The following is a 57,671-nucleotide window of genomic DNA, read 5'->3' on the forward strand; positions in this document are numbered from 1 at the left end:
GACGATGATGAGTTCCTGGAAGATATTGTTCCGGGTCGGGATTATACATATTATGACATGCTGCATGGCATTATCAACCACGATATGTACCACACTGGCCAGATTATGATTCTCCGGAAAGCGTTGTCGTTTAAAAGCGCTGGCTCGCGTTTTGCGGATGATGATATTGATGAATATGGCTCCCCCTTCGGCAACAGCCACGAACACGACGATTATTATTGATCGGTAGTGAAGTAGGTGGAGTAAGTGTAATGAGTGGAATAGGTATATCCTACACGTACTGTACTCACTCCACCTATTTCACTTTCTGCACGAAATTACCATGAATTACTGGCTTGTAAAGTCCGAACCCGATGTATACGGGTGGCATCATTTTATTGAACAGGGGCGTGCTGTCTGGGATGGCGTTCGTAACTACCAGGCCCGGAATAACCTGAAAGCCATGCAACTGGGCGATCAGGTGCTGTTTTACCATAGTGTCAAGAACATTGGTGTTGTTGGACTGGCAAAGGTGGTTAAAGAGGCCTATCCTGATCCAACTTCACCTGATGATGTACGCTGGGTTGTCATTGAATTAGAGCCTGTAATGGCGTTAGAAATTCCGGTCTCACTGACTCAGATAAAAGCCGAGCCATTATTGGCAAATCTCAGCCTTATCAGACAATCCCGTTTATCGGTCATGCCCGTTCGATCCGATGAATTTGAGTTAATTCTAAAAATGGGACAGTCAATGAGTGCATAGTAAATCGTGAAGTGAGTGAAGTAAGTTTAGTCAGATTAACTACTGCACCTAATCCACTCATTACACGCTTTACTGAAAATAACATATGGCAGCTATTCAAGTAATTACGCCCGCACCCTGGCCGGAATATGAACTGATCGACTCTGGAAATTTTCAGAAGCTGGAACGGTTCGGCGATTTTATTCTGGCCCGACCCGAACCGCAGGCTATTTGGGATAAATCACTATCTGATCAGGAATGGGAACGTCAGGCTCATGCCAGCTTTCGCCGTGACCGCCAATCGCCGGAACGGGGTGACTGGCAAACCAAACCCGAGATGCGAGATCCCTGGTTCGTGTCTTTCCGCCAGGAGGGATTAAGTCTGAAATTTAAACTTGCGCTGACAACCTTCAAGCACGTTGGACTGTTTCCCGAACAGGCCGATAACTGGGCTTATATCCATAAGAAAGTAACGGCACTAAAGGCTAACGTTGCTCGACCCAAAGTGCTGAACCTGTTTGCGTATACAGGTGGGGCATCGCTGGCCGCTCGTCAGGCCGGGGCCGACGTAACCCACGTTGATGCCGTAAAACCCGTCATTAGCTGGGCACGTGAAAATATGGACTACAGCGAGCTGGATAACATCCGCTGGGTAGTAGAGGATGCGGTGAAGTTTGTTCGGCGGGAGGTTCGTAGGGGAAATCACTACAATGGTATTATCCTTGATCCGCCAGCTTATGGCCGCGGACCCGATGGCGAAAAATGGGTGCTTGAAGAACAGATCAATGATCTGCTTAAATCCTGTGCCGATCTGCTCGACCGTTCCGATTTTTTCTTTATCATCAATCTCTATTCTCTGGGGTTCTCATCGCTCATTCTGGACAATCTGATGCAGCCCTTGTTTGGCACTATTGAGGGTACAGAATGGGGCGAATTAGTCGTTGACGACCAGGCCCAAAAACGGCTACCTTTGGGGGTATTTTATCGGTTCGCGTCAACACTATGAAAGAGCGAAAGAGCAAAAGAGTAAAAGAACGTAAGAATGAAAGAGTGAAAAACTGGCGTCAGCTTTTTTCGCTCTTTTATTCTTACGTTCTTTTACTCTTATTGTTCGCCTGTAGTGACGATAATCGGCAAACGGCACATATTCCTGATTTCCCCAAGTCGGATGACAGCAGCCGGACGGAAGGAGCATTGCGTGCCTTGACCCGGGCAATTAATCAGTCCTCCTCGTCGTCGGCCTATGCCAAACGAGCTGTTATTCTACTGGCTATGGGGCGTGTAAGCGATGCATTGGCTGATATTGATGAAGCGATCAATCGCAATGACAATATCGGGTCGTTCTACCTAACCCGTGCCCAAATTTTACGGGCGTTGCAGCAACCGGACAAAGCACTTCAAAATGCTCAGCGTGCTGAAATTCTAGGTGTCGATACCCCGGAGTTGTATACGCTGGAAGGTGATTTACTCCAACAGCAAAACCAGTTCGATAAAGCAAAACTGTATGTTGCCAAGGCCCTGCAAATGGCTCCTTACGACGGAGAAGCTTATTTTTTCAACGGACTTATGGCCGCTCGCCAGGGCGATACCGCGCAGGCACTCGTACTGTATGAGCAGTCATTACGACTAAAGCCGCGCTATCTGGAGACCTATAATCAACTGGCATCCGTTTACCGAACGTTGGGTGATCTGAATTCAGCTCTGGTTTACAATGAACAGGCCTTGCGTTACTTCCCTAACAATCCCAAGCTCTATTATGGACGGGGAATGATCTACCATACAGAAGGGAAGCTCGATAGCGCCATGGTCTATTATCTGCAGACGATAAAACTGCAACCAACTTATTATCAGGTGTACTTTCAGATGGGGCTGATCAATCAGAAATACCGGAATTATTATTCGGCACTCGCTAATTATCAGCGCGTTCTGGAGCTACGGCCCCAATTTCCTCGAATTGATACCTACATCGGCTATTGCCACGAACAGTTGGGGCAGTACGAACAGGCCATTGCCGCCTATACTAAAGCGACCACGCAAAATGCAACGGATCAACAGGCGGTTGCGGGTTTATGGCGATCGCAGCGAAGACAATACGCACAAAATTCATATAACTCCTTATTTTTGCCGGATACCACTGCCAAACCACTGACTCCAACCCGAAGTCGGGCCGTGCTCGATACGACACGCGTTCATATTTCGACGATTCAGCCGAGGGCACGCGTAACCACCAATGCCAGCGATTCGCTCAAACGAACCGTGAAACCGATTGGACAGAATTAGTGTATTGAGTGAAGTAGGTGAAATAAGTGGAGTAAGTAAGTGGTTTATTAGTTGCCCCACTCCACTTATTTCACCTACTTCACTCAATACAAATAAGTAGCTTACAGTTGTAGGTAAGCTGCGGGTGCCCACAAATAAATTAGTGTAAAGTATGATTGCGCAGGACGAACAAATCCGCGTGACGCTGCCAGATGGCAGCGTTCGACAGTATCCCAAAGGGAGCACCGGGCTGGATATTGCCACTCAAATTAGTGAAGGACTGGCCCGTAATGTGCTGGCTGCCAAAGTGAACGGCGTTGTTCAGGATGCTACGCGCCCTATTGAGGAGGATGCTACGATCCAACTCCTGACGTGGAATGATGCTGATGGTAAAGCTACCTTCTGGCACTCATCGGCTCACTTGCTGGCCGAAGCGCTGGAGAGCCTGTACCCAGGTACAAAGTTCGGTATTGGACCCGCCATCGAAACGGGATTTTACTATGACGTTGACCTGGGTGGACAGCCGTTTTCGCAGGAAGACTTTAAAAAGGTAGAAGATAAAATGCTGGAACTGGCTCGTCAGAAACAGCAGTACATCCGAAAACCAATGAGCAAAGCTGAGGCTGTTGCTTACTTTGAGGAGAAAGGTGACCCCTATAAACTCGATTTGCTCGAAGGGCTGGAGGATGGTAGCATCACCTTTTATACGCAGGGTGATTTTACGGATCTGTGCCGGGGACCCCATATACCTAACACGGGTTTTATAAAAGCGGTTAAATTGATGAACGTGGCTGGGGCCTACTGGCGCGGCAACGAAAAAAATAAGCAGTTAACGCGTATTTACGCCGTTACTTACCCGAAACAGAAAGAACTCGACGATTACCTGTATTTGCTCGAGGAAGCTAAAAAACGCGACCATCGTAAACTGGGTAAAGAACTGGAGTTGTTCGCGTTCTCGGAGAAAGTAGGAGCGGGGTTACCCTTGTGGTTACCAAAAGGTACTATGTTGCGCGAACGACTGGAAAATTTTCTTCGGAAAGCGCAGTCGAGGGCGGGTTATTTACAAGTTGTAACGCCCCATATTGGCAGCAAGCAATTGTACGTTACATCGGGTCACTGGGAGAAATACGGTGAAGATTCATTCCAGCCGATCAAGACGCCTGATCCGAATGAAGAGTTCCTGCTGAAACCCATGAACTGCCCGCACCACTGCGAGATTTACAAAACGAAACCACGTTCCTACCGCGACCTGCCCTTGCGGCTGGCCGAATTTGGTACCGTGTATCGCTATGAGCAATCGGGCGAGTTACACGGGCTCACGCGTGTTCGGGGATTCACCCAGGATGATGCCCATATCTTCTGCCGCCCCGATCAGGTGAAAGAAGAGTTCATGAAAGTGATCGATCTGGTACTGTACGTTTTCAAATCACTCGGGTTTTCTGATTATAGTGCCCAGATATCCCTGCGTGATCCGGAGAACAATACCAAGTACATCGGTTCCGACGATTTGTGGGAAAAAGCTGAATCCGCCATTATTGAAGCTGCGGCTGAAAAAGGACTGCCAACCGTCACGGAATTAGGGGAAGCGGCCTTTTACGGCCCCAAGCTTGATTTCATGGTACGCGATGCATTGGGCCGGAAATGGCAACTGGGAACAATTCAGGTCGATTATAACCTGCCAAATCGCTTTGAACTGGAATATATTGGTGCAGACAACCAGAAACACCGTCCGGTTATGATTCACCGGGCACCGTTTGGCTCGATGGAACGATTTATTGCGATCCTGATTGAGAACTCAGGTGGTAATTTCCCACTCTGGCTTTCGCCCGATCAAATCGCGATTTTGCCGATTTCTGAAAAGTACGAAGACTACGCCAACGATCTGTATTTCAGCTTGCAGGAGCAGGATATTCGCGGTTTTGTCGACTTGCGTGACGAGAAGATTGGCCGTAAAATTCGGGATGCCGAAGTGAATAAAGTACCTTATATGCTCATTGTTGGCGAGAAAGAAGCGGCTGATGGCAAAGTGTCTGTCCGCCGGAAAGGCCAGGGCGACCTGGGTAGTATGAGCGTAGACGAATTCGTAAAAACGTTTCAGGCGGAAGTGAAGATGTGAGTTTGACGTTTGTAGTTTGATGGTCGAGGTTGGTTAACGCGTCAGGAATTTAATCCTTTACCAACTCCGAACGTCAAACTACAAACGTCAAACTTGTTTACCATTTGTATTTTCGATAGTTTCCCGAACTTTTTAGAACCCATTACGTTATCCAAGCGACTTTTGACCAAACGCTATAAAAGTCATTTTCAAACAAATTTGTTACCCTAAACACAATCTATGGCATTACCCCAGCGCAGACCACCCCGTCGCGTGGTTGAAGAACCCTACAAAGTCAATGAACGCATCCTCGTCCGCGAAGTTCGGGTGGTTGGTGAAAATGTAGAGCAGGGAATCTACGACATAAATAAAGCCCAGGCGATGGCCAAGGCGCAAAACCTCGACCTGGTTGAGGTCTCGCCCAATGCTGTGCCGCCTGTTTGCCGTATCGTGGACTACTCCAAGTTCAAATACGAGCAGAAGAAAAAGCAGAAAGAAATCAAGGCGAATGCGACGAAAGTCGTTATCAAAGAGATTCGATTCGGCCCCAATACCGATGATCACGACTTTGAGTTCAAGCTTAAACACGCCATTAACTTCCTGAAAGAAGGTGCCAAAGTAAAAGCCTACGTACAGTTTGTAGGCCGGGCTATTGTCTTTAAAGACCGCGGATTTCAATTGCTGGAACGTTTTTCCAAAGGATTGGAAGACTATGGTAAGATTGAATCTGAACCCAAACTTGAAGGCAAACGGATGAGTATGTTCCTATCACCGAAAGTGGTAGTTCCTAAAAAATAAAGTTTAGGAGAAAAGGGAGTAGCGGAACGAAATGGAAGAAGGAAATTCTAAAATCCTTTCCCCATTTCGTTCCGCTACTCCCTTTTCTCCTATTTTTTTTGTATCTTTGCGGCCTGTTTACTTAAATTTCCGTACAAAGCGGTTTACTGCAATGCCAAAAGTAAAAACCAATTCGGCGGCCAAGAAGCGTTTCAAGCTGACCGGCACCGGAAAAATCAAGCGGAAGCATGCCTTCCACAGTCATATCCTGACAAAAAAATCAACCAAGCAGAAGCGCAATTTAGTGCATGATACGACGGTTGCTGCTCCTGACGAACGTCGCATCAAAGCGCTGCTGAACGTTTAAAGGACAAAAAAGGATGCGGTCGCATCCTGGTTTCACGTTTCACCCGATGCCGGGCTTTACAAGAGGAATGAATAATGAATAATGCAAAATGAATAATGAAGCTGGCTACGTCCATTTTACTTTATTCATTATACATTATACATTCATCTTCCCGCCTGTCGTCAAAAAACAACTAACATACAATGCCACGTTCCGTCAATCACGTTGCCTCACGGGCGCGTAGGAAAAAAGTAATGAAGCTGGCCAAAGGTTATTTTGGTCGGCGTAAAAATGTTTGGACAGTTGCGAAAAACGCTGTCGAAAAAGGTTTAGGCTACTCGTACCGTGACCGTCGCGCTAAAAAACGCGATTTCCGTGGTCTCTGGATTCAGCGGATCAACGCTGGTGCCCGGATTAACGGGTTATCATACTCGGCCCTGATGGGTGCTCTGAACAAATCAGGTATCGAACTCAACCGTAAAGTATTGGCCGATCTGGCCATGAACCATCCGGAAGCTTTTGCTGCTGTTGTGGCACAGGTAAAGTAAACAGAAAAAGAAGTAATAGGAGCGAGGAGTGAGTACTAGGAGCGGCTACAGCCAAATTATCTCCTAGTACTCACTCCTCGCTCCTGTTACTCTCCTGCCTACGTCTGCACCATCTTCGTTTTTAAGCCTGCCCGTTCGCCGTCGCTCTGACGGCCAAGTAGGTAGACATCCATTTCTGACTCGCCCACCCGAAACACCTGCCGAACGGTTAATGTGTCCTGTACTAGCTTGTGTAGTTTCTGAAAGCTGGCTGTGCGTGTTTTCTCGTCGTCGCCATACCAATCCTGTTCCGTAATGACGGGTTCCCAAAAGTCGGCCTCAGGTATTTCTTCGACATACACCGATGGGGGTAACATCTGCCAATCTTTAATCTGACTTACTGTTAGTGGTTCATCCTGCTTCAAGTAGCAGGTTACCATATCAATAGGTTCGTCGGATTCGCTGGGATAGAGTAAATCCGTAAGTAATGGTTTGGCTTGTTCTGTAAACACTATATTTTCTGATTCAGGAGCGCTACTTTTCGGGTCTTGGTTCGTCATAAGCGTGAAAATAGATTCGGGACAAATTAACCGATTCAGGTTGACGTATCCATTGGAATCTATCTAATTTTAATGCGGGGTATCAACTAAACCTATTCCGTTTAACAGTTTAAAACAAACGAGTCATGTTAGAAACATTGATGAATCTGGTTCAGCAACAGGCAGGCCAGGCGGTTATTAACAACCCAGCCATCCCAAATAGTCAAAACGATAGTGTTATGCAGACGGTGGCCAGCAGCATTATGAGCGGTCTGGGTCAACAGGCGCAGGGTGGTGGCCTGGGTAATTTGCTGGGTATGGTTGTTAATGGAGGTGGTAATGTTCAGCAAAGCCCGGTTACCCAAGGCGTTCAGAGCCATGTTGAGGAAAGCTTAATGCAGAAATTAGGTATTTCACCTCAGGTAGCGATGTCAGTAGCAAGTACATTGGTCCCCATTGTACTGAGCAAACTGATGAACAAAGCAGCTGACCCGAATGATTCGAGTGTTGATGGCAATAGTATCTTAGGAGCTGCTACTGGCCAACAGGGTGTTGACTGGATGGGTATGGCTGGCTCAGCCATGGCCGATGGTAAACTCGATATGAATGATCTGCTCCGTGTAGCTACGCAGGGGGGAGCAGGTGGTGGACTCGGTGGTATGCTGGGTGGTCTGTTCGGGAAATAACTTGTAGGAACGCGCGTCTATAATCCTTTAGATACAAAAGCCTCGTATTGCAAATCCGATCAAAGTGGATTTTCGATACGAGGCTTTGTATAGATAAGTAGGTGTCTGCGTCGGGGCAACAACGTAATGGAGAAGTCTGCCACATCGTAAGGGTGTGACTACACCCAACGCGACATACTGACCCAATTGCTCACCTAATTCTGCCAATCTGACAGCAATTCAAACATTTTTCCGCGCTGGCATTTGTATTGATAGATAGGTTCTGTCTGTCAGAATACACACAGCATATTAAAAAGAAACTAAACCAGTCATGGGAAAAATTATTGGTATTGACTTAGGCACCACGAACTCGTGCGTGGCCGTAATGGAAGGCAACGAGCCGGTTGTGATCCCCAACTCCGAAGGAGCCCGCACAACCCCATCGGTTGTTGCGTTTATGGATAACGGCAACGGCGAACGCAAAGTAGGCGCTCCCGCCAAACGTCAGGCCATCACCAACCCGAAACATACGATTTCCTCCATTAAGCGTTTCATGGGTAAACGCTTTGGTGAGGTTACCAACGAAATTAAAAACGTTGCTTACGACGTTGAGAACGGCCCGAACGGAACGCCCCGCGTTCGTATCGGCGATCGTCAATATACACCACAGGAACTTTCGGCCCTGATTCTGCAAAAGATGAAGCAGACGGCCGAAGATTATCTTGGCCAAACCGTAACAGAAGCCGTTATTACGGTACCTGCTTACTTCAATGATGCCGAGCGTCAGGCCACGAAAGAAGCGGGCGCTATTGCCGGTCTCGATGTAAAACGGATTATCAACGAGCCAACCGCAGCCGCGCTGGCGTACGGTCTGGACAAAACAAATCACGATCAGAAAATCGCTGTATTTGACCTGGGTGGTGGTACGTTCGATATTTCGATCCTGGAACTTGGTGATGGCGTGTTTGAAGTAAAATCGACCGATGGGGATACTCATTTGGGTGGTGACGACTTCGATCAGGTAATCATCAACTGGCTTGCCGACGAATTCAAGAAAGACGAAGGTATTGACCTGCGTCAGGACCCAATGGCCCTGCAACGCCTGAAAGAAGCGGCCGAAAAAGCAAAAGTTGAACTGTCCAGCTCGAACTCGACGGAAATCAACCTGCCGTATATCATGCCGGTAAATGGGATTCCAAAACACCTGGTGCGGACACTGAGCCGGGCGAAATTCGAACAACTATCTGATTCGCTGATTCAGCGGAGTTTGGAACCTTGCCGTCGTGCCCTGAAAAACTCAGGTTTGTCGGCTAGCCAGATTGACGAAGTCATTCTGGTGGGTGGTTCTACCCGGATTCCGAAAGTGCAGGAAGAGGTTGAAAAACTATTCGGTCGGAAGCCTTCGAAAGCCGTTAACCCCGATGAAGCCGTAGCCATTGGTGCTGCTATTCAGGGTGGTGTATTAACGGGTGAAGTAAAAGACGTTCTGTTGCTCGACGTTATCCCACTCTCGCTGGGTATTGAAACGATGGGTGGCGTATTTACCAAAATGGTAGATGCCAACACGACGATCCCGAGCAAGAAAGTGGAAACCTACTCGACGGCATCGGACAACCAGCCGAGCGTTGAAATCAATATCCTGCAGGGTGAGCGCCCAATGGCAGCTCAAAACCGTCAATTAGGCCGGTTCATCCTGTCCGATATTCCACCTGCGCCCCGTGGTGTTCCTCAAATTGAAGTGACATTCGACGTAGATGCCAACGGTATTCTGCACGTAACGGCCAAAGATAAAGGCACGGGTAAAGAACAGAAGATCCGGATTGAAGCCTCAAGCGGTCTGACCGAAGCGGAGATTAACCGGATGCGTGAAGAAGCCAAAGCCAACGAAGCTGCCGATAAAGCGGAACGCGAGAAAATTGAGAAAGTCAATGCGGCTGACTCGATGATCTTCCAGACCGAGAAGCAACTGAAAGAATATGGCGACAAACTGTCGGAAGGCAACAAGTCGGCCATTGAAGCGGCTCTGACGACACTCCGCAGTGCTCATGCTTCTCGTGATGCAGCCGCCATCGACACCGCACTCGAAGGCCTGAATGCTGCCTGGGCAACGGCTTCGCAGGAAATGTATAACGCCACCAATGGGGCAGGTGCTAACCCAACCGATGGCGCCGGTTTCGGCGGAAACGGCGATGGTGCCGGACAAGGCCAACCCGCCGGCGATAATGTCTCGGATGTGCCGTATGAAGAAGTGAAGTAGAACCGGGATTTTTTTAATTATCCTGATTGATTTGATTTTGTAAAAGGGAAAGCCCCTGCCGGTGACGGTGGGGGCTTTCCCTTTTACAAAATCTTCATTACTATTGGGCTTACTAAGTAGGGTAGTTCTGCGGAAAGGGAGATAACTCGTCGTTTACCTAAAGTGCAAACAGCTATCGCACGTATAGAGCATTTCGTGAGACTTGTGTGCCAGTGCTTTTACAAACGTATGATGTTGGTAGTACGTTTGTAAAAGCTTTATACCCTTTCGTGATTTACCTCCCACAGTACGAAACCAAGCGCTTTTTGCTTCTTATCGAAGCTTCGGAACTTATAGAACTGTCAGGTTGGCTCGATGCTGTTTTCGTAAAACCCTCGATGAGATACCCCTATAACAGTCTATTTATTTCTTTTTGTTGAAGCATCTGTAACTTGGCTATAAACAGGACATAACCATCAATGATCGATTGATACTTCCGAAGGAGAGTTGTTCGCCTGTATCCACAGACGATATGCAGTTCAGCTCGCTGGATTAATTGCTTCATTCGATCAATATTTGCCAGTGCCGAATCGATTTGGCCCTGTTGAAGAGCGATCAACCGTTTTTTATAGGCCGTTTGAGTATTGTTCCTGGCGACTCTTCGATCCTGACTCAGCCGAAGAGCTTTTCGATTTGTTTTTTTAAAAGCCAGGTCAGTCCCTATTAATGGGCAGTCTGGGTCTTCAACTGGAGACAAAGCGGTTTCCACGGGTAGTTGCTCATTCGTTGGCAAAGGGTTTGCATTAATACTGGCAAACAACTTGATGAGTTGATCTTGCTCAGACGTTTCGAGCTGATCGATAACCTGAGTTGCCATGGCAAACACATACTGTTCGAGTAACTGATTAAAATTTGTCAAGGGATTATGGTTTGGATAGCGGCTGATCGCCAATAGGTTAGCGTGTGGTCAGATAGTAATGGACGACTATACGTTCAACTTGATACGCTCTGATTTAATACACTAGCAATACGCTCATTGAGATTGTTAATAATGTTGACATGGTTTTTTAGCCTTAAATACTTGTTATATAGGTCTGAATCTGGAGGATTTACTTCATTCTCCAGGGTTAGGAGCGTCTGATGCATGGTTTCCAACAAGCAATGTAGTTCATCATTTGTCGGCTTAAGATCATCCATAAGTTGAGTGGACAGCTGTGAAATTATTTGATTGGCTTCAATTAGACTGGATATATTTTTATAGTTAGCATCATACTTTTGAATGGCCAGAATCCATTCCATGAGCAGTATTCTCATTTCATTGTTCATATAAATCTATCTATACACTATTTTGTAAAAATAATTGGGTAAGTAAAATCACTATTGGCTGATAGAGCCGATCAATCACTAAGTGGGCTGACCTAAACTGGTATAATTCTGTTTAGGTGGCGTTGCCGAATCGTTTGAAGAAAATAAATTAACAGGTATGTGTAGGCGATACCGCCAAAGACCAAAAGGGGAGTAGTCATTAAGTGGAGGGAGTTACGGAGTAAGTATAAGTAGCTCAACTATATACAGGAAGTACTTTCAAACTAGAAAGTACCATATGGCTAGCATATGAAAAAACAGAAAGTGTCAAATTGGTAATATATTAATTAAATGGTATGAGTATTTGTTCATATTGGGAAATGCCGTTATTTTGCCCTTTTGTACTTTTCTTCTTAAAGTGCGAAAATTGGTACTTGATTGACCTTTTAAACCCCCTTGAAGCTTACCCTTTAGGCGTTTTGTAATGGATTTATTTTCGTATTTTTTAGAATAGTACGAAAGGTAGGCTGTGTCGCATTAAACGCCCCAATTATGAAGCAGTTAAATGAATGCTCCTTCGTCTCATTTGGGAGCGTTTTAGAAGACGATTATTTTTTTACTTTCTCTCAAACTAAGCTAGTTGCATACGGGGTTAACTGGCTTATAGAGTAGCGGACACCGCTAGCGTTCTTCTCGTCATTGATACTCTACCTTATGCACTTTATCGCCCTTATGATGATTGATCTCAAAACCGTGTTCTTGGCTGATTTAGACTGGAGTTTAGCTCTACAAATTGTTCTGCGAACCTTATTCATGTTTTCAGTCATTCTAATTTTCTTACGGCTCTCAGGCAAAAAAGGGGTTAGCCAGTTGTCAATCTTTGAGGTCGCTATTATCATTGGGCTGGGTTCGGCTGCAGGCGATCCGATGGCCAATCCAGATAATGCCATTGTACCCGCCCTGATAGTCTTTGCCACTATTCTACTATTTTATCGGTGCATCACCTGGATGGCCTCCCGAAACGAACAGTTTGAAACCTTGTTGGAAGGCGATCCGGTCTATGTGATCGAGGAGGGTGTCTTTGTCTTGGATTCGGGGGAGAATACATTTGCCAAGGACGAGTTTTTTGCTGAGATGCGACAACAGAACATTGAGCACCTGGGGCAGGTACAAACCGCTATTCTAGAAACGAACGGGAATCTTAGTTTTTTTTACTACGCCGACGAAGACGTCCAGCCGGGTTTACCAGTGCTGCCCAAACTGTACCACAAAAAAAGCAGCTCATTAAGTCAAGGGGGACAATATGCCTGTACAACTTGCGGCCAGATCGAGCAGATAACAGCTAGTCATCATACGTGTCCGCGCTGTCAGCAAACGGAATGGGTCCAAGCTGTTCAGACCCAGCGCAGAACTTAGGTTTCTGGCGTTACGAAAGAATTCATTTCCTGAAAAGGGTTAGGCCACTAGCAGGAAGGTCATGGTTTGTAAGTGAGTTAGAATGGTGGTTTGTTCAACTCACATACAACTGTCACTACCTTCTCTCCTTATGCTAGGAATAGCATGGGATTAACATGATCGTCCAATAAACGCTCGTTTCCATCAGTATTCACCGTTTACGAAAAATAAAGTCGTTGATCGACAATCGTATGGTACGGATTGGGTTGGACAGCTAGAAAAATCAGGGTTTATTGGGACAACGGGTTTTATTAATAACTGTCAACTATTATCCGTAGCATACGCCATGCCCTTCACTCATCTGATAGGCAGCAAAGTGTTCATCAATCTTCACCGGTTGGTCATTAGCCAAAAGAAAAGCCACGGTTTTAGGCGTGGCTTAATAATATAGCAACGTGCTGCTATTCAATGATAATCTGCCGTTCGAACAGCCTGTCTCCCATCCGCACGTGTAAATAATAGGTATCAGTGGATAAATCCCGCACATCAAAGGTGACACTTTGTGTTTCTTTAAAATAAGTAGCAGCCCTAGAAGCCTCAAACTGTTTAACCACTTTTCCTTTTTGATTGTATAACGCAACTTCCTTTACTAGCTCCTGGGCCATTAAAGCATCGTCAAAGTCAACGGTCAATGTGCTTTTGGTTGGGTTTGGATAAGCCGCCCGAAAACCCGAATACCCTTCTTTCCAAATGTAAAAAGTTGCGTCATCCCCTGTACCTGATGAGTTCGTTGGGGCTCCTACGACCCGTAAGAAATTAGATGGATAGGCATTACAGCTTGTTCCACTTGTGCTGATGCTTCCCGATCCATTGGTAATACTCCAGTTAGCTCCTGTCGCCGTACCGTTGGTTAAGAGCGCTAACGTTGCGACCCAGGACACGGTGGCTGACGAGCCTGGTGAACCGTTTACAGTCGTAGATACAATATAAGGGGTACCGGTGGTATACGTAATGGATGGTGAAGTTGCGCAGGCATTCGAAGCCGTTACAGTCAGGACACCCCCATGCCCCGTTGTACTAAGGGTTTGGCTATCATAATCGGTTGAGTTATAATTGCTGCTATAGGAGGTACTGCTATTAATGCGTAAACCATAGGAGGTTGAATAGTTTACCGACGTCCAAGGACTATAAGGGTTGTAGGACGGATTCATATATACTTGAACTGTTCCCGATTGATTATTCCCCAGTGTCGGCAGCGAAGAAAATGAAATTAGGGGACTGACGCGAAAATAAACGTGCATAGTCTTTGAAAACGTAGCCGGGGAAGCACTGGCAATTTGAATGATAAACCATCCATCCTGTGGAGTGCTTCTACTGTACTGCAAGTCGTAAATATTAAACGGATTAGAGAAGGTCCAATCCGATGGGGAGCTTTGAATGGCCGTGTATTGAACGGTGGCCGGGTTACCTAGCACGCTATTATATTCGTAAGAAGCACTTATAGAGCCCCCTAAATTGTTGCACCGAAAATACAACGTATCGTTGTCATGTTTAGCAACACCATCAATAATCAGTTGATAATTGGACTGGGCAAATGCAGCATTTAAGGCAAGTGGTAGTAGCAAAACACTACAAAGTATCAATTTTTTCATGGCTTTAATGGTTGAAAATGGATGCAATAGATTAAAGTCATAATACAATTCATGTTTATATTTGCTGGAAAAGTCACATTAAATATCTATTAAAAACTATAATCCTCGAATCCTTTATTGAATTCAACGGTTTGATAGTAAATTACCAATAGGTTTCTAAAATATACCCTAAGGTTATTGAAAGCCCTTAACTAGGTCTATCCATCCTCAGCTAACTTAGTTTCTTTATGAAACAAGTATTACTCTCCCTCTTGCTTATAGGATTTGGTGGTATATTGATTTGCTGCCAGGAGATAACGCCCCTAACTCCAACCAATCCTGCGGTGGGGAACTGGATAATAGCCAGGCATGATATTTATCATTTACCCAGTTGGTTTGTCACCAAAACAGGGTCTGAATATAAAACCACCTCTACAGATACTGTATTTAGCAACGCGACCCTTGCTACCCTTTTTAATGTTAACTCGCTTACATTTACTCAGGATCAACGCTTTTCAGAACTTTACCCCGTTCTAGACCTTACAACAGGACAAGCAAGGGGACAAACTGATACAGGTACATGGGTCTTAGCCGATTCAGTAGTGAGTCTGAATGTCGTTAATAGTTTTCCTCACAAGCTAACCTATCGAGCCGCTACAAATCAGTTGGTAACCGACCGGTTTCCCCAAACAGTGACGGGGCGATTTTCAGATGGGTCACTCTATACAATCTCATATACCATACAGATGTTTTATCGACGAGGAGACCCTTAAACGTATCACTTATCAGGCTTATTAGTACATTTCCTGCCTCTGTCGAGCTGCCTATTAGTCGCTTGCCAAGAATTAACTCCTCTTACCCAATCGATTATCGCACCAGACTTTTTGCGTGTGGACAGTCGGTTCACTTCCCATCTTGACTTTTGACCACGTTCCACTTCTCTGAAAAGTTAGTAGTCTCTTTATCTGTTTGCTATCAGCTATAATAACTCACATTCTGCCACTCGTAGAATCATTCGTCATGTAAGATTTCTACATGATACGCATGATTCAAAGCACTTCTACTGGGAAAGCCAAAGAGTATTTCAATGACTCTTTGCATCAGTCTGATTATTACGTAGACGATCAGGAGTACCAAGGACGCTTTGAGGGCAAGATTACAACTCGTCTTGGTGTAGCCGGATTAGCGACAAAAAATGCTTTTCATGCCCTTTGCGAGCACATTAATCCGGTTACGGGTAAGTCGTCGCATACTGCGCGCAAAAAAGTCAATCGTACAGTTGGCTACGACATCAATTTCCATTGACCTAAATCCGTCTCTATCCTTCATGCTCTGACTGACGACAAATATTGACAAGGAGAAGTCATTTCCTTGAGGGAAAAATACCCTTTTTTAGAGGGATAACTATTGTCACACAAGCGGGATTAAATCATGTAGCTACATCGAATATTGCCGTTTGGCAAAGGGAGAAGTTAATCTTTCATTTTAGTATTGTGGGTAGGCCTTAATCGATTATCTCTTGAAATGAGCATTTTCTGAGATTACGCGTTGTCAGGCCGAGGGCTGCTCACCGTTTAGACATTCCGTTTAGTTCTTTACCCGGTTCCATTCAGTAGTGAAGAATGGAACCATCTTCGTGTAGTAGGCCTCCATCAGTACACCAGGGCTATGGCCCAGGCAGATCTATTAACTGGGCTTAAGTCGCTCACTACCCTTTCAGGTACCTAGTTTAGACAATTCGTTTAACTGGAGTCTATTAATAACCAGTTTAGTAAAAAACAACTTACATTTGATTCCATCGGGTTAACCTGGCTTTATCTGAACTAGCTCCCCCTAGTCAATGTGTTTTTCTGTTCCAATTGGACCCATGGTTTCCAGACCTAATTGGAACAGGAACCCATAAAAAAGCTTGCCCTCTTAACCCCTTTGAATGGGTAAGGGGCTGGGGTTAGGTAAAGCAACGACAAAAAGCTAACTAGTAGCCACTTAGCACCGGTTTACGTGTATGGGAATGCCAATAATCCAACCCTACCCCATAACGGGGTTTGCTGAACTTACCCCCAGCCCACGTACCCTGCTATTTTTTACCCCCCGGCTTAATGAACAAGGCCAGTTAGTGGACTTACAGTTATACCCCAGAGAGACACTTGCTGCTCAGCCAGATAGGCCTCAACTGCAAAGGGTTTATCTGTCTGACTGGATGGATCCCCAGGTCAGGCCGTCTCTGAACGCCTTCTGGCTGTCGTTGGAAAAGGGCATCCCTTGTCGTCTTACCTACCAGCCGACACCCGCCACGTTGGGACAAGCAACGGTTACCCCCATGAACGGGGGGTATTTAGTCGAGTTTTTACCCCCTGACCCGGCCCCCGATCCCCGTTGGGAATCAAGGAGTACCCACCTCCCGGGGGATGAGCGCCCCCCATGGAGTCCCTCCTTTTTGCAATCGCTATACCAACGCCTTCCCGGCCAGCAAGCCATTATTTATGCCTATGAGCCACCAGAGCAGACGCTTCAACCGCTAAACCAAAAGGACGGGGACAAACGGCCAACCCCCATTCCCCTGGCTGGCACCCAGATGCTCCGGGAGCAACAGGTGATTCATTGTCAGCAACTCGAAGCTCACACCCCGGGCATAGCGTCCCTGCTGGGTTTGTTTGAAGGCGGCTATCGGTGCTTTATGATGCTGCCCCTGCGAAAGGGCGAGCAGTTACTGGGTGCCTTGGTAGTAGCCCATGAGCAGGCCCATTTTTTTACCAGTCGCCATCGGAAACGTATCCAGCAGCTGGGCATGGAATTGACCCCTAGCCTTTCGCTCCGGTTAAACTCAGCCGCAAGCCTCCCCCCGCCACCGAAGGCAACCCCTCAAGTACTGGAAGCCATTCTATCCCATACGCCGGTGGGACTAGCCCTTTTCCAACCCCTTAAAGAAGGGGAACGAATCGTTGATTTCGTCTGTGCGATGAGCAACCCGGCTCATGCCGCCCTAATGGGGCACCGCCTGGCGGACATAGTGGGCAAACCGCTTACCACCTTGTTTCCCGGCACGCTACAAATCGGCCTGTTTGAACGGCTGGTACAGGTTGCTCAACGTGGGATACCCCAACACTACCAGCAACAGGCCGAGTTGGCGGGCATGTCGATGTGGGGGCGCTTTTCCTTAGTCCGGGTGGGCCAGAACGTGCTGGTCACGGTCACGGATATAACGGAGCTCAAACTAACTCAGGCCCGGCTGGACCATAAAAATGTTCAGTTAGAGCAACGAGTCGTGGCGCGTTCCAAACAGATTCATAATCTGACGGTGCTGCAAAATGCCATCCTCAAACACGGGGGGCAAGCCATTATCTCCACCAGCATCGATGCGGTCATCCAAACGGCCAATCAGGCTTGTGAAAAATTACTGGGCTACTCCCCCCACGAACTACTCGGGCAGTTCGTTCAGGTGCAGCCGGGCACTGACGACAGTCCGTTTCCCGTCATTTCCTTTCAATCCAGCCGACCAGCCACTGGAAATCCAGCGGCTATCTTGCAGCAGACCCTCAATGGGGAGACCTATCGCTACCTGGAAGGGGGGGCGATCACCAAAATGGGGTCTACCGTTCCCATTCTGTTAGCCGCGATTGCTTTGCAGGATGAACAGGGAACCACCATCGGTTACCTGGGAATTGCCTCCAATATCTCGGCCTTAAAGACGGCCCAGGCCCGGCTTCTCCAGAAGGACCGGGAACTGAGTACCTTCTTTGAGAATGCCCTGGACATGCACTGCATTTCCGACAGTGGGGGCGTCATCTCGACGGTCAACAAGGCCTTTCAGGCCACCCTGGGCTACTCGGCGGCTGAGCTCAAGGCGATTCCTTTTTTACACCTGATTCATCCCGACGAACAAAAATGGGTGTACCAGCATCGACTGCAATCGATCCTCCAGCAACCCGTTCGCAACCAGATTAATCGGATGCGTTGCAAGGACGGTACCTACCGAATCATTGAGTGGAATGCCATTGCGATTGATGAGGTGGTGTACGGATCGGCTCATGACATCACCGAACGCCAGGAGTCGGAAACCCAGCTACAGCTCCTCAATCAGCGGCTCCAGCTGGCGACCCAGGCCGCTGGCCAGGGCATCTGGGAAAGTAACCTGGAAACGGATAGCTTGATTTGGGACGATCGGATGTGGGCCTTGCATGGCCTGGAGCCGGGCCGACCGGATTGGAGCTTTAAGTCGTATCTAAACCTGATCTATCCCGATGATCTGGCCCCTTTTTTGGCGCAGTCTCACCTGGGTCAATCGGGGGAAAAGATCTGGAACCTGACCCGGATTGTACGTCCCGATGGGGCCATCCGCTATATTGAAACCAATGGTCTGCTGATAATGGGCCCGCAAGGGCAACCGGTTCAAGCCATCGGGGTGGCCTGGGATGTAACCGAGCGGAAGCTGGCCGAAGAAGCCCTGCGAGAGAGCGAACAGCGGTTCCGGGAGATTGCCGAGAATGTCGACGAGGTATTCTGGATCCACTCGGCGGATCCGTTTCGTTTGCTCTACGTCAACCCGGCCTATGAGCGGATCTGGAACCGCTCGCTTCAGAGTGTCTACGCGGATACCACCAGCTTTATGGAGTGCATCGTAGCGGCTGATCAACCGGCGATGCAGACGCTGTTTAGGGACTATAGGGCGGGCCAGGAAGGCCAGCTGGACTTCCGGATCGAGCAAGCCGACGGCTCCAGGCGGTGGCTGTCGGTGCGTACCTTTTTCGTCCGCGACGGGGCGGGGCGGGTGGCCCGGCACCTGGGCATTGTCAATGACATTACCAGTCAGAAAGAAAAAGAACGGGTCTTGGAGCAGTCGCTCCAGCGGGAACAGGAGCTCAACCAGCTCAAATCCCAGTTTGTCTCCACGGCCTCCCACGAGTTCCGCACCCCCCTGACCACCATTCAAACCAGTACGGAACTGATCGAACTGTACCTGGATGTACCCACCGGTCAGGCCTCGATCCGGCAACATATCGGCGTGATTTACAAGGAGATCGAGCATGTGACTGAACTGCTTTCGGATATGCTGACCATCGGCAAAATTGAAGCGGGTCGGGTCAGCGTCAGTCCTCGCTGGCTGGATCCGGTGGCGCTGTGTACCCAACTGATGGCTACTCATTACAGTGGCCGCAGTGACCACCGGCGGGTGCAGCTTGAGCTGGTGGGAAAACCCTACCAGGCCTATCTGGACGAGAAACTGATGAGTCATGTGCTGAGTAACCTCCTGTCCAATGCCTTTAAATTCTCGGCTCAGGACCCTAAGTTGACCATTCACTTTGGGGCCAACGAATTGCGCCTGGAGGTGGCCGATTCGGGTATTGGCATACCGGCTGGGGATAGGGCTAATTTATTTCAGGCATTTTTTCGGGCCAGTAACACGATCGGAATCCCGGGCACGGGGTTAGGGCTGGTCATTGCCCGCCAGTACGTGGAGCTCCATAAGGGGCGGCTTACGGTCCAGAGTAAACATAAAAAAGGAAGCACCTTTACCATTTGGTTACCACACCTACCGGAAGACGTTTAGCTACGGGTAGTCGACTATACGTTTTTGAATCCACTATGCATAAACTGCTTAGCTATGCCGACTCACATCCTACTGATTGAAGATGAAGAGCAAATTCGAAAAAACCTGCTGGAAATTCTACAGCTGAAGGGCTATCAGGTTACGGCGGGGGCCGACGGCCTGGCGGGTATCCAGTTAGCCAGCCAACAACCGCCGGATTTAATCCTTTGTGATATAATGATGCCCCAGTTGAGTGGGTATCAGGTATTAGCCCATATTCGTACGCAGGAATCGTTAAGCAGTGTTCCCTTTATCTTCTTAACGGCCAAATCGGACATGGTGGATTTTCGGCAGGGGATGGAGTTGGGGGCCGATGATTACCTGACCAAACCCTTTAGTACCAAGGATCTGCTGGCGGCCATCGAGAGTCGTCTCAAACGGCATCAACTAAGGCCCACCCCTCAAGCCTCACCCGTTTGGCTACAGACAATCCAGGGGCACGCCGAGGGCGGGCGTATGATCCTACGCGTAGCCGATTGTCTTTACTTTTATGTGCACACCAGCGCCTATTACGTATGTCACCCGCTGGGGACCTTTCAGATCGACTTAACCATGGCTGAATTAGCGGCTCAACTCGATGCGACCCAATTTTTCCGGGCGAATCGCCAGGTGATTCTTCACCGCAAAAGCATCCAGAAATACGCCTATTGGCAACAGGGGAAGTATTGTCTATTCCTAGTCAATGGCGCAAAAGCTAAAGAAATTATTATCCCCAAGGCTCGATTCAGACACTTAAAAAAATGGTTAGCTGGCTAGTAGCGCCCAACTCACTGACTACCCTATTGGTTTGGAGCCCCATTTGTACCTCTACCCGTTTACATAGACCAAATCTGTGCGTTTGAGGAGCTAGAATGGTGGGGGATAAGAACGATTTTTTTGCCGCAGTATTCCCCTCCCCAACAAGTGGGAAGCTCGTATGAGCCGTAAAGGGTAAACAACCCAAGAGGACCGCAAAGGGGAGTACCTTGCAAACTCAAACAAGCCTTTTTGTAAGACCGTTTAATAGGCAACATTTTTGTTCAGTGTATCTAACTGTTTATTGGTCAAGATTCATTAAGCCCCTAAAAGTGAGTATTGGCTTAGCTTGATTTTCTGTATAGTAACCATCTGTAAAGAAAGGTGAACATGACGGCAATTTGAAGGGATGCCCAAAACCAACTCCCATCCAGACTGTAACCAATAAATGTCAGTAAAAACAAGGTAGCACCCAGTAACAGAGACCAATCCTTCCGTCCTTTCCGCAGCGCGTAGTACATGCCTACAACAACGAGAATACGAGCAACAAATAATAACACTATCATATTACTAGTTTTATCTGCTTAGTCGGGGTCGAACAAATAATTGCCAACGCTTGCCAGCGACTCAAGCTGTGAGTTCAACACACGATTAAATACGTACGTACGGGTTAGATAGTTACAGATAGTAAAATCAGCGTTATTTGAGAATCTATATAAATGAAATTACAAACCAGGAACGGCCTCTATAGTGTTATTATGTTTTGTTCACAAGCAAACGCTCGTATGCTTGTGAACAAAACTAGTATATGGCGTCGTTTTGCCGTTTCGTACAAAATCCGTCACTTGGGTTATATTTTTGTAGAATCAAGGCTTTAGGTAAACATATTGCCACTTATACAACAGAAAAACTTGCATGAAAATGATTGCTACAATAGGAGTAATGCTAGTAACTGTCGTGGTTCTGTTTTTCTCGATTTTGGCAATACTTGAAACACCATTACCCAGACCAGGTCTAATATTTGAAGCATATAGAGAAGCCTCACTAGGAGAGGAATTTGGTTAGGGCTATATAGTGACAAACGCTTTGAAATAGGTAATTCACGAGGGGATGCTAATTGTGAGGGGTATTACACATTCAAATCGGATACACTTACTCTTATAGTAGATACAGGCGTTATCAATAAAAAGAATCCAAGAACCGTATCTTTTCTCTTACAAGATGAATTTTTGGTTGAGTCCCCTAAAGTATCAGGCATTAGTTTTTTAGAAGTAAGGGAAAACCACTTGACAAAATAAAGTTAAATGACACTTATATAACAGTAGAATTGATTTTTAATGAAGAATATACTATACTTAGTTTGTTTATTTTCTCTTGGCTGTGTACGCAACCATTTTTCTATCACTCAGACGGATTCTAAACTATTTAAATATATAGACTTTTGTGATTTGCCAAATTATAAAAATGATTTAGTATGTATCAAAGGTGAGTACTCAGGTTATGACGAATACTGGTCTTTTAGCCCTATAAGCAGAAAAAGATGCTCTAATAGTTTGGATTTAGAATTAGGGCTTAATGAAGTAAAATATAAAAATCCAGAATTTGACGATAAAATTCGCCAAGCGATTAATAATAGTGTAAATAGTTATCTTATTATTGAAGCCATTGGCATTTACACTAATGAGCTAAAACAGTATGGTCATCTTGGACGTAAAAATTCAATATTTGTCGTGCAAGAAATAGTTAATGTGGCTGTAAAAAAAAGAAGTCTATTTAGATCTGCTAAATGATGACACAATTGCTAGTATTTGTACTTATATAAGAATAGTCACATTTATTTACCAACAAAGATCAAGGATAATCCTCATAACATAATTCTTAGTTATGAGGATTATTTTAGAAACTAAAGTGCTTCATCGACTTACCTTCTCTAACAATAATTATATCAGATGGGCAAATCCATAATATTGATTTTACTGATGTTGTTTAGTACTTGTTGGGCATTTGGGCAAAGTACAAACCTATGTTTATTTCATAACGCAGCGAAAGCCCAATTAGATATTACTAATAGTAAACCAAAGTTATTTCTACAAGGTGGGATAGGTCCCACTAGATATACAAACGATTCCACAGTAGAAAAACAGTTCAGGTTTCTATATGAAGATTTCGGTGACCTTAGGTCTGAAAGTGATAGCTGCTTGATAGCATACAGCACTATAATTTTTTCTTATTTAGATAAAAAGTATGGCCGCGAATGGAGACGAAAGTGTAGAAAAGATGTTCTGTTTTTGAAGTCAATTCGCTTCCAATCGAAATAAAACTACTTGTTGTATAAGTGGCATTATGATAACCTAGTATATATAAACAACTTTATTTAATAAAAAACCATTGGCTTTTTGTATTGATTCAATTGAATACCATTCTGAGCGTAATTGATGAGCAGGTAACGGCCCTTTCTGCTATTAAAAGGTATTGAGCTAGTGTACTGTCCCACCCTGACAACAAGAATAGCCGATTCATTATCTAACTGTGCATTAATACTCCTTTCCCCTTTCTGACTATTAACTTTCAGTACCCCTTTTTCTCCTACAATACTCAAGGAAGGAACAATCCCCGTCACAAAATCAGAGTCTGCAACTGAATTGATGATTAAGGGTATTCCATTGTAAGCTACCGATAAGGTGTCTTTGTGAAAGCCAGAGCCGATTGTTATCGAAAAGGAATGCTTCTTTGCCTTTATTGTAGTACAGCTCGAAATACCAATGCCTAGATACAGTAAAAGAAGCACCTTCATTGTTATATAATTTGCTTTATGTTGGGTAATGTTTTTCGATAGGGAATTTAAGAGACATAAAGTACTTCTCTCGAAATGATTTATCACTCACTATTTTCAGGATTCTATCCTGAATCCTACGACGGTGTAGAGTCTGGCTATCACGATACTCAATTAGACCTGTTTGACTCTGATCAGCATTCCAAAAAAATATGAATTGTAATGGGTTAGGAGACAAAATATCACTCCATACCTTAAAGTGCCAGATCGACCCATCCTTACTAGTATAAGCTTTGTCAAAAGCTTCAAAAGACCACCACATAGCAAGTCAAAAGCTGTTGTATTATCTGCTTTATGTTAGCCAAAGTACGAAACGTCAGGCTAACTACTTACAAATTAGCCGTTTCGCGAAACGCCCATTTTAAGTGATAGGTGCAGTAGTGGTCCTGGTAAAGTCATTCTATATGAGCTTGAGTCTCAAATTGTCATCTCACCAATCAGTCTCAAAATCTCAAATTTTAGCTGAGTTTGTGAGACTGATCTTTTATCCCAAATGACGACAGCTAATTGTTTATAAAGTCCATGAATGGTGTCTGGGGTGGTCCTGGGACATTATAATACCCTTCAAGTTAAACAACCGCACAGGCGGCCCTGTCGTCGCGAGCATCCTGTAGGCTCACAAAACAGCCATCTTCCAGTAGCTCCGCTTTTAATCGACTCAAGAACAAGCTTGCTCGCGGGAAAGCATAGGTCTCAAATTTGGTAACAAATGTTATCGTTTAACGGCAGGGCTGCCATCTACTTTTGCCATGTCAATCAGCAAAACAGACAGACAGGATGAAAGCAGCCGTTATGAATCCACAAGAGGGAATTCCACGCTATGTTGAATGCCCAAACCCCGTTGTTTCCAGCGAAGATGAAATTTTGATAACCGTCAGAGCAGCAGCCATCAAACATGTTGATCGAAGTAAAGCCAGTGGCACCCACTATTCCAGTGAGGCCTACACCCTTGCTGAGGCAAGGGTGATTGGAGGGGATGGCGTAGGCGTATTAGCCGATGGCACTCGGGTCTATGCCGTAGGCGTCACTGGCATGGTGGCCGAGCAAGCCGTGATCGAAAAAGATCGGATGGTCATTGTCCCCAATCATCTGGACGATGCGACGGCTGCGGCTCTACCCAATGCTGTGATCGGCGCAGCGATGGCGCTACGGTTCCGTGCGGATATGCAACCCGGCGACACGGTGCTGATTAATGGAGCTACTGGCTTTACGGGTCGGGTGGCCGTTCAGATCGCCAGACGATACGGTGCCAAAAAATCATTGCTACAGGTCGTGATCCTGAATCACTGCAGGCCCTTCTGGCGTTAGGAGCCGATGAAGTTATCTCGGTTCAGCAGACCGATGATGCGTTTATCGCACAGATTCAGGCCCTTCACAGGAGTATGTCTATTGATGTTATCCTCGATTATTTATGGGGACATACTGCCGAATTAGTGCTATTGGCCTTAAAAGGCAATGGCGCATTCACACCCCGGACCCGTTTTGTGTCGGTTGGTAGTATGACGGGTGATAGCCTCCACTTGTCGGCAGCGAACTTACGCAGTGTCAATCTACAGATAGCGGGCTCAGGCATGGTGATTATCCTGGTGATCATTGCGTTGAGTGCGAAAATTCCCTATCATATATTTCGAAAAACACACAAGATTTTTTCGGCTGTCTTTCTGTTGGGGGCTTACCATGGTGCCACGGCCCAACTGAAAGAACGCTGGTTAGCAACGCCGGGTGGTTATCTGTTGCTAGTACTGGTGATCGTTGGTGTCGTAGCGGCCTTCATTGGCTTGTTTCAGCGCATTGGTGTCTCCCGAAAAGTGGCGGCTCGTATTAGTCAGCTAGACAATCGCCCGCAGGGTATTCTTGACATACGACTGATAACCAGCCAGAAGCCGTTCGTTCACCGGGCTGGCCAGTACGCTTTTCTACGCTTCGAACATGATCGTGAACCACATCCATTTACGATTGCCTCTTCAGTCGATGACCAGCATAGCGTACGGTTTGTCATAAAATCATTGGGGGATTTCACAGGCGAGTTGAGCAATCACCTAAGGGTGGGGCAATCGGTAGAGGTGGAGGGCCCCTAGTGAATTTGTCTTTGATACCCCCGCTACGACTCCGTCCGGGCGGCAAATCTGGATTGCCGGAGGTATCGGCGTTACGCCGTTTATGGGCCGTTTAGAGCAGCTTGCCAATCAGGGGGGAGCCCACACACCCATCGATTTCTGGTATTCCACGCGAGGGGATAAGGATAGCCTGTTTCCTGATTCATTAGCGCGTTTATGCCAACAAAGTGGGGTTACCTTTTATCATTTAAACTCGATCCAAAACGAATACCTTACGGCGAAGAGGCTTTATGGAGCCGTTGGTAGTTTTCAGGGTGTAAGCATCTGGTTTTTTGGACCTCCTGCTTTTGCTCAGTGTCTGCTCAACGGACTTTCGACCTATGACTTCGATAAGGGCTCCTTTCATTACGATGATTTTAGTATGCGCTAAACAGGGGCTACGTATTCGCTCCTGGGTATAATAGCTCAGCGGACTACCAGTTGAGTTGCCAACGGCCTTTGCGCGGTATCGGTTAAACCGTATACTGCACAAAGGCCGTTGGAACTTGTTGGTAGTCCGAACTGAATACTACCTGATTACTTCATCTTCTTATCTATTGCATTGATCGCATCCATATGCTTTTGCAGGGTGGGCAGCGTTTTCATCGCAAAATCTTTGACCGCTGGATTGGTTTTCTCTTCATCAACAGCCTTCTTAAATTCGTCGATGTCTTCTTTATGGTCATCGACCATCATACTCACGTACTTTTTGTCGAATTCAGTCCCCGATAGTTTAGCCATGTCATTAACATGTTTCTGTGCATCCTCACCCAGTGTTGATGGCAGGGTTATGTTTTGCGTAGCCGCTATCGATTTCAATTCTTCATTGGCTTTAGAATGGTCTTTTACCATCATAGCGCCAAAGTCTTTCACATCCTTACTGGCCGCTTTTTCCTGAGCCAGTCGGCCTAGTTCAACCTCCAGCATGCCCCCATTGGCGGCTTTTACGGCAAACTCGTTGGTATCTTCCGTCTGGCCGGTACCCGCATCTTCTTTGGAATCATTGGATTTCTCGGCGTTTTCAACGCTGTCCGTATTCTCTGTCTTTTTGCTACTGCAAGCCTGGAAACTTAGGGTGCTGACGGCCAGCAATAAAGCTAAACTTATCTTTTTCATAACGTTATTAATTAATTGGTTACTATATACTTAAACTATTAATGAGCGCTTAGGTTTTTCGAACTAGAAGATTTTTTGAATTGTTGGACAAAATTCTGTGTTTACCAGACAAAATTCCTATGTTTGTGACATGCTAGTTTCTGATCGCACAGCACTTGTTTTCTCGGCCCTAAAAGGAGTGCCCGCTACTCGCTTCTTTGAGATAGTCGACCTGACCGGTTATAAACGCGAACAACTCGCGGAGGTTTTCGATACATCCCTAAAAACGTTTCAACGGTACGAGCGGGAGCATAAGAAACTAAACCCACAGGATAGTGAGAAAGTCCTTAAAATAATGTCTCTGTTCCAGACCGGCGAATCGGTTTTTGGCTCGGCTAATGCGTTTCGGCGGTGGATGGACAAACCGGCTTATGGGTTGGGGAATCAGGTTCCTTTTGACTTATTGCATACCTCAGGCGGCATTGATTTAGTGATGGACGAAGTAATCCGTATCGAATACGGCGATCTGGCCTAACCGAATGCTGGTTTACCGAATTACAAAAACTATCTATGCGGATCGACTGGTAGCCTCGGGGGGAGCGGCCCGCTGGAATAGTCGCGGACAGTTTGTGATTTACACGGCAGCAACCCGTGCCTTAGCCTGTCTGGAAAACGTTGTTCACCGAAGCGGAGAAGGACTTTTAGCCGATTTTCGGGTGATGGTTATCGACGTACCTGATACGCTTCCTATGGAAATAATTTCACTAGAAAATCTGCCATCTGACTGGTTTGAGTTCCGGCAGTATGATGCCTGTCAGCGGATAGGAGGGGAGTGGCTTCGGCATGGCCGATCCGCCGTCCTGAAGGTGCCTTCTGCCATTATTCCCAATGAATGGAATTTTCTGCTTAATCCGGCTCATCCCGATTTTACCCGTATTACCTTACTACAGACTGAGCCGTTTGCGTTCGATCCCAGGATTAAGGAATAGATTCAGTTTGTCGTTTACAGTAAGATGACTCGCCTGTCATCGAAACTGATAAACCGGCTTCTGTGAACGGCAAATGGACTAAGTTTTAGTTGAAATACAATTGTATTTCAAATGGATGATGGGGTGTTCAATACAGTTGGCGAATAGCGTTTAGGTGGCTTGTTTTTATACCCTCTCTGGCGTATTTAGGCTTGTTTTTGCGGGTTTATTTCTCTTTTCTCCTGAAAATTTTGTATATTTGTGTATAGCGTGGTTTGCACAGACTGTGTAAGCCGGAATAGTAATTTTCTGCGAAACCCCTTTAGCAAATGGCGGAAGAAAATCCCGACCTCGAAGCCCCCAGTAACATCATTCCCATTAACATTGAGGACGAAATGCGTGGTGCCTACATTGACTATTCAATGTCGGTTATCATCTCGCGTGCGTTGCCCGACGTTCGTGATGGCCTGAAGCCAGTGCACCGTCGGGTGTTGTTTGGAATGGCTGAGCTGGGCGTTAGTTACAACAAACCCCACAAGAAATCAGCTCGTATCGTTGGGGAAGTACTTGGTAAATATCACCCCCACGGCGACTCATCTGTATACGACACTATGGTGCGTATGGCCCAGGATTGGTCACTGCGGTATCCACTGGTCGACGGCCAGGGAAACTTTGGTTCCATTGATGGTGATTCACCAGCGGCTATGCGTTATACCGAAGCGCGCCTGAAGCGAATTGCGGAGGAAGTCCTGAACGACATCTATAAAGAAACGGTTGATTTCCAGCCTAACTTCGACGACTCCCTCGAAGAACCAACCGTTATGCCTGGTAAGTTGCCGAACCTGTTGCTTAACGGCTCGTCGGGTATTGCGGTGGGTATGGCTACAAACATGGCACCTCATAACCTGACGGAAGTCGTAGACGGCATTATTGCCTATCTGGATAATAATGACATTACGGTTGAGGAACTGATGCAGTTTGTGAAAGCGCCTGACTTTCCAACGGGTGCCACAATTTACGGAATGGAAGGGGTTAAGTCCGCTTTCAAAACCGGTCGTGGACGCGTAGTGATGCGGGCGCATGCCACCATCGAAGAAAACAAAGGCAAAACCCAGATCATTGTAACGGACGTGCCTTACATGGTCAATAAAGCGGTGATGCTGGAAAAAACCGCTGAGTTAATCAACGACAAAAAGATCGAGGGAATCACCGCCTTCCGGGATGAATCGGATCGAGATGGTCTGCGGGTTGTTTATGACCTGCGGAAAGATGCCATTCCGAACGTTGTCCTGAATAACCTGTATAAGCATACATCTCTGCAGTCGTCATTCAGTATCAATAACGTTGCGCTCGTAAAAGGGCGTCCGATGTTGTTGAATCTGAAAGATATGATGAAGTACTACGTTGAGCACCGGTTCGAGGTAGTAACGCGCCGGACGCAGTACGAACTTCGTGAAGCAGAGAAGCGGGCACATATCCTGGAAGGGTTGTTAATTGCGCTGGATAATATCGATGCTGTGATTAGCCTCATTCGTTCGTCGCGGGATACAGAGGTGGCCCGGATAGGTCTGATGACGCAGTTTTCGCTGAGTGATGTCCAGGCGAAAGCGATCCTGGAGATGCGCTTACAACGTTTAACGGGACTGGAGCGGGATAAGCTACAGGCCGAATACGATGAGTTAATGCGTGAAATCATGGGCCTGCGCGAAATCCTGGCCAGTGAAGAACGCAAACGCGAAGTGATTAAAGAGGAATTGGTTGATATCCGCGCCCGTTATGGAGATCAACGTCGTACCGAGATCAATCCGCTCGGGGATGGAAACATCAGTGACCTGTCGTTGATTGCCGACGAGGATATGGTGATTACCATTTCTCATGAAGGGTATATCAAGCGGACACCAACCACCGAGTATCGTTCGCAGGGACGGGGTGGCGTAGGCGCAAAAGCTGCGGCTACGAAAGAAGAGGACTTCACGGAGCATCTGTTCACGGCGACTATGCACAATACCCTGCTGGCGTTTACGCAGAAGGGTCGATTATACTGGTTACCCGTCTATGAACTACCTGAAGGCTCCCGTATTTCGAAAGGTCGGCCGTTGGCTAATTTTATCAACATCGAATCGGATGATAAAGTCCGGGCGGTCATTAACGTGACTGATCTGAAGAACGAGGATTACATCAACAATAATTACATTGTGATGTGTACCCGTCAGGGCACCATTAAGAAAACGATGTTGGAAGCGTATTCTCGTCCCCGTCAGAACGGGATTATTGCCATCACGATTGATGAGGATGATCAACTGATTGGGGTTTGTATGACCAATGGTGATAATGAGATTGTTATTGCGTCGAGCGTAGGGAAAGCCGTTCGTTTTCACGAAAGTCGCGTTCGTCCGATGGGGCGTACCGCTGCCGGGGTTCGGGGTATCTCGCTCGATGAGGACGATCCAACCGATCATGTTGTTGGTATGGTGTGCCTGTCGTCGTCGGAAGCCCAATTGTTGGTAATTTCCCGGAATGGATACGGTAAACGTTCGGATATTGATGAATACCGAATCACCAACCGGGGGGCCAAAGGTGTTGGTACGTTGAAAGTAACCGAAAAAGTTGGTCGATTAGTTGGCGTACTGGACGTTGCCGATACAGACGACCTGATGATCATTAACAAATCAGGAATTGCGATTCGGACTCCGGTGAGTGAAATCAGCGTGATTGGTCGGAATACCCAGGGTGTCCGGCTCATTAGCCTGCGTGATGGCGATGAGATCTCATCAGTTACAAAAATTAAGCAGGAAGAAGGGGAGGAGGTAGCCCCCACTGAACCAGAAGCTGTTGCTGAATAAAGAAACCAATAGGCTGTAATGCTGAGCCGTCTGGATTGATTGATAATCAGCCAGGCGGCTCAAACAATTTAGAGTAGGTCATGCTTATACAGACAGATTCCGTAATTTCGTTTCTGAAATAATAACACAACCCCGATTTACACATGAAACAAGTTTTTGTAATTCTCGTTGCGTGTTGCCTGGCAGTAGGTGCACGTGCACAGCAAGGCGCATCTGTGGTAGATGCCGCTGCAATGGATGCCGTTAAGAAAGATAAGGAGAAAAGCGATAAGGATATTACCGATGCGAAAGCGAGTGCTAAGGCCAGTACCTGGATGGATCGGGCTAAAACGTATCAAAATATTGCCAGTAGCGGGTACGTAAAGGTTGACTCTGCAGCGGCATCTACCGCTTATGATGCTTATAAGAAAGTAATCGAACTGGATAAGGACAAGAAAGGTGGCCCTGGTAAATTGGCTAAGGAAGCAGAGGAAGCCTTGAAGAGCCCAGGTCTTTACAGTGCATTCATGCAGCAGGGGGTAGCTAAGTTCCAGGCTAAAAACTATGCGGATGCGATCAAGTCCTTAACTATGGCCGGCGATATTAATCCCAAAGATACGCTGGCACCGCTTTATTCAGCCATTGCAGCGCAGCAGGTAAAGGACAATGCAACGGCTAAGACACAACTGGAAAAATACATTGTTGGTGGCGGTAAAGATGTAGCCATCTACGGTTCGCTGGCAATGCTCTATCGGGCCGATAACGAAGTGGATAAGGCACTGGCCACACTGGATAAGGGAATCGCTCTGGCTCCATCCAATAAAGATCTGGCGAATGAGAAGATCAACATTATGTTGTCAACGAACCGGATGGAAGAAGCCATTACGGGCATGAAGCAAATGGTTGAAAAAGACCCGAACAACGTTCAGAATCTGGTGAATCTGTCTATCGTGTATAATAACATTGGTCATAAGGCAGATGAGGAGATTAAAAAGCTGGAAGGTGATTCAAAGAAAGGCGGTAATGTAACCAAGCAACTGGCCGATTCGAAAAGCATTATCGATGCCTACAATAGTGAAATTGCCCGCTTGAGTGCCTCAATCAAGAAGCAACCCAAGAATGCGGAGTTAAAGCGTCAATTGGCAGATGTTCAGAAAAGACTCACTGAACAGAAAGGGGAAATGGCTACCCTGGAAGCGGCTGCTAAAGAAGCTGCCGCCAATGCATCCGTAGCTGCTGCGAATGAGAAGAAAGTAGCTGATCTCAAGCAGACTCAAATGGACAACTATAATTTAGAGAAGCAGTATCTGGAAAAGGCATTAGCTGTTGATCCGAATAACTTCGATGCTAACTTCAATATGGCTGTCTGGATCTTTAACCGAGCGGTAGAAATGAAGCGTGGCGTAGATAAGATGGATATGGCTGAGTACAACAAAAGTGGTAAAGAGCTGGACGGTAAAGTTTGCGGCAAGTTCAAGCAGTCATTACCCTATTTCCAGAAAGCCAAGTCAATTAAAGACGAAGCTGAGGTAACCGAAAATTTGACGAATACCGAAAATATTCTGAAGCAGTACGAAGAGAAGAAGATCGTTTGCATTGAGAGTAAATAAGAAGAATAGGGCCGGTATCTAGGATGCTGGCCCTATTTAATAAAAACTTTACTTAACATAATATAAATTATACAACAAAAGAATTGATGTAATCCACAGCCTTATCAACAAGTTATCCACGTGGAACACTAAAGTATTGCTTTACAGAGAGTTAGGTAGTTTATGGGTGTAAAATAGGCTTTTAATGCCTATAAAGGCGGTTTTATAAGCAATGACGCGCTACGTTTGACTAAAAAAGAGTGATTCAAGTTGACCAAAATTCTACTAGTAAAGACAAACTACTTAATTGAGAAGTAACGTGAAATATACCCACAACTAAATGGTAGTATCACTTAGAATAACGCTTCATACGTTCTTGTAGATTGTGAGGGTTTTGTGTAATCAGACCCTTCGGATAAGCATTCTTAGCGGATAATACAGGTTTTGACAGCTCGACTTAGCATGGAATCAGCCAGGCGATAAAAGTCGCTTGATCTCCATACTATTGACGAGTAGGCCATACAAACTTAGAAACAAGCTTACTGAGCACTAGTTGATTGGTTTGGTCATTCGCTACCATTTTATGGGTAAATAGCTGCTGTTTGAAAGCCGACTTAGATCCATTGACTAGACTGTCTCAATAACGTTGATCACTTTTATAGAGCTGGTTAAGTAATTGTTTACGCTGAACCAATGTATACTGGTGACCTGCAAAGAGCTAGCTATATCTGCTATTCTGCTGGTCATTTCGAGGATCTTCATTTGACTACCACCCGGCAAGTCAACCTGAGCCATCAAAAGAGAATTAGCCAATAAAAGCTGCACTATAAATACGCTTATATTCTTCAGGACTTGCATACTTTTCTGACAGCGGTAGTTCCTTACTTTACTCGCCTAGGTTGATCTAGGGACATTTTATTCTAAACTCAGAACCCCTTTCCATACTATAAGCTGGTTGTATAGAAAATGAGAAAATAATTTGGGGGAAGGTAAAATTACAAGTCGATTCATAGTTCCGGCAACTACTTAACTTGTCCTACTTGATCTGTTCATGCCCAAAAGTATAAACGTGATTGTAGAACTAAATCGTCGGTGTGTATTCCCGGAAAGAACCGTCTGTATAAAAGATTAGTATGCGCTCCACTTTCTTTTCAGTGGCTAAACTGGGAGTTTGCTCGGGAAGTGCTGGGGTTTCAATTGGGAGTTGAACAGGCGTACTGGCTGGCGGAATTTCGTTGCGTTGACTACGTATACCCGGTTGTTGGGATGTATACGTTGGGATTGATGCGGACGGGCCAGAAGGAAATCGGTCGGTGCGTTCTACCGCTGGACGACCAACAGGCCGATTTATATAGCCTGAAGAAGCGGGTTGCCCTGTAGATGGACTGTCTTCTTCCATAATCCATTCGTAGCCCAATTCTGGAAAACGTCGGATTATTTTCTGAATGATATCGAAACTAGGCCGGTTTCTGCCTGATAGAATATGCGAAATACTAGACCGCTGTACGCCTATTTCATCAGCGAAATAAGAAGGCGTTAGATTCTTATCAATGAGAATCTGTTTAATCTTGTCGTTTATGGTCATGGGTTGTCCGTAGGAATTCATAGACGATTAGTTACTATGTTAAATAGATTCGGGATGATATTACAAATATACACACAAAGGTAATGGCAATTTTGTAGTTTAACAATGTAATTAACAAAAAAAAGACTACACTAAGTCGGTGTAGTCTTGTAATATTTACAATATTAATTATTAGCGTAAATCGTAAATTATTTAACTTTTTAATTTGAGTTTACATCGTACAATAACAGCAGTGCCTATTTTTTAGACAGATACATTGTTTTCACGAAGCGCATCATTCAGTGATGTCTTCAAATCTGTAGATGGTTTACGCTGACCAATAATAATTGCACAGGGTACGTGAAATTCTCCCGCCGGAAATTGTTTAGCATAACTTCCAGGAATCACCACCGAGTTAGCAGGAACATAGCCCTTATACTCGACGGGTTTAGCACCCGTAACATCAATAATCTTTGACGAGCCAGTAATGGTGACCCCCGCTCCTAGCACAGCTCGTTTGCCAATGTGCGCCCCTTCAACAACAATACAGCGTGATCCAATAAAAGCGCCATCTTCAATGATAACGGGTGCTGCCTGGGGTGGCTCTAAAACACCACCAATTCCGACACCCCCACTCAAGTGAACGTCTTTACCAATCTGAGCACAGCTTCCAACGGTTGCCCAGGTATCTACCATCGTACGCTCATCGACATAAGCACCGATGTTGACATAGGATGGCATTAGTATGACACCGGGTGCCTGGTAGGATCCATAGCGTGCAACAGCAGGTGGTACGGCCCGTACCTTGGCTGCCGCGAAATTGGTTTTGAGTGGGATCTTGTCATTAAATGTGAAGATGCCAACTTCTTCTGTCTTCATTTGCTGGGTGACGAAATAAAGCAGGATGGCTTTTTTTACCCACTCATTAACGGTCCATTCCCCATCTTCAGTAACTGGCGGGGTAGCTACCCGGAGCTCGCCCTTATCTAATTGATTTATTACTTCTTTTATAATCTGGATAGATTCATGTTTTGCCAATAACTCACGGTTGGCCCAAATTTCCTCGATTTTGTTAGTCATGAAAGTAAAGTAAAGATTTATATATAATAGTATAACTATCTGAATATCAGTCTACTTTAATTTAGTGCCAAATTTTATATTGTTGTACATCAATATTATAGTAATTACTTTTTCTGATTTTTCAAAGGTACTAATAAGACATGTATACTTGTAATATAACCACTTAAATTATTTGCCGTGGTGGTCTGGTATCCAAGCCTCAAGTAGACTATAGCCTTAGTGTATGTGGTACGTGTAATGACTTTGTTGTTTGTTAAAGAGCAAAAATGATGCCCGTTCATTTCCTCCTGTTTGGATTGAGGAATTGACTTTACACAAGCTATCAGTAGGAGATTTAATAGACTTAATGGCTTGAAGGAATAAACCGCTGAAATAAAGATTTTAGGCTTAAACTGCTTTTGGAGAGGAAAAATAGAGTTGAGAGTATATCGGTGCTTATTTGATACAAATCAATAAGCACCGATATACTCCATGTTAAAATGTCCTTGTTTGAGTAGAGTTTCTAAACAGCTGGTTCAGTAAGACTGGGTAGACTTATCCACACGACCGCTACTAAAAACATACAAGAATGGCTGGCTTGGCTGAAATAATCGATGTCCCAGACTGAGGTAATGTATTCCCAAGGTGACGAAAGCTAAGAATGGGTGAGGACGAGGATTAATAGCGTTTTGTGTTAGTATAGTTAGTGGGAGGATTCAAGTGTATTTATGGATAAGTATAGGAGAATAGTTGATCTTAGATTGTAAAGCCCTGAAATATAAAGGTTATAGTGACTAATTGCTAAATCGCATAGACCTTATAATGCTAAAAGAATAGCTTTTATATTAAGTAGATAAACATGAAAGAAAGTAAAATAGGAAGTAATAGAATAGGCAACTGTAAAAGGAGTCTAGTACGTTGAACTAATATGCTAATTTACTAGAACTGATATAGGATTAAGATAGGTGGCTGTTAGTGACTAAAGCTTAGGGAAAATAGTAAGAGAATTAATCTTACTATTCCCCTCTCCTATTTTCTAAGAAAAAATATAAATTAGTAATACGGATAGTTGTTAGTATTTTATAGCGAAATATTAGTAAAAAAGTTAGCAAATACTAACAAAATTAGTAAATATTGCTAAAAATGCTATTTATAATTAGCAAAATAGTGGCAATATGCTAATAGAATACTAAAATATTCTAGTTTACTAAAATATCCGTTTTTAAATACTAAAAATTATAGCTAACTCCCTCCTATACCAATCCGCTTAATTAATCAGTATATTTGACCCCGAAAACAAACCAATTTTCACTGTACATGGAAAAAATACGCGTTGCTATTAATGGCTTCGGTCGTATCGGACGGTTATCGTTCAGACGGCTTCTGGAAAAAGAAAACATCGAAATAGTCGCAATTAATGACCTTACGGACAATGCGACACTTGCCCACTTGCTAAAATACGATTCTGTTCATGGAAAATTTCCAGGAACCGTTACTTCTGATAGCGAAAGTCTGACCGTTAACGGTACGAAGATCAATGCTTACGCTGAACGTGATCCAAAAAATCTTCCGTGGAAAGATCTGAATGTCGATGTTGTCTTAGAATCAACAGGACGTTTCGTCGATGAAGCTGGCGCAGGCATGCACTTACAGGCTGGTGCTAAAAAAGTAATTATCTCTGCTCCTGCTAAGGGAAATATTCCAACGGTTGTTTTAGGTGTCAATGACGATACACTAACCGGTAACGAAACGATCATCTCGAACGCTTCCTGCACAACCAACTGCCTGGCACCAATGGCCAAAGTACTTGACGATGTATTTGGCATCGAGAAAGGCTACATGACAACCATCCACGCCTATACAGCCGATCAGAACCTTCAGGACGCTCCTCACTCCGATCTACGCCGGGCTCGTGCAGCTGCCTTATCAATTGTTCCAACATCAACCGGAGCCGCTAAAGCAGTTGGCCTGGTTCTTCCCCAGCTAAAAGGGAAATTGGATGGCAATGCCTTGCGCGTACCAACGCCAGATGGTTCATTAACGGATCTAACAGTTGTTCTGAAACGGGAAGCCTCTATCCAGGAGATTAACGATGCGATGAAAAAGGCGTCTGAAGAAGGCTTAAAGGGCTATTTGGAATATAATACGGACGAAATCGTTTCGATCGACATCGTAGGGAACCCCCATTCGTGCATTTTTGATTCGAAATTAACCGCCGTAAACGGAACCCTGGCAAAGGTTGTTGGCTGGTACGATAACGAATACGGGTATTCGAGCCGTGTGGCAGACTTAATTGCCAAGTTATTTTAAGTTTGTAAACATTACCCTAAAAGTTAAATAATATACAACAGTAACTTACAGGGAAATTGTAAATTAATTAGCATTGTAAATGGGTGTGATTATATTAAATCACACCCATTTTGCATTGTAAATAGTTAATTGTAAATCCCTTGTCAAAGAATAGCTGCTCGTATTTTGTCTTTATACCGATGTGAATTCCATTCAAGGGTGAATTATATAAGTCAGTTGTTGATTGTAAATCGACACATCCCATCTCCTGCACCTGCTCCAAACTGTACGCAAATAATTCTGGATTATCAGTCTTTAAATGAAGGGTGCCGCCGGGTACAAACAGATCTTTGTAAATAGATAAAAAGCGTGGATGAGTCAGTCGGTGCTTTTCCTGTCGGGGGCGCGGCTGTGGATCGGGGAAAGTAATCCAGATTTCATTTACCTCCTGCCCCGAAAAAAACTCGTGAAGAAAGTTAATATCCGTACGCAGAAACGCCACATTAGCTAACCCAAGCGTTTGAGCGGCCTGGGAACCTCGCGCAATTCGATCCCCTTTAATATCAACACCAATAAAATTTTTGTCCGGAAAAGCCTGCGCCAGACCTACCGTATACTCCCCTTTACCACAGGCTAATTCTAGTACAATCGGATTTTCATTCCCAAAATAATCGCTCCGCCAGTGGCCTCGTATTGTTTTGTAAAGCGGTTTACCAACTTCAATAACATTCTGACTTTCTGCATTTTGCAGAAAGCGGTGGGTTTTTCGTCTTGTCACGTTTATAAATTTGTTAATTCGGCAATCGTATAATTACTACCCGTTATCAGGATTAAATCAGCGAATGAAGCATCGGTAAGGGCAGCAGCCAGGGCATCGTTCACATCAGTAAACACCTCGCCTACCCGCCACAACAGAGCGGCTTCTTCCTGTAGGTCAACAGCCGGAAATGAACGGGGAGTCTGGGCCTGGCAGAAATAATAAACCGCAGTCTGAGGCAGTGAAGTGAGCACTTTCGAGCGGTCTTTATCAGCAACTAACCCCAGTACAATCCGTAGGGTTGTAAACGGTATAGTTTGAATTGTCTCCAGTAAAGCGAGTAAGCCCGGCTGATTATGGGCTGTATCGGCAATCACTCTCGGCTGGTGCTGTAGGGTTTGAAAGCGTCCTTTTAAACCGGTTAACATCGAAACCTCAGATAGTCCTTTCTCCAGAGCTTCGGATTCTACTGGCCACACGGATTGTAGTACCTCAACTGTTGCCAACACACCTGCCAGATTATGCAGTTGGTAGGAACCGAGTAAATCCAGTGACAGGAAATGAGGCTTCCTCCCTTCCTGATAGACTGCTACGTTCCGCTTTTCATCGACGACACCAGCATCCTGAATCGTGTAGTGTTGATCGGCGAATAAAAGGGAAGCCTGGAGTTGGGCTGCCGTTTTGCTAAAGACCAGCGCAGTTTCAGGATGGGTTTCACCTATCACGACTGGTACTCCCGCTTTAATAATACCCGCTTTTTCACCGGCAATTTCAGGAAGGGTTTCCCCCAGGATGTCCGTATGATCGTACCCGATATTCGTAATCAGGGAAGCCTCAGGGGTAATAACATTCGTTGAATCAAGTCGGCCCCCCAAGCCAACTTCGATAATAGCCAGATCAACCTTGTGCCGGGCAAAGAAATCGAACGCCATAGCCACCGTTACTTCAAAAAAGGATGGTTCAATGGATTCGATCAGGGATTGGTGCTGCTCAACAAACTGGGCGACTTCCTCCTCTGCTACAGGCTGACCATTCAGCCGGATTCGCTCCGTAAAGGATTTCAAATGGGGTGAGGTATACAACCCCACTCGGTAACCCGCCGACTGGTAGATAGCGGACAGCATATGCGAGCTGCTTCCTTTTCCATTCGTACCGCCGACATGAATACTACGAAACTGATGCTGTGGATTGCCAAGGCCTTCGCACAAGGCGAGGGTATTGCCTAATCCGGGTTTAATCGCTTTAGCGCCAATCCGGTGAAAAACGGGGAGCCGACTGTAGAGATAGTCGATCGCTTCCGGGTACTCCATTAATCCTTCGACTTTATAATAAATGTAATGGTACCTGTAGCCGTAGGAGGAGTTGCCCCTCCTTTTGGTTTTAATCGGAGTCGCTGAACAGCCTTCCGATACACTTCACTTACCGATGGACTCACCGTACTTTGTAACTGACGTACGTTAATAATATCGCCACTTTCATCCACTTTAATCTGAAAGACTATTTTACCCGTTTCATCCGAATCATCGCTTATACTCGGCCGACTGGCCAGCGACCAACCTGAAACATCGAAAGCAACACCCGTTGGAGCCCCTCCCGGTGTCCCGTAAAATTCTTTCGCGTTGATTTTACCATTCGGGTTTCCTTTATCCCCAACACCACTGGCATCGTCGCCATTATTATTTCCACCCGTACCGGCTGCTTTCCCGACCGTACCATTGGAACCACCCCCTCCCGATGACTTTTTAAAGAGGGCATCATTATTAACCGTTTCTACTTTCTTGGGCGGTGCCACAGGAACAGGGCGTTCGGCCGGGGCCGTGGCCTTAGGCGATTCTACCCGCTTCGGCTCCGGGCGCTCGGGGGTAGTAACCGGGCTTTCAGCTTTGCTAACAATCAATGGCTTTTCAGTAGCGGTTTTTGCGGGTTTCGCATCCTCCACTTTTGGAGAAGGTGTAGCCCGGGTCTTTTCGATCCGAGGGGTTGTATTGATTTTGGGATTGGGGCGCTTTTCGGCCGGTTTAACCTCCTCTGGATTCGGCGAATCCGACGCCTTATTCCGCGTTTGAATATGACCACTACCCCGAGACTCAGTACCAAAGTTCACTTCCACAAACTGAATCGGGGGTGGATTTGGAACCGTCTGGGATAGCTTTACCAGTAATAACAAGGCAATCAGGAGGACGTTAATAATAACGGTTCCGGCTAATGACTTAACCCGGATTTCGTCTTCGTTCTCGTAGGTTATGCGATTCATGTCAGTATAGTCAGGAGATTATCAAAAGTTGTCAGGTATTGGATTTTGTTTAGTAGGTTAGTTCAATAACGTGTAAAACAGGGCCATCGTTTATAGTTGCAGAACGATTACTGGGTACGTATAAGCAAAGTAACAGAAAATCTATGATAGAAAGTCCGACAGCTCGTCTGGTTTCGGCTTATGTTTGTATTGAGAGCAACCGATTGGCCGTATACTTATCGTGTGCAGCCTCTAACCACTCGTTCGCTAGTTCACGCGTTCACCCACTAAAACATGCCAGTTCTACAGCCGATTGTCAACATTGCTGAATTACTCTATCAAAAAGGAATTACCGATGTGATCGTGTCGCCGGGTTCCCGCTCAGCTCCCCTAACGCTGGCAGTAGCCCGCCACCCTCACCTACGGGTGCGTGTACTGGCCGACGAACGATCGGCAGGGTTTGTAGCCCTAGGGATTGCTCAACAAACACAAAATCCAGTCGTATTGATCTGTACGTCGGGTAGTGCAGTTTATAACCTGGCTCCGGCGGTTGCTGAAGCCTATTTTCAACAGGTTCCGCTCCTACTCCTGACAGCCGACCGTCCCCATGAATGGTTACACCAACAGGATGGACAAACAATGGATCAGGTGAATGTATTTGGCAACCAGGTAAAACGTAGTTACGACCTCCCCGCCGATTATACCCACCCCGATACACGCTGGTTCATCGAACGATCGGTGAACGAAGCCGTTTCCTTAAGCCGCCTGTACCCGGTAGGACCAGTACATATTAACGTTCCACTGCGCGAACCATTTTACCCCACTCCCCAGGAATCGTTCCAGACAGACAGGGTACGGGTTATTCATACCCTACCTGCCAATCCGACCCTCTCGGCCGAAACCTGGCATACCTTGATGGCCGACTGGGAAAACAGTGAGCGCAAACTCATTGCGGTTGGACAGATCCCCCGAAATAGATCACTCCTGGACATCCTCTCTAAAATCAGTGATGAACTGGGAATTCCCATTATTGGCGAAATTGTCAGTAATCTTCCCAGCAATGAACGATTCATTACCCATACCGATACGTTCCTATCGGGTATCCCAGAAGAACAGGCTGATGCACTCCGGCCCGATTTGCTGATCACCTTAGGAAATTCGTTCCTGACCCGGAACCTGAAAACATTCTTTCGTCAGTCACTGGGTGGACTGACACACCCTCATCGTCACTGGCACATTCAGCCCGCAGTGGATCGCATCCAGGATTCGTTCCAGAGCTTAACAACGCTCATTCCCTCCGACCCACTGATATTCCTGGAAAAACTATTCGCAGATATCGACTATCAGCAATTTTTACAGGGAGATGATGACGATGACTCCCACGAGTTCTTAAATCGCTGGCTGCAAGCAGACCGAAAGGCAGCTCGTCTGATCAATCAAACACTGGCAAAGGCAGAGAGTGCACTTACCGACTGGTCGGCGGTTCAACTCGTTTTAGAACAAATTCCCGAGCAGTCGATCCTCCACCTGGCTAACAGTATGCCAGTACGCTATGCTAACCTCTGCGGACTATCCGAACAACAGGCCGTCAGCGTGTCGGCTAATCGGGGGGTTAGCGGGATCGATGGCTGTTTAAGTACAGCGGTTGGTGCTGCGCTTGCTACCGATCAGATCGTAACGGTTATCATTGGAGATGTTGCTTTTTTTTACGACCGCAATGCTCTCTGGTCAGCACCGGTACCACCTAACCTTCGCATTATTTTACTTAATAATGATGGGGGACACATCTTCCGGATGATTGACGGACCCAGTCGGCAACCTGAACTGGAAACCTATTTCGAAACACCCCATGGCTATACCGCCCGGAATACTGCCGAGGATGCCAAGATTCAGTATCAACTCTGTGCAACTCCGGTAACCCTCCAGTCCCTCCTCCCCGACTTTTTCCGGCCGGGCAAGCAAGCGAAACTACTCGAGATTTCGACGGATAAACACGTAAATCAGCAACAGTTCCTGGCCTATAAAAAAAGGCTTAGTACACTATGGGATCGCAACTAAACCTGTAGTTATAGTTGCGATCCAACCAATTTTGGGTGATGGGTTAATACGCTCCGTTCCCTGTGGCAGATAGCAGGGTTCAACCCTGATAGTACGCTTAGTGTAACCGATAATTTATCCCGACGCTACATTGCCAGCGATTGAAATCAGCAGGTGGTAAAAATCCAGATGAAGAAACCAATGAATTACTCAACCAACTCCGACCACCCATCACTTCGATAGCCCACCGCTTGCCTACTCGATACTGTATGCCTAATCCCGCATCGGTTTGCCAGGTGCTAGAGATCGTGCCGGGAGAAAAGGGGGCATCAGGGGTAAGATGAAAGGCACTTTGGCCATATTCGGTTCCTATATGAGCGAAAACAGCCACCCGTTTTCCCCGCACAAAGTAATAGCGGGTCGAAAGCCCCCCCGCCAGTAATCGATAATCAGGCTTATTGCCAGATTGATGATAGATCGTACTGGTGAGGAAGCGTCCTTCAGCCGCAATTGACCAGCCATTGGCGATAAAATACTGGATACGAGGTGAGACAAAATTTGTTGTTGGATAAGTGCCCCGGTAGCCCTGCCCCACACTTACCCCTAGGCTAATGTGCCCCTTTCCGAGTAAATCCTGCTGCTTGTCGTTGCTCAAGGTTTGGGCTTTCCCCACCAGAGGCATTGTTAGAAAAAATAGTACTAAACACCGTCTCATTGTCTACACAGTTTGTTTGCTGTAGAGACGCGTTTAAAGCTTGTGTGGTTGTAAGCTAATAAAATCCTTAAGCTTTCTTAACAGCTACCAGCTAAGATAAAGCTCCTGTACAGGGGATTTATGGTAGGTGGTGATGAGCTAATCGAGACGTTACTCCCACAATTGATTCGCAGCGGTCAGAATGATCGGTTGCTGATCGGTAACGATGATCGTCTGTTCATGCTGCACGGCAAAACTGTCCTTCGCAATTAAGGTCCAACCATCCCCCTTTTCATGCGCATAGGTGGCTTTGGTGGATAAAAACGTTTCGATTGCTACAACCGAATGCTTTCGAAACCGGGTTTTATTAGACCGATCATAATAACATAGAATCTCAAGTGGCTCTTCATGCAGGCTCCGGCCTATGCCGTGCCCAGCCAGATTCCTGATGACCCGATACCCACTTCGCCTGGCTTCCGTTTCAATTAAGCGCCCAATCTCAGCAAGTAGTACCCCTCCTCGGATGCGGCTAATGGCTTTGGCCAGGATTCGCTTGGAGGCTTCTACTAACGCACCATGCTGATGAATATCCTGCCCCAACACGAACGATCCACCATTATCAGACCAATAGCCATTCAGTTCGGCAGATACATCAATATTGACTAAGTCCCCTTCCTGGAGAAGCCGGTTCGCAGCGGGAATGCCGTGACAGACCTCCTCGTTTAAACTGATACAGGTCCAGCCGGGAAAGCCATAGGTGAGCTTAGGGGCCGATCGGGCACCCTGTCCTTCCAGCAGTTGTCGCCCATATTGATCCAACTCAAGCGTCGACATCCCTGGTCGGGCATATTGTTGCATATGTTTCAGGGTTGAGCCAACTAGTTGGCTAATCTGCTGCATACCCCTCAGGTCCTCTTCAGATTTCAATGACATTACTTTGTGGTTCTGGTTGTGTAGACTAACTAAATAGAAAACTGCATTTCCAGGGGAAAGTAAACTCTGCTGATTCAACTCTATTCCTGCAATGAGTGATCTGGCTTGTTTAGGTTGGTAAAGTACCATCATTTTTGATGTAACCTGTCAATTTTACTGAATTCTTCGCCGGTAATTACTTATAGCCTGAGTAAAATAGGGTAGTATCGCAAAAAACTAGTTGACTTAATCTCCTGTAAAAAGCCTATCTAATGGAGTGAAGGCACTTTAAGCCCAACCAACGGCGACAATAGTCTAGCAAGCCTATACTTGGGATTTTACAATACTTTTGGTTACTGAATTTTTATTTTTGTTTAAATTTTTTTAACCATTTTAAAATATATATAAACTAAATTACTACCTTTCTGTTATTAACTTATATTTCATAATCTATACCATTATGTCCAAAACAGTACTTCTTAGTCTAATATGTATTGCAGTATTAGCTTTTCAGCGAATTAGTTTTGCTCAAGCGCCCAATATGGGAACATCTGCCAGTTACGCGTTATTTACCGTAGCCGGAGCATTTACCAATACAGGCGCGTCAATCGTGCGGGGAGATATCGGGACCAACGTCGGGGCTTTAACTGGGTTTCCACCAGGAACAGTTACGGGTCAGACCAACGTAGCCAATGCTACGTCAGCCCAGGTAGCTACTGATGTTTCCAGCGCTTATACGGCCCTGACCAATGTAGCCTGCGCGTCGGCCGTTAGCCCTAGCCTGGGCGGGCTGACCCTTACGCCCGGCGTGTATTGCCAGAGTGGACCTGCCGGCGCGTCAACCCTGGCGGGAAATCTGACCCTGGATGCGCAGGGCAATGCCAACGCAGTGTTTATCATTAAGTTAACTGGAGCGTTAAGCACCGCAACGGGCTCAGGAATCCTGCTCACCAATGGAGCCTCATTTGCCAATGTGTATTTTCAAGTCGATGGAGCAGTCAATCTTGGCCTTAATTCGTTGTTTAGAGGGACGATCCTGGCAAATGGAGCCATTAGCTTACTGGCCGGGGCTGCCCTGGAAGGTAGAGGACTTTCCATTGCCGGAGCCATTAATCTAAATACGAACCGCGTGTCTAATTCACCGGCCTTTGCCCTGCCTGTTGCTCTGGTCTCTTTCACGGCAACTACTCAGGCGAATCATACGGTTGATCTAAGCTGGATAACATCGCTTGAAACCAACAACAGGGGGTTTCAACTGGAGCGCAGTAAGGATCTGACACTGTTCGAGACAATTGGCGAAATCAGCGTTGAATCCGCCAATAGCAACTCCCTGAAGACCTACCATTTCCTGGATCAGGCTCCCTACCAGGGAACGAGCTATTACCGGTTACGGCAAACCGATTTGAGCGGTAAAGTCACGCTCTACCCCGCCATTTCGGTGATCCTTCGCGAGGAGGCCTATGGGGCATTTCCCAATCCAATTGTGAGTGATGGCCGCTTTACGCTTCGATTGGATGAGCCCGAAACCGCCCTGGTTAGCTTCTATGGGCTGGATGGTCGTTTGCAGCCCGTTTTAAAAACGGGCACTCAGGGAGGAAATCTGTTACTGAAGGCGTCGGATAAGCTCTCCAGTGGCGTGTACATTCTGAAAGTCGAAGAACGGGGCCAGACCCGCCAGCATCGGATCGTTGTCCAATAAATTCGTTTGGATGCTGAATCAGGCATCAAATTCACCGTTAATTTTCCTGACAGATGAAATTAAAATCTAAAACTATATCGACTGGTCCGGCTAAAAAGGCCTACCAAACACCCAAACTTACGGGACTGGGTAACGTAAAAAAACTCACCCTGAAAACGGGCTCAAACGTGGATGGATTTGGCGGCACGTTCGTTTAAGAAACTTCCTTTCGTTTGCAATTGGTTGTGTATCAAAACACCAGGCCCTTTGGTCTGGTGTTTTTTCGGTATGTAAGGCTATGGCGTGCCGTTAGATTCCAATCACATCGTTCTCGTTACAATCAATAGTCTATTATCAACGGGAGATATGCCCAGGCGGAATCTCTTCCATGGCTTTTGTCCAGCTTGAGGTAATTTTACTATCTAATGTACGACTATACATACTGGCGGCATAAGTCGCTGTAAGTCTCGTTCGAACCGGACGGTTTACGACATACTCAACCCAGCCCCCATTGTATCTGAGCACTAAAAAGAGCTCTTTCTGGTAGGATCGCCAGATGGCCCCCTGCCCATCCACAAGGCCCCAGACTGATTTTTTAGCAATCAATTTCCGCTTTATCTGCGCATACTGAACTACTAAATACTTACTCAACACACCCCTCGATTCAATGGAAGTAATTTGATTCGTGGTATGGGATGTATCCTGTTGCTTATTGATATCCTGGCTATGGTAGAGGAGTCTCCATTGGGCACTCACTGGCTTACCAGACAAGCAAGCCAGTACTAAAAATAAGTACACTCGTGCATTCATGGTATAACTGATTAACACCAGAAAAATAGCGCAATTACAGAAAGGCCAAGAAGTTGCTTAAATTATAATTCCATTAACTTTATTTGACTTACATCACAGATTAATCACTTCTAGTTTCATATACTTGCATCGATAAAGGCGCAAACTGACATAGGCTATCATTGGTATAGCTCAACAGTGACCTATGACTCCGTTACATCAACTGATTTCCCTAGTTATACGTATCGAAATGCCACGTTAAAGCTTGGTTTTAACATTTTCGTTGGCAACTAAGTAAGCTGACACACAACCTGGAAAATTTCTACAGACGCACTTTAACATCCGTTACATCGAACGGAAGTGGGCTCAGGTTCATATACTCCATACCAGGAAATGTGAGAAGGTATCCACTTACTGTAACGTTCAACCTGTCTTTTGCAAAGGCCACTGGCAAATTACAACTACTAAGCGGTGCTGACGTCCCCGCTCGACTAATCTGGAAGCTAATGACAGGTGTGTTTGGTGACGTAACGGCAATTATCGTGGCCGGAACATGGTTGATAAATTGAGTGGTGCGTGTCAGTGTTCTACCAGCATATGTACAGGACGACACCGAAGGATCAACTTTATTTCTGTCGCAACTGATACTAACACTTAGTACTAGAAGCAGACTCAGGCTGTATTTCATAACTGGTTCATCTTTGAGGTAGACCCTGTCCATTGATGTCCAGTCACTAACGGTCGGGGAAGGGAACCGTGATGGTGTCCGTTTCGATTTCATTACTGCTGGTTAAGGCCCGATCCCGAAGTTGAATTCGGTACTTTATCAGGTAGTTTCTGTAGCTGTTGGTGTATTGATAGGTTTGCCTAAAGTCAATAGTCCCCTCAATGGGTTCCTTCTTTCCTTCGCGGCCCAGCTGAGGAAAAAATAAGGCATTATCCTCTCTACTGGGGAGCTCTTTAAACTGATTATCTTCGAGTCTAAATGTCTTAATCCTGTAACTCCCCCAGCCCCCTGCTTGCAGGTAACGAGCCGTATCAGCAGCACTAATTGGAAGGTTGTCGCCCAGGTCTCCGTCCCCATCCTTGAAGCCTATCGTGATCACCAGAGAGTCTCGCTTCTGTTGCCCTACACCTGCCCCTGTCCCAAGCGAGTACCGACTAATCCCTTTAAATTCAATTTGTGGCGTGGTTGAATAGCTGGGCTCATTGACACAATTTGAAGCACCCAGACTTACGAATAGAATAACCCCGTAGCAGATTACAATCAAGCTTGGTATGCGTACATTTTTCATCTGGTAAACGTTAGTTTTCAGTTAAAAATGATCAACTCTGCATAAGGACTCAATCTAGTTAAAAAGGTTGTAAAATGTACCCTTAGCAACTAAAAAACCTAGTGTTCGTATAGATATAGTTAACGAAAAACTGGAACTTGTCTAAACGTACCCTCTCCATCTCTCATCCTAATGGCTTCTTCAGTTACTACCCAGCAACGATCTAAAAAATTATTGGAGTACCATAAGATATTATGTTACCAATTAAAGAAAATTAAAAACAATTAAAAAATTATTATTATACTTAAGCCTAAATTAGAATACTTTTAGTTTTCCACCCCTATCAATCATACCTACAATGAAACAATTAAACGCAGCCCAGGTACAACACAAGTTTGATCCTCAACAGATTATGTATTTAGTCGGGGATGTGAATTACTGTACGATCTACCTCCTGAATGGAAAGGCGATCTTATCGAGCAGAACCTTAAAATGGTATAGTGATCGCTGGCCCCAGTTTATTCGGAATCACAAGGCCCATTTAATTAATCCACAGCATGTTCATAGCTGTATTGTGCTTTCCTCCATCGATGCCCACTTAATTATGCGAAATGGCGCTCGCCTTCAAATTAGCCGACGGCGGATATACGGAGTTACCAAGCAGCTAGGTCTTGAGCTACCCAAGAAATGCTGTACGAGTACACACCTGCTTAAACCAGAATGGAATTCCTTTGTACCAGCGCATATCAAGGTTGCCTAACCTGATATCCAGAAGAATAGACGATGTGAATTCGGGTTTGTACATAGCTAGTGTAGCCTTTACAACCCGAATTCACATTGATTAACTTGTTGAGTGCCCCATAGCGCTCAGTTAAAAACGTAATCGGTTACGCTGCTTTTGACGCTGTCAGGCAAATTGGTTTATTCAACGTTACACACCGTATAGCCGATGCAAATAGGCAGTTTTTACGGGCCTGAATGAGTAGAGTCTTGTAAATCCTACGTAGTTTTGACCATAATCTGGCTGAATAAACCATGCAAATTCCTCCCCCTCCCCCAGAGGAAACCAACCGAATAGATGCCCTTCGAAGTTACGAGATTCTTGATTCATTACCCGAACCGGATTATGACGAACTAACTACGCTTGCTTCCGAAATTTGCCAAACGCCCATTTCATTAATCAGCCTGATTGATGACGATCGGCAGTGGTTTAAATCCAATCTTGGCCTTACGGTACGCGAAACACCACGAGAATTTGCGTTTTGTGCGCATGGAATTCTCAATCCAACGGAACTGTTAATTGTTCCTGATTCTCGGAAAGATGCGCGTTTTATGGGCAATCCTTTAGTAACGGGCGATCCCCATGTGATTTTTTATGCGGGCGTTCCTCTGATAAACGAGGATGGTTATGCGCTGGGCTCTTTGTGTGTGATTGATCATACGCCTAAGCAGTTAACGGAAAACCAGTTAAGCTCGTTAAAAATTCTGGCCAAACAGGTTGTCAACTTACTGGAGCTCAGAAGAACCAATAAAGCTTTGACAACTCTTAAAAGATTGTTAGAACAACGAAATACTGAGTTAGAGCAGATAGCGGCTATTGCCAGGGATGAGGTCAGACCGCAGGTTCTTCAACTCCATGAAACGATTCTTCACCTGATAACGGAGTCGATCAACCCAAACCCCGACACAATCAGGCCACTACTCAAGGATACCATCAAAACGGTGCGTGCCATAGAGGACGGTTTAAATCGAATGCAGCAACTGGATTAAATGGATACAAAATGGGTGGGACTAGTAGTACTCTGGCCAACTAGATTCTGTTGACGCCCCCCGTTATGCATGCGTAAAAGAGTAGCTATATTGCTTACCAAGCTCCCCGTACCAATGCCATACCGCTATTCAATCCTTCTTGTGGACGACGATCCGCATCTGATTGAGTTGTTAAATCATGCCGCACAGCAGGTTTTTCCCGAAGCCTCGTTTTTTCAGGTAACCAGCGCTGCTGAAGCCATCGCCTATATTGAAACCCTGGAAGGGTACGGACCACGATTGGTTTTACTAGACCTTAACTTAAGTTCCGCAGATAACGGCCTACACTTTTTATCATTTTTACGAGCGAATGAAAACACACGTTTTCTGCCCGTTGTTATCCTCACCGTCAGCAACTTATATGGTGACATTGAAAACTCATATGCATTAGGCGTTTCTGCCTTTACCATCAAACCTACGCGCCTGGATGAATGGGTCGACTATGTAAGAAATTTGCGAAATTATTGGTTTGATACGGTTACTCTACCCGCAATTGTCTTTAACAAAAATCGGCGTTAAGAACAGGCCTGTTATAAACTACTGATGAGATACCACTATCCATCCATACAGTCATTATCAGACAAATTTATTAATATTTGATTAATTCATTACCTCAAAAGCTAACCGATTTGGCTTGATTCGAGTTATATGGTAACTCACGTTTAATCAAGACTCAAAATGGCTCAAATCTCCCCCTTTTATACCCTTCAGCAATTAGTTTATCACACCAATGACAACTGCCCTCAGGGGCTACGCATTCCTGCTATCGACCAGCGGCTTGGTAGGGGCGGAAAAGTAGACTGTTTGTGCTGTCGGTATTTGAATAAAATGCAGACCAAAAAAACCGCCGGCTCGCGTATGCTGAGACGGCTTGTTTCTGCCGCTGCGCCTATGGCCTAATGTTGTGCAGCAACCACTTCCAAACAAGCCAAACGCCTGACTAACTTCTTAGTCAGGCGTTTGGCTTTACTATGCGTCCGTTTATAATAAACCCGCTGTAACACTTACCCGGAATGCTATAATACAGGCGTCCCACCGAAAAGCTCCGGTTCTCTTTGCTACGATCAATATCCTGATTTCCCTTTCGCTGCGCCAGATTGCTGTCAGGGAATACGACCTGGATGACCCTGATCAGAGAGTTGTACAACCAATTTACCAGCTGTTTCATTTTATTAGCCTATTTCTCGTTATGCTGAAATTAGTTGATTGAATCGCTAAATTTGGTGTATAAAATTAAATTATTTCTGGAAATTCTACTAACTTAATTCTTGCCTGCTAGTTATGTCGTAATATGATCCTCTTTACTAATTGTTGTGACAAACAAGATGACCATTACTCCATTTGAAACCAATCTCTATCAGCACCTTGCTCCGTTTTTCGCCGAGCACGGATTTACCTTGCTGCCAGAAAAAAAACAGTTTCGGCGCATCAATACCAGCGGGTTTCAGAATATTATTCTATCCTCTGTTTTTTGTGTGGATGATACTATGCTGGATGTTAATTTTGGGGCCAGGAACGACCAGATTGAACAAATTGCCCAGCAATTTCTGAACAATCAACCTGACTTCCGGCTCGACGCCAATACGTTTCTCCTGTCGGTTGCCCGATTTAGCGGCTTTCAGTCTTCCCGGTATAAGATTCATTCGGGAGAAGCTCTTTCGGACGTTTGTGAGAAAATCGAATTATTTTTCAACAAACAGGGATTCGATTTTCTCGATTCAGCCTCTATCCTATCCACCCTCGATCTACTGCTGAACGAAAGCCCTAATCAGCCGTGTCAATTCGTTTATAACCAAACCCATCGCTGTTACAAAGGCCTGATTGCCGCCCGGCTAAATCACAATCCCCACTTCGAAGGGTTAGTAGATAGTTACCGCCATTTGCTGATTCGTCTGACCCAAAACCCGTACGAGCAGTTGCATTTCGAGCGGCTGATTGCGTATCTGCAACACTACTCTGCTAATTAGGTATTGGTCATTGCGTCAGTAGTCGATTAAACCATCAGATTAAGAACCAGTAACTAATAACCTGTCTACTAGTTGTTCACAAATTGGGCAATTGTCTCAACCAGCCCAGGCGTAAGTGGCAATTCAGGATTATTGTAGGTTTTAATATTTTCAGCCCGATCCAGGGGCGCATTTTTGAAAATGTGATTCATCCGATTAATCAGCGCCAGTGTCGCATCTGGCCGGGCTGCTTTCAATAGTTCAGCTTCGCTGGTAGCTACCTGAATATCATTCTTCCCATTAATCAGCAGAACTGGCCCATTGAATTTTTTGATTTCAACGCTGGGGTCATATTTCATCCAGGAAATCAGGCCCGGTTGCATTTTTGCGTTGAACATGGTTTGCAGGAACGGATTCACCCGTTGAACGCGATACCCTTCCTTAAGCGAGTCGAGAATTACGGATGCTAACGAACGAAGTGTGTCTGGCAGAGCCGTTTGAAACTGCACCTTCATAACATCGGCAATATTCCGGCCAGCCCCTGCAATTGAAATATACTTAGCCACTTTCGTCTGCTTTGCCGCCAGCATACCCACCAATGAGCCCTCTGAATGGCCTGCTACGATCACTTTAGAAAATCGCTTATCGGCCTGTAATTGCTGAATAAACCCAACAGCATCGCTTACATAATAGTCAAATCGGTGTTTATCTGTGCTGATTGCAGCAACGGCTGACTTCAGATTAGTGCCCGAATAGCGCTTGTCGTAGCGGGCAACGGCTATTCCCTGTCGAACCAGACTATCGGCCAGCATTTTAAAGGCATTTGTCTTAAATCCGTACGTACTGTTACAATCGCGATCGGTCGGGCCTGAACCGGCAATGAGTAGCACCACTGGCACCGCTTTTTTCACCTTATCGGGCACCGTAAGCGTACCATCGAGTGTAAGATCGGCCCCAGCTGGCTCAATGACTTTGTAATGAATAGGCTCCTCGGTCTGGCCAAATGTGGTCAAATTAGCAGACAGGAATAGAAAGACGATAGGGAGGAAATGATTCATAGCTGGTTGATAATTAACAAATTAGTATGATTTGATACTATTGATTCTTTTTCGTAGCTAAAGCATCTAACGAAACGTTAAAGACACACCGCAGGAGCAATCAATTAAGTTGATGTCTTTTTTCCTGCTGGGAATAAATGTAGGAATACACAACGGGTATGAGTACGGTAAGCATTGTGACGCCTAGTACACAACCTACTTTATACGACATTGGAACAACCAGAGCCAGCACCGCACTTAATAATCCACCTGCTACCATTAGTCGTCCACCCAGACGGTGCGTTTTACGCCAGACAGTTTCATTTCCTAATGTCCAGGGAGTGCGGATACCTACAAACCAATTGGGCTTTATCGAGGTAAGGTAATTTCCCATTCCTGCTAACATTAATCCAACCAGTGCAAGTATTACGCTAGTAGAAAATTTAGTATCTACCGGATGACCAGCCATATAGAATAACCAGATCATCATGGCCGCAAACAGAAGCGTAACAGCAAAACGTAGTTTTTGATAGTTTGACGACATTTGTAGCTGTCCTCTAAGATCAAGAGCTAGCAGGAATCGGAGAACCAGATAAAGAAATACAGATAAGCCTCCAATTAATAAAGCAGCCGTTTCTTTCCGTTGCCAGTCGTTTGGATTCCCCTGCAGGTCAAAGTGTGTGGCAATTTCAGCAGGAAGCTGATTCCAGACAATTGCCAGATACACTAGCGGAGATAGCATAATGACTACCATTAGTAGCTCGGCAGATGTAGAATTCCTTTTCATTTGAGTAGGTGTTTACAGGTTTTGATTCGGTGTTTTCTCAGAAATTGGCGCATCCGTTTTCTGAAAGCTGATCAACCAGGCCAGCAGATCGTCGAGAACGGTGGTGTTGAGGGTATAATTGATAAACTGCCCCTGTTTAGTGGCTTCTACCAGACCGGCCTGCCGGAGTAGATCAAGGTGGTGCGAAATACTGGGCTTGGTCATATCGAACCGCTCGGCAATCTCACCGGCGTTTAGGTCGCCCCCGCGCAACAGGTCCAGTATCTGCCGACGGGTCGGGTCATTTAGGGCTTTAAAGAGGTTGTTCATTTGCCTATCATTAAATAGTTAGACAAATATCTAATTAATCATTTAGACAACTATCTAATTAATAATAAATGGAGATTTAAAAGGATAAACGGCCTTATTTCATGATGAATGGTAAAAGAGCTGAGTTTATTTTTTAATGATACTAATATTACCACTACCTTCTATATAGCAGGCTCTCACCTGTACCAGGTCATCCACGCCCTGCTCCCGAAGCATGCCCGTTAATTCTGAGGCTGTAATTAATTCTTTTTTCATATTCTGACGTTGCATAACGCCGTTTTTAATCAGCAAAACAGGATCTGGCTCCCCTATTTTGCTGAAGAAAACCGATCGATAGCCAAGCCAGTTAATGGCATAATCCCAGAAGACCAGTACGCCCACCAGAACAAACCCCTCCGTAATTGAGGTATACTCCCCCGCCATCGAGTTTTGTGATGCATCTGAAATAAGGGTGATGAGCAATAAATCGCTAATACCAAGCTGGCCAGCCCCACGTCTGAAAAATCGGATATAGGCAAAACAGAACCAATAAGTGAGTGTACCCCGAATTAAGATTTCCCAGAGTGACATACTAGGCGTAACCATTTTTCCCCAATCAATATCGACAAGCAGTAAGGCAGTCATAATGTGTTTCCAGATAGATAGTACTGACCGTATGAACTCAATACCAGGGTAGTAGTTTACGCAACGATCATCTTTATTAACGGGATGTGCATTGGGCTTGGCTGTATCTGTTTATGGAGTTACCTTTGTCAAACGTATATCGCCTTCGCTCGCATCCAGTATCAGTTGAACCGTTATTCTACTGAAGGCAGTCGTACATAAGTCAATACATCAATCGCTGATTTTACCATGAAGCCGCTTCAAATTCGTTTACTCACGCTGACCACCCTTGTTCTAGCTACTGCTTTGTTCCGTTTAGTCCCACACTGGCCTAATTTTACGCCCATAGCGGCTCTGGCATTATTCGGCGCGGCTACCTTTGAACGGAAATGGTTAGGGCTGGCGGCTCCGCTGGCGGCTATGTTACTGAGTGATTCTCTCATCGGTTTTCATGGGAGCATGGGGGCCGTGTACATCAGCTTCGCTCTAACCTGGTTGCTCGGTCTGTGGGCGGTCCGTCGCCCGAATCTGCAACAGCCTGCAGCCGGACGCATCGCCATTGCTTCGATTACGTCTTCGGTATTGTTTTTTCTGATCACCAATTTTGCCGTTTGGTATGGTAGCTCGTTCTATCCGCAAACAGCAGCGGGACTGATGACTTGCTATGCGGCAGGTCTGGCTTTCTATAATGGAACGTCGTTTTTCCTGAATGGCGTCTTTGGCGACCTGTTTTTCAGCGGTTTGTTATTCGGTAGTTATTACCTGCTTCAACAACGGTTCCTGGTGCTTCGTCCAGCACGTCGGTAATTGACGTACGTACCGCCTGGTTTATAGGGTACAAAAGGAGCGCGGTTTTTATGTATATCGCGCTCCTTTTGTACCCTATAAACCAGGCGGCCTACTGATCACGTTACGTTGGTTTCTTCTAACCGACGCCATCATTCCGTTTTATACTTCCGGCTAATTAACTCCGCAACTAAGCCCGTCCAGCCCGTTTGATGACTGGCACCTACGCCCCGGCCATTATCGCCATCAAAATATTCATAAAACAGGATGTAATCTCTAAACTCAGGGTCCTGGTATTTGGGGTGTTGTCCAAATGAAGGTCGCTGGCCGTTAGCATCAACAGTAAAAAGACTGATCAGTCGGTTAGTCAGTTCCTGCGCTACCGTTTTAAGGGTTACCTGCTGACCTGATCCAATCGGGTATTCAACCGTAAAGGCATCCCCAAAATAGTCGTAAAACCGCGTTAGGCTTTCCACTAATAAATAGTTGGTAGGCATCCAGACAGGCCCACGCCAGTTACTATTGCCCCCAAACATATCGCTATCACTTTCGGCGGGTGTATAGGTAAGCCGAAATGTGGTATTCTCTAAGGTAAATTCGTAGGGATGATCCCGATAGACTTTTGATACGGCCCGAATGCCGTGTGGACTAAGGAATTCATTCTCATCCAGCATCTTACACAAGAGTGATTTAAGTCTGAAACCCCGCAACAGACTAAGCAGTCGCTTTTCCTCCTGGCCCGTTTCGGTATAACGGGATACCTGATGATACAGATCTGGCCGGTGGCTCTGGAACCAGATCATCCGTTTCAGGAAAGCAGGGTTTGCCCGCATCAATTCATCATCCAGTACCTCAACCGCAAACATCGGAATAAGCCCTACCAACGTTCGTACCCGCATCCGCTGAACACTGCCATCATTTAATCGAAGCTGGTCATAAAAAAAGGCATCTTCATCGTCCCACAAGCCCACGTTGGTTTGGCCCATATTGGTAATGGCACCGGCGATGTACAGAAAATGATCGAAGAACTTGGTAGCCATTTCGTCGTAAACCGAGTCGTGTCGGGCCAATTCGAGTGCGATCCGCATCATATTCAGTGCATACATCGCCATCCAGCTGGTGCCATCGGCCTGCTCCAGATGGCTTCCGTCCGGAAACTGGGTGTTCCGGTCAAAAACACCGATATTATCTAATCCCAGAAACCCGCCTTCAAAAATATTATTCCCTACCTCATCTTTACGGTTTACCCACCAAGTAAAGTTGAGCATGAGTTTGTGAAAAATACCCCGCAAAAACGTCAGATCTTCTTCACCGGGTGGCTTGCGCTCCAGTTCCATGTGATAGATCCGCCAGGCGGCCCAGGCCTGTACGGGAGGGTTCACATCGGAAAAATTCCATTCGTAGGCAGGCAATTGACCATTAGGATGCATAAACCACTCGTTAGTCAGCATCATTAATTGCTGCTTGGCAAAGCCGGGATCAACCAGCGATAGCGTAACGCAATGAAATGCCCAGTCCCAGGCGGCATACCAGGGATACTCCCATGTATCGGGCATTGAAATAACCCCAGCATTGATAAGCTGTAGCCAGGTGTGGTTTCGTCCCTGTGCCCGTTCGGGCGGGGGTGGCGGATGGTTTTTATCGCCAGCTAACCACCGCGATACATCGTAATAATAATACTGCTTGCTCCAGAGCATCCCGGCAAATGCCTGCCGCTGTACCCGTTTCTCATCCAGGGTAGCCTCGGCGGGCTGGACGTGCGCATAAAACTTGTCAGCTTCCGCCTTCCGCTGGCTTATGATCTGATCAAAATCCACAAAAGGAGCAACAGAATCAATCTCACTGATGCTGGGGGCTTCAAGTCGAAGCCGGATCGTTGTAGAGTCGCCCGGTTCAATGGCCAATTGGTAGTGCGCAGCTGCTTTAGTGCCTACCTGAGCAGGATTGACCGTTGAAGCACCCTGCACGACATGGTCATTGATGCCATCTTTTGGATAGGGCGATCCGGAATGGATGTTGTACAGCCGAACCATATTTGTTTCGTTCTCACAAAACAACCAGTCTGGTTTTCCTTCGGCATGGAGCACATACCGACCTAAATCTGAGTCCTCAACAGACACGGTTCCATTAGGTTGCAGGACCAATGAAGGTCGGTAATTGGGAACTCCGTCGGAGTCGTCGCCAAACGCCCATGTATTTCGGAACCAGAGTGTGGGCAGGAGGTGGATTGTAGCCGCTTCTGGACCGCGATTATACACGGTCACGGTCATCAATATATCTTTCGGTCCGGCTTTGGCGTACTCCACAAATACGTCGAAATACCGGTCTTCGTCGAAAAGGCCGGTATCGAGCAGTTCAAATTCGGGGTCCAGGCGGGTTCTACGGCCGTTTTCGTTGATGAGCCATTGATAGGGATAGGCAGCCTGTGGGTATTTATAGAGCATCCGCTGATACGAATGCGTTGGCGTGTTGTCCAGGTAATAATAGAGTTCCTTAACATCTTCGCCATGATTTCCCTCGCTGTTCGTCAGGCCAAAATAGCGTTCCTTCAGAATCGGGTCCTTTCCATTCCAGAGGGCCAGCGCAAGGCACAGTTGCTGCCTGTCGTCCGAAATACCCGCAATCCCTTCTTCGCCCCAGCGATAGGTGTAGCTACGGGCTATATCGTGTGTTGTGTAATTCCAGGCATCGCCATTGGAACTATAATCTTCACGTACGGTACCCCACTGACGATCGGAGACATAAGGTCCCCACTGCCGCCAGGCAGGATCTTCTAAGCGGTGTTGTTCGATTGTCATAGAGTTTAATGGATAATGGATAATATAGAACTACCGACTGCAATCAATTCTTCATTATCCATTATTCATTTTAATTCACCCCCCCGTTG

At 45.9% G+C, this 57,671-nt stretch carries 54 protein-coding genes (2 of these 54 running past the window's edge); 33 read left to right on the top strand and 21 right to left on the bottom strand.

Annotation, left to right across the window (positions count from 1 at the left end; translation table 11 throughout):
* The 8 genes from EXU85_RS16760 to rplT all read left to right on the top strand — a co-directional run.
* A protein-coding gene (locus EXU85_RS16760; RefSeq protein ID WP_142773184.1) for a DinB family protein crosses the window boundary here: on the top strand, nt 1-222 show its 3' portion. Its footprint begins 354 nt before the window's first position; the window shows 222 of its 576 coding nt (coding positions 355-576); its start codon lies off the left edge, out of view; its stop codon occupies nt 220-222.
* A gap of 100 nt (nt 223-322) precedes the next feature.
* Nucleotides 323-742 carry an EVE domain-containing protein gene (locus EXU85_RS16765; protein WP_142773185.1) on the top strand — a complete coding sequence of 140 codons (420 nt, stop codon included), beginning with the start codon at nt 323-325 and terminating at the stop codon, nt 740-742.
* An 85-nt stretch (nt 743-827) separates the two neighbouring features.
* Nucleotides 828-1,727 carry a class I SAM-dependent methyltransferase gene (locus EXU85_RS16770; RefSeq protein ID WP_142773186.1) on the top strand — a complete coding sequence of 300 codons (900 nt, stop codon included), beginning with the start codon at nt 828-830 and terminating at the stop codon, nt 1,725-1,727.
* A 101-nt stretch (nt 1,728-1,828) separates the two neighbouring features.
* Nucleotides 1,829-3,001, top strand: coding sequence for a tetratricopeptide repeat protein (locus EXU85_RS16775; RefSeq protein WP_371732048.1), 1,173 nt, complete (start codon nt 1,829-1,831; stop codon nt 2,999-3,001).
* Between the two features lie 151 nt (nt 3,002-3,152).
* Nucleotides 3,153-5,096: a threonine--tRNA ligase gene (gene thrS, locus EXU85_RS16780; RefSeq protein ID WP_142773188.1), complete on the top strand. Its 1,944-nt coding sequence runs from the start codon at nt 3,153-3,155 to the stop codon at nt 5,094-5,096.
* 219 nt (nt 5,097-5,315) lie between these two features.
* On the top strand, nt 5,316-5,873 hold the full coding sequence (gene infC, locus EXU85_RS16785; RefSeq protein WP_142773189.1) for a translation initiation factor IF-3: 558 nt from the start codon (nt 5,316-5,318) through the stop codon (nt 5,871-5,873).
* Between the two features lie 151 nt (nt 5,874-6,024).
* On the top strand, nt 6,025-6,219 hold the full coding sequence (gene rpmI, locus EXU85_RS16790) for a 50S ribosomal protein L35 (RefSeq protein ID WP_142773190.1): 195 nt from the start codon (nt 6,025-6,027) through the stop codon (nt 6,217-6,219).
* Nucleotides 6,220-6,401: 182 nt separating this feature from the next.
* Nucleotides 6,402-6,746 (top strand): 50S ribosomal protein L20, encoded by a 345-nt coding sequence (rplT, locus tag EXU85_RS16795; protein ID WP_142773191.1) that lies wholly within the window; start codon nt 6,402-6,404, stop codon nt 6,744-6,746.
* A gap of 98 nt (nt 6,747-6,844) precedes the next feature.
* Here rplT and EXU85_RS16800 read toward each other — a convergent pair whose 3' ends face one another.
* Nucleotides 6,845-7,285 (bottom strand): nuclease A inhibitor family protein, encoded by a 441-nt coding sequence (locus EXU85_RS16800; protein WP_142773192.1) that lies wholly within the window; start codon nt 7,283-7,285, stop codon nt 6,845-6,847.
* 125 nt (nt 7,286-7,410) lie between these two features.
* Here EXU85_RS16800 and EXU85_RS16805 point away from each other — a divergent pair, with 125 nt between their 5' ends.
* Together EXU85_RS16805 and dnaK are read left to right on the top strand one after the other, a co-directional pair.
* A complete protein-coding gene (locus EXU85_RS16805) occupies nt 7,411-7,950 on the top strand; it encodes a hypothetical protein (protein ID WP_142773193.1) in 540 nt (179 codons plus the stop codon).
* A gap of 310 nt (nt 7,951-8,260) precedes the next feature.
* Complete coding sequence (dnaK, locus tag EXU85_RS16810; protein ID WP_142773194.1) at nt 8,261-10,186, top strand: molecular chaperone DnaK; 1,926 nt, start codon at nt 8,261-8,263, stop codon at nt 10,184-10,186.
* Nucleotides 10,187-10,574: 388 nt separating this feature from the next.
* Here dnaK and EXU85_RS16815 read toward each other — a convergent pair whose 3' ends face one another.
* Nucleotides 10,575-11,084, bottom strand: coding sequence for a hypothetical protein (locus EXU85_RS16815; protein WP_142773195.1), 510 nt, complete (start codon nt 11,082-11,084; stop codon nt 10,575-10,577).
* A gap of 1,100 nt (nt 11,085-12,184) precedes the next feature.
* Between EXU85_RS16815 and EXU85_RS16825 the strand changes: the two genes are divergently transcribed.
* Entirely contained in the window at nt 12,185-12,886 is a 702-nt protein-coding gene (locus tag EXU85_RS16825) for a DUF421 domain-containing protein (RefSeq protein ID WP_246859591.1), read from the top strand.
* Nucleotides 12,887-13,326: 440 nt separating this feature from the next.
* Here EXU85_RS16825 and EXU85_RS16830 read toward each other — a convergent pair whose 3' ends face one another.
* Nucleotides 13,327-14,517, bottom strand: coding sequence for a T9SS type A sorting domain-containing protein (locus EXU85_RS16830; RefSeq protein WP_142773197.1), 1,191 nt, complete (start codon nt 14,515-14,517; stop codon nt 13,327-13,329).
* 227 nt (nt 14,518-14,744) lie between these two features.
* On the opposite strand from EXU85_RS16830, the gene EXU85_RS16835 reads away from it, so the two are divergent.
* The 5 genes from EXU85_RS16835 (at nt 14,745) to EXU85_RS16855 (ending at nt 22,608) form a co-directional block, all read left to right on the top strand.
* Nucleotides 14,745-15,269 carry a hypothetical protein gene (locus tag EXU85_RS16835; RefSeq protein ID WP_142773198.1) on the top strand — a complete coding sequence of 175 codons (525 nt, stop codon included), beginning with the start codon at nt 14,745-14,747 and terminating at the stop codon, nt 15,267-15,269.
* 271 nt (nt 15,270-15,540) lie between these two features.
* Nucleotides 15,541-15,801 carry a relaxase domain-containing protein gene (locus tag EXU85_RS16840; protein ID WP_210422472.1) on the top strand — a complete coding sequence of 87 codons (261 nt, stop codon included), beginning with the start codon at nt 15,541-15,543 and terminating at the stop codon, nt 15,799-15,801.
* Nucleotides 15,802-16,507: 706 nt separating this feature from the next.
* The gene (locus EXU85_RS16845) at nt 16,508-20,044 is read left to right on the top strand and encodes a PAS domain S-box protein (RefSeq protein ID WP_168207811.1); all 3,537 of its coding nucleotides are present in this window, start codon (nt 16,508-16,510) and stop codon (nt 20,042-20,044) included.
* Between the two features lie 54 nt (nt 20,045-20,098).
* Nucleotides 20,099-20,839: a response regulator gene (locus EXU85_RS16850; protein ID WP_142773201.1), complete on the top strand. Its 741-nt coding sequence runs from the start codon at nt 20,099-20,101 to the stop codon at nt 20,837-20,839.
* Nucleotides 20,840-22,155: 1,316 nt separating this feature from the next.
* Nucleotides 22,156-22,608, top strand: a complete 453-nt coding sequence (locus EXU85_RS16855) for a hypothetical protein (protein WP_142773202.1) — start codon at nt 22,156-22,158, stop codon at nt 22,606-22,608.
* Between the two features lie 584 nt (nt 22,609-23,192).
* Here the strand turns inward: EXU85_RS16855 and EXU85_RS16860 are convergent.
* Nucleotides 23,193-23,612, bottom strand: coding sequence for a hypothetical protein (locus EXU85_RS16860; protein WP_142773203.1), 420 nt, complete (start codon nt 23,610-23,612; stop codon nt 23,193-23,195).
* 816 nt (nt 23,613-24,428) lie between these two features.
* Between EXU85_RS16860 and EXU85_RS16865 the strand changes: the two genes are divergently transcribed.
* From EXU85_RS16865 to EXU85_RS16870, 3 genes are all read left to right on the top strand, one after another.
* Nucleotides 24,429-24,959, top strand: a complete 531-nt coding sequence (locus EXU85_RS16865) for a hypothetical protein (protein WP_210422473.1) — start codon at nt 24,429-24,431, stop codon at nt 24,957-24,959.
* Nucleotides 24,950-25,729 carry an FAD-binding oxidoreductase gene (locus tag EXU85_RS35660; RefSeq protein ID WP_371732049.1) on the top strand — a complete coding sequence of 260 codons (780 nt, stop codon included), beginning with the start codon at nt 24,950-24,952 and terminating at the stop codon, nt 25,727-25,729. The genes EXU85_RS16865 and EXU85_RS35660 overlap by 10 nt, the downstream gene beginning before the upstream one ends.
* A gap of 82 nt (nt 25,730-25,811) precedes the next feature.
* Nucleotides 25,812-26,138, top strand: a complete 327-nt coding sequence (locus EXU85_RS16870) for a hypothetical protein (RefSeq protein WP_142773204.1) — start codon at nt 25,812-25,814, stop codon at nt 26,136-26,138.
* A 146-nt stretch (nt 26,139-26,284) separates the two neighbouring features.
* Here the strand turns inward: EXU85_RS16870 and EXU85_RS16875 are convergent, their stop codons facing one another.
* The gene (locus EXU85_RS16875) at nt 26,285-26,863 is read right to left on the bottom strand and encodes a DUF4142 domain-containing protein (RefSeq protein ID WP_142773205.1); all 579 of its coding nucleotides are present in this window, start codon (nt 26,861-26,863) and stop codon (nt 26,285-26,287) included.
* Between the two features lie 130 nt (nt 26,864-26,993).
* Between EXU85_RS16875 and EXU85_RS16880 the strand changes: the two genes are divergently transcribed.
* From EXU85_RS16880 to EXU85_RS16895, 4 genes are all read left to right on the top strand, one after another.
* Complete coding sequence (locus tag EXU85_RS16880) at nt 26,994-27,377, top strand: antitoxin Xre/MbcA/ParS toxin-binding domain-containing protein (RefSeq protein WP_142773206.1); 384 nt, start codon at nt 26,994-26,996, stop codon at nt 27,375-27,377.
* A 4-nt stretch (nt 27,378-27,381) separates the two neighbouring features.
* Nucleotides 27,382-27,831: an RES family NAD+ phosphorylase gene (locus EXU85_RS16885; protein ID WP_142773207.1), complete on the top strand. Its 450-nt coding sequence runs from the start codon at nt 27,382-27,384 to the stop codon at nt 27,829-27,831.
* A 308-nt stretch (nt 27,832-28,139) separates the two neighbouring features.
* Complete coding sequence (gene gyrA / locus EXU85_RS16890) at nt 28,140-30,653, top strand: DNA gyrase subunit A (protein ID WP_142773208.1); 2,514 nt, start codon at nt 28,140-28,142, stop codon at nt 30,651-30,653.
* Nucleotides 30,654-30,796: 143 nt separating this feature from the next.
* Complete coding sequence (locus tag EXU85_RS16895; protein WP_142773209.1) at nt 30,797-32,242, top strand: lipopolysaccharide assembly protein LapB; 1,446 nt, start codon at nt 30,797-30,799, stop codon at nt 32,240-32,242.
* Nucleotides 32,243-33,302: 1,060 nt separating this feature from the next.
* Here EXU85_RS16895 and EXU85_RS16900 read toward each other — a convergent pair.
* Together EXU85_RS16900 and EXU85_RS16905 are read right to left on the bottom strand one after the other, a co-directional pair.
* Nucleotides 33,303-33,827: a helix-turn-helix transcriptional regulator gene (locus EXU85_RS16900; protein ID WP_371732025.1), complete on the bottom strand. Its 525-nt coding sequence runs from the start codon at nt 33,825-33,827 to the stop codon at nt 33,303-33,305.
* A gap of 222 nt (nt 33,828-34,049) precedes the next feature.
* Nucleotides 34,050-34,865: a 2,3,4,5-tetrahydropyridine-2,6-dicarboxylate N-succinyltransferase gene (locus EXU85_RS16905; RefSeq protein WP_142773210.1), complete on the bottom strand. Its 816-nt coding sequence runs from the start codon at nt 34,863-34,865 to the stop codon at nt 34,050-34,052.
* Nucleotides 34,866-36,161: 1,296 nt separating this feature from the next.
* Between EXU85_RS16905 and gap the strand changes: the two genes are divergently transcribed.
* A complete protein-coding gene (gene gap / locus EXU85_RS16910; protein WP_142773211.1) occupies nt 36,162-37,154 on the top strand; it encodes a type I glyceraldehyde-3-phosphate dehydrogenase in 993 nt (330 codons plus the stop codon).
* A 94-nt stretch (nt 37,155-37,248) separates the two neighbouring features.
* Here gap and trmB read toward each other — a convergent pair whose 3' ends face one another.
* The 3 genes from trmB to EXU85_RS16925 are packed head-to-tail and all read right to left on the bottom strand — an operon-like array spanning nt 37,249 to nt 40,144.
* Complete coding sequence (trmB, locus tag EXU85_RS16915; protein WP_142773212.1) at nt 37,249-37,911, bottom strand: tRNA (guanosine(46)-N7)-methyltransferase TrmB; 663 nt, start codon at nt 37,909-37,911, stop codon at nt 37,249-37,251.
* Nucleotides 37,912-37,913: 2 nt separating this feature from the next.
* Nucleotides 37,914-39,200 (bottom strand): folylpolyglutamate synthase/dihydrofolate synthase family protein, encoded by a 1,287-nt coding sequence (locus tag EXU85_RS16920; RefSeq protein ID WP_142773213.1) that lies wholly within the window; start codon nt 39,198-39,200, stop codon nt 37,914-37,916.
* A complete protein-coding gene (locus EXU85_RS16925) occupies nt 39,200-40,144 on the bottom strand; it encodes an energy transducer TonB (RefSeq protein WP_142773214.1) in 945 nt (314 codons plus the stop codon). The genes EXU85_RS16920 and EXU85_RS16925 overlap by 1 nt, the downstream gene beginning before the upstream one ends.
* A gap of 273 nt (nt 40,145-40,417) precedes the next feature.
* Between EXU85_RS16925 and menD the strand changes: the two genes are divergently transcribed.
* A complete protein-coding gene (gene menD / locus EXU85_RS16930; protein WP_142773215.1) occupies nt 40,418-42,181 on the top strand; it encodes a 2-succinyl-5-enolpyruvyl-6-hydroxy-3-cyclohexene-1-carboxylic-acid synthase in 1,764 nt (587 codons plus the stop codon).
* Nucleotides 42,182-42,278: 97 nt separating this feature from the next.
* Here menD and EXU85_RS16935 read toward each other — a convergent pair whose 3' ends face one another.
* A complete protein-coding gene (locus tag EXU85_RS16935) occupies nt 42,279-42,875 on the bottom strand; it encodes an outer membrane beta-barrel protein (protein ID WP_142773216.1) in 597 nt (198 codons plus the stop codon).
* A gap of 150 nt (nt 42,876-43,025) precedes the next feature.
* Nucleotides 43,026-43,787: a type I methionyl aminopeptidase gene (gene map, locus EXU85_RS16940; RefSeq protein ID WP_142773217.1), complete on the bottom strand. Its 762-nt coding sequence runs from the start codon at nt 43,785-43,787 to the stop codon at nt 43,026-43,028.
* Between the two features lie 520 nt (nt 43,788-44,307).
* On the opposite strand from map, the gene EXU85_RS16945 reads away from it, so the two are divergent.
* Nucleotides 44,308-45,465, top strand: a complete 1,158-nt coding sequence (locus EXU85_RS16945; RefSeq protein ID WP_246859593.1) for an ice-binding family protein — start codon at nt 44,308-44,310, stop codon at nt 45,463-45,465.
* 53 nt (nt 45,466-45,518) lie between these two features.
* Nucleotides 45,519-45,662 (top strand): lasso RiPP family leader peptide-containing protein, encoded by a 144-nt coding sequence (locus tag EXU85_RS16950; RefSeq protein ID WP_142773219.1) that lies wholly within the window; start codon nt 45,519-45,521, stop codon nt 45,660-45,662.
* 136 nt (nt 45,663-45,798) lie between these two features.
* On the opposite strand, the gene EXU85_RS16955 is transcribed toward EXU85_RS16950, so the two are convergent.
* The 3 genes from EXU85_RS16955 to EXU85_RS16965 all read right to left on the bottom strand — a co-directional run bounded on the left by EXU85_RS16955 (nt 45,799) and on the right by EXU85_RS16965 (nt 47,528).
* Nucleotides 45,799-46,254, bottom strand: a complete 456-nt coding sequence (locus EXU85_RS16955) for a hypothetical protein (RefSeq protein WP_142773220.1) — start codon at nt 46,252-46,254, stop codon at nt 45,799-45,801.
* Nucleotides 46,255-46,555: 301 nt separating this feature from the next.
* Nucleotides 46,556-46,921: a hypothetical protein gene (locus EXU85_RS16960; RefSeq protein ID WP_142773221.1), complete on the bottom strand. Its 366-nt coding sequence runs from the start codon at nt 46,919-46,921 to the stop codon at nt 46,556-46,558.
* A 46-nt stretch (nt 46,922-46,967) separates the two neighbouring features.
* Nucleotides 46,968-47,528, bottom strand: coding sequence for a hypothetical protein (locus EXU85_RS16965; RefSeq protein ID WP_142773222.1), 561 nt, complete (start codon nt 47,526-47,528; stop codon nt 46,968-46,970).
* Nucleotides 47,529-47,865: 337 nt separating this feature from the next.
* Here EXU85_RS16965 and EXU85_RS16970 point away from each other — a divergent pair, with 337 nt between their 5' ends.
* The 5 genes from EXU85_RS16970 (at nt 47,866) to EXU85_RS16990 (ending at nt 51,283) form a co-directional block, all read left to right on the top strand.
* Entirely contained in the window at nt 47,866-48,267 is a 402-nt protein-coding gene (locus tag EXU85_RS16970; RefSeq protein WP_142773223.1) for a LytTR family DNA-binding domain-containing protein, read from the top strand.
* 275 nt (nt 48,268-48,542) lie between these two features.
* On the top strand, nt 48,543-49,277 hold the full coding sequence (locus EXU85_RS16975; protein ID WP_142773224.1) for a GAF domain-containing protein: 735 nt from the start codon (nt 48,543-48,545) through the stop codon (nt 49,275-49,277).
* A gap of 114 nt (nt 49,278-49,391) precedes the next feature.
* Nucleotides 49,392-49,835: a response regulator gene (locus tag EXU85_RS16980; protein WP_142773225.1), complete on the top strand. Its 444-nt coding sequence runs from the start codon at nt 49,392-49,394 to the stop codon at nt 49,833-49,835.
* 159 nt (nt 49,836-49,994) lie between these two features.
* Nucleotides 49,995-50,216 carry a hypothetical protein gene (locus EXU85_RS16985; protein WP_142773226.1) on the top strand — a complete coding sequence of 74 codons (222 nt, stop codon included), beginning with the start codon at nt 49,995-49,997 and terminating at the stop codon, nt 50,214-50,216.
* Nucleotides 50,217-50,641: 425 nt separating this feature from the next.
* On the top strand, nt 50,642-51,283 hold the full coding sequence (locus EXU85_RS16990) for a hypothetical protein (protein WP_142773227.1): 642 nt from the start codon (nt 50,642-50,644) through the stop codon (nt 51,281-51,283).
* 68 nt (nt 51,284-51,351) lie between these two features.
* On the opposite strand, the gene EXU85_RS16995 is transcribed toward EXU85_RS16990, so the two are convergent.
* The 4 genes from EXU85_RS16995 to EXU85_RS17010 all read right to left on the bottom strand — a co-directional run bounded on the left by EXU85_RS16995 (nt 51,352) and on the right by EXU85_RS17010 (nt 54,019).
* A complete protein-coding gene (locus tag EXU85_RS16995; RefSeq protein WP_142773228.1) occupies nt 51,352-52,320 on the bottom strand; it encodes a S9 family peptidase in 969 nt (322 codons plus the stop codon).
* A gap of 100 nt (nt 52,321-52,420) precedes the next feature.
* Nucleotides 52,421-53,086 carry an SdpI family protein gene (locus tag EXU85_RS17000; protein WP_142773229.1) on the bottom strand — a complete coding sequence of 222 codons (666 nt, stop codon included), beginning with the start codon at nt 53,084-53,086 and terminating at the stop codon, nt 52,421-52,423.
* A 12-nt stretch (nt 53,087-53,098) separates the two neighbouring features.
* On the bottom strand, nt 53,099-53,395 hold the full coding sequence (locus EXU85_RS17005) for an autorepressor SdpR family transcription factor (protein ID WP_142773230.1): 297 nt from the start codon (nt 53,393-53,395) through the stop codon (nt 53,099-53,101).
* Between the two features lie 126 nt (nt 53,396-53,521).
* A complete protein-coding gene (locus EXU85_RS17010; RefSeq protein WP_142773231.1) occupies nt 53,522-54,019 on the bottom strand; it encodes a DUF421 domain-containing protein in 498 nt (165 codons plus the stop codon).
* A 228-nt stretch (nt 54,020-54,247) separates the two neighbouring features.
* Here EXU85_RS17010 and EXU85_RS17015 point away from each other — a divergent pair, with 228 nt between their 5' ends.
* The gene (locus EXU85_RS17015) at nt 54,248-54,805 is read left to right on the top strand and encodes a DUF6580 family putative transport protein (protein ID WP_142773232.1); all 558 of its coding nucleotides are present in this window, start codon (nt 54,248-54,250) and stop codon (nt 54,803-54,805) included.
* A 131-nt stretch (nt 54,806-54,936) separates the two neighbouring features.
* Here EXU85_RS17015 and EXU85_RS17020 read toward each other — a convergent pair whose 3' ends face one another.
* Both EXU85_RS17020 and EXU85_RS17025 read right to left on the bottom strand, forming a co-directional pair.
* Complete coding sequence (locus EXU85_RS17020) at nt 54,937-57,582, bottom strand: glucosidase (protein ID WP_142773233.1); 2,646 nt, start codon at nt 57,580-57,582, stop codon at nt 54,937-54,939.
* 75 nt (nt 57,583-57,657) lie between these two features.
* On the bottom strand, nt 57,658-57,671 hold the 3' portion of the coding sequence (locus tag EXU85_RS17025; protein WP_142773234.1) for a glucose 1-dehydrogenase. It continues 796 nt past the right edge of the window; the window shows 14 of its 810 coding nt (coding positions 797-810); its start codon lies off the right edge, out of view — the gene reads right to left on this strand; it ends in the stop codon at nt 57,658-57,660.

Source organism: Spirosoma sp. KCTC 42546 (genome assembly GCF_006965485.1).
Taxonomy (GTDB): Bacteria; Bacteroidota; Bacteroidia; order Cytophagales; family Spirosomataceae; genus Spirosoma.

Coding starts and splice junctions, on each gene's coding strand:
- gyrA (WP_142773208.1), top strand. CDS start 28,140: ATGGCGGAAGAAAATCCCGACCTCGAAGCCCCCAGTAACATCATTCCC.
- rpmI (WP_142773190.1), top strand. CDS start 6,025: ATGCCAAAAGTAAAAACCAATTCGGCGGCCAAGAAGCGTTTCAAGCTG.
- EXU85_RS16945 (WP_246859593.1), top strand. CDS start 44,308: ATGGGAACATCTGCCAGTTACGCGTTATTTACCGTAGCCGGAGCATTT.
- EXU85_RS17010 (WP_142773231.1), bottom strand. CDS start 54,019: ATGACTGCCTTACTGCTTGTCGATATTGATTGGGGAAAAATGGTTACG.
- EXU85_RS16895 (WP_142773209.1), top strand. CDS start 30,797: ATGAAACAAGTTTTTGTAATTCTCGTTGCGTGTTGCCTGGCAGTAGGT.
- EXU85_RS16825 (WP_246859591.1), top strand. CDS start 12,185: ATGCACTTTATCGCCCTTATGATGATTGATCTCAAAACCGTGTTCTTG.
- EXU85_RS16805 (WP_142773193.1), top strand. CDS start 7,411: ATGTTAGAAACATTGATGAATCTGGTTCAGCAACAGGCAGGCCAGGCG.
- map (WP_142773217.1), bottom strand. CDS start 43,787: ATGTCATTGAAATCTGAAGAGGACCTGAGGGGTATGCAGCAGATTAGC.
- EXU85_RS16935 (WP_142773216.1), bottom strand. CDS start 42,875: ATGAGACGGTGTTTAGTACTATTTTTTCTAACAATGCCTCTGGTGGGG.
- EXU85_RS16765 (WP_142773185.1), top strand. CDS start 323: ATGAATTACTGGCTTGTAAAGTCCGAACCCGATGTATACGGGTGGCAT.
- EXU85_RS16850 (WP_142773201.1), top strand. CDS start 20,099: ATGCCGACTCACATCCTACTGATTGAAGATGAAGAGCAAATTCGAAAA.
- EXU85_RS16925 (WP_142773214.1), bottom strand. CDS start 40,144: ATGAATCGCATAACCTACGAGAACGAAGACGAAATCCGGGTTAAGTCA.
- EXU85_RS16965 (WP_142773222.1), bottom strand. CDS start 47,528: ATGAAAAATGTACGCATACCAAGCTTGATTGTAATCTGCTACGGGGTT.
- EXU85_RS16970 (WP_142773223.1), top strand. CDS start 47,866: ATGAAACAATTAAACGCAGCCCAGGTACAACACAAGTTTGATCCTCAA.
- menD (WP_142773215.1), top strand. CDS start 40,418: ATGCCAGTTCTACAGCCGATTGTCAACATTGCTGAATTACTCTATCAA.
- infC (WP_142773189.1), top strand. CDS start 5,316: ATGGCATTACCCCAGCGCAGACCACCCCGTCGCGTGGTTGAAGAACCC.
- EXU85_RS16980 (WP_142773225.1), top strand. CDS start 49,392: ATGCCATACCGCTATTCAATCCTTCTTGTGGACGACGATCCGCATCTG.
- EXU85_RS16880 (WP_142773206.1), top strand. CDS start 26,994: ATGCTAGTTTCTGATCGCACAGCACTTGTTTTCTCGGCCCTAAAAGGA.
- EXU85_RS16975 (WP_142773224.1), top strand. CDS start 48,543: ATGCAAATTCCTCCCCCTCCCCCAGAGGAAACCAACCGAATAGATGCC.
- thrS (WP_142773188.1), top strand. CDS start 3,153: ATGATTGCGCAGGACGAACAAATCCGCGTGACGCTGCCAGATGGCAGC.
- EXU85_RS16995 (WP_142773228.1), bottom strand. CDS start 52,320: ATGAATCATTTCCTCCCTATCGTCTTTCTATTCCTGTCTGCTAATTTG.
- EXU85_RS16905 (WP_142773210.1), bottom strand. CDS start 34,865: ATGACTAACAAAATCGAGGAAATTTGGGCCAACCGTGAGTTATTGGCA.
- EXU85_RS16770 (WP_142773186.1), top strand. CDS start 828: ATGGCAGCTATTCAAGTAATTACGCCCGCACCCTGGCCGGAATATGAA.
- EXU85_RS17000 (WP_142773229.1), bottom strand. CDS start 53,086: ATGAAAAGGAATTCTACATCTGCCGAGCTACTAATGGTAGTCATTATG.
- EXU85_RS16870 (WP_142773204.1), top strand. CDS start 25,812: ATGGGCCGTTTAGAGCAGCTTGCCAATCAGGGGGGAGCCCACACACCC.
- EXU85_RS16985 (WP_142773226.1), top strand. CDS start 49,995: ATGGCTCAAATCTCCCCCTTTTATACCCTTCAGCAATTAGTTTATCAC.
- EXU85_RS16885 (WP_142773207.1), top strand. CDS start 27,382: ATGCTGGTTTACCGAATTACAAAAACTATCTATGCGGATCGACTGGTA.
- EXU85_RS16920 (WP_142773213.1), bottom strand. CDS start 39,200: ATGGAGTACCCGGAAGCGATCGACTATCTCTACAGTCGGCTCCCCGTT.
- EXU85_RS16860 (WP_142773203.1), bottom strand. CDS start 23,612: ATGAAGGTGCTTCTTTTACTGTATCTAGGCATTGGTATTTCGAGCTGT.
- EXU85_RS16835 (WP_142773198.1), top strand. CDS start 14,745: ATGAAACAAGTATTACTCTCCCTCTTGCTTATAGGATTTGGTGGTATA.
- EXU85_RS16950 (WP_142773219.1), top strand. CDS start 45,519: ATGAAATTAAAATCTAAAACTATATCGACTGGTCCGGCTAAAAAGGCC.
- EXU85_RS16990 (WP_142773227.1), top strand. CDS start 50,642: ATGACCATTACTCCATTTGAAACCAATCTCTATCAGCACCTTGCTCCG.
- EXU85_RS16840 (WP_210422472.1), top strand. CDS start 15,541: ATGATTCAAAGCACTTCTACTGGGAAAGCCAAAGAGTATTTCAATGAC.
- EXU85_RS17005 (WP_142773230.1), bottom strand. CDS start 53,395: ATGAACAACCTCTTTAAAGCCCTAAATGACCCGACCCGTCGGCAGATA.
- EXU85_RS16830 (WP_142773197.1), bottom strand. CDS start 14,517: ATGAAAAAATTGATACTTTGTAGTGTTTTGCTACTACCACTTGCCTTA.
- EXU85_RS16800 (WP_142773192.1), bottom strand. CDS start 7,285: ATGACGAACCAAGACCCGAAAAGTAGCGCTCCTGAATCAGAAAATATA.
- EXU85_RS16865 (WP_210422473.1), top strand. CDS start 24,429: ATGAAAGCAGCCGTTATGAATCCACAAGAGGGAATTCCACGCTATGTT.
- EXU85_RS17020 (WP_142773233.1), bottom strand. CDS start 57,582: ATGACAATCGAACAACACCGCTTAGAAGATCCTGCCTGGCGGCAGTGG.
- EXU85_RS16960 (WP_142773221.1), bottom strand. CDS start 46,921: ATGAAATACAGCCTGAGTCTGCTTCTAGTACTAAGTGTTAGTATCAGT.
- EXU85_RS16855 (WP_142773202.1), top strand. CDS start 22,156: ATGAAGAATATACTATACTTAGTTTGTTTATTTTCTCTTGGCTGTGTA.
- EXU85_RS16955 (WP_142773220.1), bottom strand. CDS start 46,254: ATGAATGCACGAGTGTACTTATTTTTAGTACTGGCTTGCTTGTCTGGT.
- gap (WP_142773211.1), top strand. CDS start 36,162: ATGGAAAAAATACGCGTTGCTATTAATGGCTTCGGTCGTATCGGACGG.
- rplT (WP_142773191.1), top strand. CDS start 6,402: ATGCCACGTTCCGTCAATCACGTTGCCTCACGGGCGCGTAGGAAAAAA.
- EXU85_RS16845 (WP_168207811.1), top strand. CDS start 16,508: ATGCCAATAATCCAACCCTACCCCATAACGGGGTTTGCTGAACTTACC.
- EXU85_RS16900 (WP_371732025.1), bottom strand. CDS start 33,827: ATGAATTCCTACGGACAACCCATGACCATAAACGACAAGATTAAACAG.
- dnaK (WP_142773194.1), top strand. CDS start 8,261: ATGGGAAAAATTATTGGTATTGACTTAGGCACCACGAACTCGTGCGTG.
- EXU85_RS16875 (WP_142773205.1), bottom strand. CDS start 26,863: ATGAAAAAGATAAGTTTAGCTTTATTGCTGGCCGTCAGCACCCTAAGT.
- EXU85_RS17015 (WP_142773232.1), top strand. CDS start 54,248: ATGAAGCCGCTTCAAATTCGTTTACTCACGCTGACCACCCTTGTTCTA.